Consider the following 57,671-nt stretch of genomic DNA (forward strand, 5'->3'; position numbering starts at 1 on the left):
GCTGCGGCATTCAGGGCGTTGTGACGCCCTGGTGCATTCAGGGTGACATGCAGCAGTTCTTTGTCCTGACGCGCCAGGGTGAAATGCCCCTGCGCACCCAGCTGTTTGTAATCTTCCACGCGGACATCAGCGTCTTCGCTGAAGCCGTAAGTCGTGATTTGACGTCCGACGCGCGGCAACAGCTCGCGAATCACCGGATCGTCTACACACATTACCGCGCGTCCATAGAACGGCAGGTTGTGCAGGAAATTAATAAAGGTCTGCTTTAAGTTCTCGAAGTCGCCCTGGTAAGTATCCATATGGTCGGCTTCGATATTGGTGACGATGGCGACCATCGGCTGCAGATGCAGGAACGACGCATCGCTCTCATCCGCTTCGGCAATTAAATAACGGCTGTGTCCGAGACGCGCATGTACGCCTGCCGCTTTTACCAGACCACCATTGACGAACGTCGGGTCGAGGCCCGCTTCCGCATAAATGCTGGAGACCATCGCCGTGGTGGTGGTTTTGCCGTGGGTGCCGGCAATCGCAATGCCATGTCGAAAACGCATCAACTCCGCCAGCATTTCCGCACGGCGGATCACCGGAATACGCGCTTCGTGCGCGGCCACGATTTCCGGGTTATCAGAGGAGATGGCGCTCGACACGACCACCACGCTCGCATCGCGCACGTTTTCCGGGCGATGATTGAAATAGATAGTCGCCCCAAGCGACGCCAGCTGCTGCGTAACAGGGTTTGGCGCCAGGTCAGACCCGCTGATCTGATAGCCTTCGTTAGCTAACACTTCGGCAATACCGCCCATGCCAGCACCACCGATGCCAACAAAGTGAATGTGCCGGACGCGACGCATCTCGGGCACGATAGAACGCAGTTTTGCCAGTTGTTGTGTATTCATTCTCTAAACGCCATCGACTACTTAAAAAATTCGTGCAGCGCAACACGCGCTGCGAGGGTTAAGCCTGGGCTGCCAGGCTCACTTCTTTTGCCACCCGTTCCGTTGCATCAGGAATAGCGGTCGCGCGTGCGCGTTGCGCCATCTCCAGTAATGCCTCTCTGTTCCAGCCCGCCAGGGTGGTGGCGACCGCATCGGCGGTAAATTGTGGCTGTTCAAATATTTTCGCGGCGCCGGCTTTCTCAAGCGGCAGCGCATTCCAGTACTGCTGTCTGTCTTTGTGCTGGAACGGCACAAACAGAGCCGGCAACCCGGCGGCGGCAATTTCGCTCACCGTCAATGCGCCAGAGCGGCAGACCACGACATCGGCCCAGGCATACGCTGCGGCCATGTCGTCGATAAATTCCGTCACTTTATGCTGCGGCTGGCCTTCATCGGCGTAAGCCTGCTCAACCATCTGCTGAGCACCTTTTCCGCTTTGGTGCCAGATTGTCACCGCATCACCCAGCTTTGCTGCAACCTGCGGCATCGTCTGGTTTAAAATGCGTGCGCCCTGAGAACCGCCAACGACCAGCACACGGACCGGCCCTTCACGACCCGCCAGGCGCGCATCCGGTAATGGCAGCGCCAGCACGTCTACGCGCACCGGGTTACCCACCACGTCCGCCTTCGGGAAGGCTCCCGGGAAAGCCTGCATCACTTTGGTGGCAATTTTCGCCAGCCATTTATTGGTCAGACCGGCAATGCCGTTCTGCTCATGCAGCACCACGGGGATGCCCAACGACCAGGCCGCCAGCCCACCCGGACCAGAAACATAGCCGCCCATCCCCAGCACCACATCAGGCTTAAAACGCTTCATGATGGCGCGCGCCTGACGCCAGGCGTTGAAAATACGCACCGGTGCCAGAAGCTGGGCCTTAATGCCTTTTCCGCGTAAGCCGGAAATGCGAATAAAGTCGATCTCGATACCGTGCTTCGGTACCAGGTCGGCTTCCATGCGGTCCGCGGTTCCCAGCCAGCGTACCTGCCAGCCCTGATCCATTAAATGGTGCGCAACTGCGAGCCCCGGGAACACATGTCCACCGGTACCGCCTGCCATCACCATTAACCGCTTCGGTTGATTCATCGTGAACCTCGTGTAAACGCCTGGGCTTTTTCCAGACGCGTTTCATAATCTATGCGTAACAACATCATGATGGCCGTCGACATAATCAGCAGACTGGAACCACCATAACTGATCAACGGCAACGTCAGGCCTTTGGTCGGCAGCATACCCGCTGCGGCCCCGACGTTAACCAATGCCTGGAAACTAAACCAGATACCTATTGAGCAGGCTAAGAAACCTGAAAAGCGGTGATCGATCTCCAGCGCTTTCCGCCCAATCGACATGGCGCGGAAAGCGACGAAGAATACCATTAATAGCGCTAATACCACACCGATATAACCCAGTTCTTCCCCAATAATGGAGAAGATGAAGTCAGTGTGCGCTTCGGGTAAATACTCCAGTTTCTGTACCGAGTTGCCCAGCCCCTGACCCCAGACTTCACCGCGACCAAAAGCCATCAGCGACTGCGTCAGCTGATAACCGCTGCCAAACGGGTCTTCCCACGGGTTCCAGAATGAGGTCACACGGCGGATACGGTAAGGCTCGGCGAGGATCAGCAGCACAACCGCTGAGATACCCATTCCGATGATGGCGATGAACTGCCACAGCTTCGCCCCGGCCAGGAACAGCATTGCCAGCGTGGTGACAAACAGCACGACCACGGTACCAAGGTCAGGCTGCGCCAGCAGTAAGACCGCCAGCACCAGAATAACGCCCATGGGTTTTAAGAAGCCGCGCAGGTTATTACGCACTTCATCCACTTTACGTACCAGGTAGTTAGCCAGGTAGCAGAACAGGGAGAGCTTGGTAAATTCCGCGGGCTGAATACGCAGTGGGCCAAAGGCAATCCAGCGCGATGCCCCGTTTACGGAGCTCCCCACCACCAGTACGATCAGCAGCATAATGATGGAGGCGATCAGCATCGCGGTACTGTGCCGCTGCCAGAACTCCATCGGCAGACGTAATGTCACCAGCGCCAGACAGAACGCCAGGATGATGTACAGGCCATCACGTTTCGCAAACAGGAACGGATCGTTCGCCAGCCGCTGCCCGACAGGCATTGACGCCGAGGTCACCATGATAAAACCAACCGCCGCCAGTCCCAGCGTGAGCCAGAAGAGCGTACGGTCGTACATGACCAGGCTGTCGTTATCTTTTTGACGAGAGCCCATCACCCAGCCTTTGAGTGCCGCAAACACCCACGCCAGAACGCCAAATCCTGGCAGGCGCGGCATTTTCAGGCGAGGGAGAGATAAACGCATCAGCCTAACTCCTTCGCCAGACGGGTAAAGAGATCGCCACGCTGTTCGAAATTCTTGAATTGATCGAGACTGGCGCAGGCCGGAGAGAGCAGCACCATATCACCCGGCTTCACGCGAGGGGCAATCAGCCGCATCGCCTGCTCCATGGTCTCGGTTTGCTCGGCAATGTCAGGACGCAGCTCAGCCAGCTCACTGCCGTCGCGACCAAAGCAGTACAAGCGGATATTATTCCCGGCGAGATACGGTTTCAGCGTGGAGAAATCCGCCGATTTACCGTCGCCACCCAGCAGTAAATGCAGGGTACCTTCAACGTGCAGGCCGTTCAGGGCGGCCTCAGTACTGCCGACGTTGGTGGCTTTTGAGTCATTAATCCAGCGCACACCGTTGTGCTCCAGCGCCAGCTGGAAACGGTGCGCCAGGCCGGTAAAGGTGGTCAATGCTTGCAGGCTGGACGAACGCGGCAGCCCTACGGCATCCGCCAGCGCCAGCGCCGCCAGAGCATTGGTGTAGTTATGCTGGCCGGTAAGCTTCATCTCTTTCACGTTCAGCACTTTCTCACCCTTCACGCGCAGCCAGGTTTCGCCCAGTTGACGGTTAAGATGATAGTCACCCATGGTGATGCCAAAGCTAATGCAGCGATCGTCCGCCCCGCGCACCGGCATGGTCAGGGCATCATCCGCGTTGACGACGCAGACCTTCGCATTTTCATAAATGCGCAGTTTGGCGGCGCGGTACTGCTGCAGACCAAACGGATAGCGATCCATATGATCTTCAGTAACGTTAAGGATCGTCGCCGCGGCCGCACGAAGGCTGGAGGTCGTTTCCAGCTGGAAGCTGGAAAGCTCGAGGACGTACAATTCACAGCCTTTATCCAGCAGCATTAGCGCTGGCAGGCCAATATTGCCTCCCACACCCACGTTCATGCCCGCCGCTTTCGCCATCTCACCCACAAGGGTGGTGACGGTGCTTTTACCGTTAGAGCCGGTAATCGCGATAACGGGTGCCTGCGCTTCACGGCAGAACAACTCAATATCACCGACAATCTCAACGCCCGCATCGGCCGCGGCGCTGAGTGAAGGATGCGCCAGCGCCATACCGGGGCTGGCGACAATCAGATCGGCTGCCAGCAGCCAGTCATCATTCAGACCACCAAGGTGGCGTTCAACCTGTTCCGGCAGTTTATCCAGACCCGGCGGAGAAACACGCGTATCCATTACGCGCGGCGTCACGCCGCGCGCGAGGAAAAAGTCCACGCAGGAGAGGCCTGTCAGCCCCAACCCGATGATAACGACTTTTTTGCCCTGGTAATCTGCCATGATTAACGTACCTTCAGCGTTGCCAGGCCAATCAGCACCAGCATCAGCGAAATAATCCAGAAGCGCACAATCACGCGCGGTTCCGGCCAGCCTTTCAGTTCATAGTGATGGTGAATCGGTGCCATACGGAAGATGCGCTGACCGCGCAGCTTGAAGGACCCGACCTGCAAAATCACTGAAAGGGTTTCAACCACAAATACCCCACCCATAATCACCAGCAGGAACTCCTGGCGCAGCAGTACGGCAATAATGCCCAGCGCGCCGCCCAGAGCCAGTGAACCGACGTCACCCATAAAGACCTGCGCCGGGTAGGTGTTGAACCACAGGAAGCCCAGTCCCGCCCCGACAATCGCCGTACAGACGATAACCAGTTCGCCTGCGTGTCGCAGGTATGGAATGTGCAGATAGTTAGCAAAGTTCATATTACCGGTGGCCCACGCCACCAGCGCAAAACCGGCGGCGACGAAGACGGTTGGCATAATCGCCAGGCCATCCAGACCGTCGGTCAGGTTTACGGCGTTACCGGTGCCCACGATGACGAAGTAGGCCAGCAGAATGTAGAACAGCCCCAGCTGCGGCATCACGTCTTTAAAGAACGGCACCACCAGCTCGGTGGCGGGGGTGTCTTTTCCTGCCAGATACAGCGCGAAGGCCACGCCCAGCGCAATCACCGACATCCAGAAGTATTTCCAGCGGGCGATCAGACCTTTGGTGTCTTTACGCACGACCTTGCGGTAATCATCAACAAACCCAATGATGCCGTAGCCCACCAGCACGGTAAGTACGCACCAGACGTACGGGTTAGAGGGATAAGCCCACAGCAGTACGGAAACAACGATCGCGGTCAGGATCATGATCCCGCCCATGGTCGGCGTACCCCGCTTGCTGAAGTGCGACTCCGGACCGTCGTTACGCACAACCTGACCGAAGGAGAGTTTTTGCAGACGGGCAATCATGCGCGGGCCCATCCACAAAGAGATGAACAGCGCAGTCAGCAGGCTGACAATGGCGCGAAACGTCAGATAGGAAAAGACGTTAAAGCCTGAATAATATTTGACCAAATGTTCGGCCAGCCAAACTAACATGTCCCGTTCTCCTGTAATGCGTGCACAACCTCTTCCATGGCGGCACTACGTGAACCTTTCACTAACACAGTCACAATTTGTTTTTCTGTCATCAATGCCTTAAGGCGTTCAATCAGCGCGGCTTTATCGGCAAAGTGCTCGCCAACACCGCTGGCATGGCTAATCGCCTGGCTCAGTTTTCCGGCGCTCAGCACGCAATCAATACCTGCCGCTTTCGCCGCGTCCCCCACCTGGACATGACAGGCTTCGCTTTCATCACCCAGCTCAGCCATATCGCCCACCACCAACACGCGATAACCTGGCATCTCAGACAACACCTGCACCGCCGCGGTCATTGAGCCGACGTTCGCGTTATAGGAGTCATCCAGAAGCAGTTTGTTTTCCGCAAGCTGGATCGGGAACAGACGCCCCGGCACGGCGTTTAAATTTGCCAGACCGGTTTTAATCGCCTGATGCGACGCACCAACCGCCATCGACAGCGCCGCTGCCGCGAGCGCATTGGCGATATTATGACGACCCGGCAATGGCAGAAGCACCTCAATGCCCCCGGTTGGGGTATTAAGGGTGAATTCCGTGCCATGCGAAGTCACATGAATATTGGTCGCGGTAAAATCACTGTTGGCCGCGTTCGGCGAGAAGCGCCAGGTCTTGCGGGAACCAATGATCTGTTGCCAGTTAAGCCAGTCATTGTTGTCGGCATTCATAATGGCGATACCATCTTCCGGCAGGCCGGTATAGATCTCGCCTTTAGCTTTCGCCACGCCTTCCAGCGAACCAAAACCTTCCAGATGTGCAGCGGCCAGGTTATTCACCAGCGCTGCTTCCGGGCGCGTCAGGCTCACGGTCCAGGCGATTTCGCCCTGGTGGTTTGCCCCTAACTCGATCACGGCAAATTCATGCTCTTTGGTCAGGCGAAGTAATGTCATCGGCACGCCGATATCATTGTTAAGGTTGCCTGCCGTATAAAGCGTATTTCCGCACTGGCTCAGGATGGCCGCAGTCATCTCTTTCACAGAGGTTTTGCCTGATGAACCGGTCAGCGCGACGACGCGCGTCGGTACCTGCTGACGAACCCAGGCCGCCAGCTCGCCGAATGCCAGACGGGTATCTTTCACCACGATCTGCGGCAGATCGACCGCGAGTTTACGGCTGACCAGCAGCGCCCCTGCACCATTCTCCCTGGCCTGTTGTGCAAAATCATGCGCGTCAAAACGTTCGCCCTTCAGCGCCACAAACAGACAACCCGGGGTCACTTTGCGGGTATCGGTCGTCACGGCCTCGATGGTCAGATCGTGACCCAGCAGCTCGCCCTGCAGTACCGCAGCGGCCTGACTTAAGGTGATGCTAATCATGCCACGACTCCCAGCAGACGCGCGGCCGTGACGCGGTCCGAATAATCGAGACGACGGTTGCCAACAATCTGATAATCCTCATGGCCTTTCCCGGCCAGCAGCACAACGTCGTTTTCCTGTGCCTGCATGATGGCGTTGGTCACGGCTTCCGCACGGCCTTCCACCACGCGGGCGCGGCCTGCATCCAGCATGCCCGACAGAATGTCGTTAATAATGGCGCGCGGCTCTTCAGTACGCGGGTTGTCATCGGTCACAACCGGAATATCCGCGAACTGTTCAGCAATGGCACCCATCAGTGGACGTTTGCCCTTATCACGGTCGCCACCGCAGCCAAACACACACCAGAGCTTACCGGTGCAGTGCAGACGCGCCGCTTCCAGCGCTTTTTCCAGTGCGTCCGGCGTGTGGGCATAATCGACCACCACGGTCGGTTTGCCCGGTGCGCTGAACACTTCCATACGGCCACATACCGGCTGCAAACGCTCAGCCGTTTCCAGCAGCGCGTTCATCGGATAACCCAGCGCCAGCAGTGTCGCCAGCGCCAGCAGCAGGTTGCTGACGTTAAACGCGCCCATCAGGCGGCTTTCAATTTCACCGTCACCCCATGAGGAGGTAAAACGAATGGTGGCGCCACTGTCGTGATAATCCACCGCAACCGCCTTCAGCCAGCGGCCGTGGCAGTTCGGGTTGATATGGTCTTCCATCGACACCGCAACCGCATCCGGCAGCTTCGCCAGCCAGCGGCGACCGACTTCGTCGTCAGCGTTGATGATGGCCTGTCCGCTATGGTGGGTGGAGTAGAGCAGCCATTTCGCCGCTTCGTAATGCTCCATATCACCATGATAATCAAGGTGATCGCGGCTCAGGTTAGTGAATACCGAGGCGGCAAACTTCAGCGCCGCCACGCGGTGCTGCACCAGACCGTGGGAAGAGACTTCCATCGCGGCAAAGGTTGCCCCCTGCCCTGCCAGGCCGGCCAGCACGTGCTGTACGTCGACCGCGGAGCCGGTGGTGTTTTCGGTCGGGCTCACTTTGCCCAACAGACCGTTACCGACAGTTCCCATGACCGCACCGGTTTCACCCAGCAGCTGCGCCCACTGCGCCATGAGCTGCGTGGTCGTGGTTTTGCCGTTTGTACCTGTCACGCCCACCAGACGTAGCCGATCGGACGGTTCGTGATAGAAACGTCCGGCCAGCGCAGAGAGACGCTCGTTTAACTGACTGAGATAGATGACCGGCACCCCGTGCATTTCACGGATTTCACCGTCGGTTGCCTCATCTTTAGCCTCAGCAATAATGGCAGCAACACCTTGCGCAATCGCCTGCGGGATATAACGACGCCCGTCCGCCTGATGACCGACCACCGCCACAAAAAGATCGCCAGAAGCAGCCGCACGGCTGTCCAGTACCATCTCTCGCAGTGCTCGCTCCGGTGCATTAGGCACCCACGGAGCGAGAAGGTCGCGCAAATTACGATCTGCCACCTGTACCCTCGCCTTGATTAATTACAAATTCACTTTTCTCGCCCGTTGCCAGCGCATCCGGTTCGATGTTCATGGTGCGCAACACGCCGCCCATGATGGCCCCGAACACAGGCGCGGAAACGGCGCCGCCGTAGTATTTACCCGCCTGTGGATCGTTAATGACGACCACCAGCGCAAAACGCGGATTACTGGCAGGCGCAACGCCTGCGGTATAGGCAATGTATTTGTTGATGTAACGGCCGTCTGGCCCCACTTTTTTCGCGGTACCGGTTTTGATGGCGATGCGATAGCCTTTGATCGCCGCCTTCACGCCGCCGCCGCCAGGCAGCGCCACGCTTTCCATCATATGAACGACGGTACGAACGATGGATTCCGGGAAGATACGCTCACCCGGAACCGGTGGATCAACTTTGGTAATGGACAGCGGACGATAGACGCCATAGCTGCCAATCGTTGCGTAGACTCGCGCTAACTGTAACGGCGTTACCATTAGCCCGTAGCCGAAAGAGAAGGTGGCCCTCTCTATGTCAGACCACCGTTGTTTTTGAGGATATAAGCCACTGCGTTCTCCGACCAACCCCAAATTGGTCGCCTTTCCAAGCCCAAAACGTGAGTAAGTCTCTACTAACGCTGAGGACGGCATCGCTAACGCCAGCTTTGAAACGCCAACGTTACTCGACTTCTGTAAAACCCCGGTCAGGGTCAATTCGCTGTAGCGCGCCACGTCTTTAATCTCGTGGCCGTTAATACGGTAAGGGATCGTGTTCAGGACCGTGTTTTCATTGACGATACCACGCTGGAGCGCCGTCATGACCACCATCGGTTTCACCGTGGAGCCCGGTTCGAACACGTCGGTAATCGCCCGGTTACGCATCGCATCTTTTGCGGTGCCGGTAAAGTTGTTCGGGTTATAGGACGGGCTGTTGGCCATCGCCAGCACTTCGCCCGTACTGACGTCCACCAGCACGGCGCTGCCGGATTCCGCCTTGTTGAAGGCGACGGCGTTGTTCAGCTCGCGGTAGACCAATGCCTGCAGACGCTCATCAATACTCAGCGCCAGGTTGTGTGCCGCCTGACTGTCCGTGGAAGAGATATCTTCGATAACGCGGCCGTAGCGGTCTTTACGAACAATTCGCTCGCCAGGCTGGCCGGTGAGCCATTTATCGAAGCTTTTTTCAACGCCCTCAATCCCCTGGCTATCAACGTTGGTAAAGCCAATGAGGTGAGCGGTTACTTCGCCGGAAGGATAGTAGCGGCGGGATTCTTCACGAAGGTGAATACCCGGCAGCTTCAGCTTACGAATGTAGTCCGCCATGTCAGGGTTGACCTGACGCGCCAGATAGATAAAACGCCCTTTTGGATTGGCGTTGACGCGGGAAGCGAGCTGATCCAGCGGCATTTTCAGGGCATCCGAGAGCGCCTTCCAGCGGTTATCAAGCGTAATGCCACCCGCATCGTGCAGCTCTTTCGGATCGGCCCAGATGGCTTTAACCGGTACGCTCACGGCCAGTGGACGGCCTGAGCGGTCGGTGATCATCCCGCGGGACGTCGACACTTCCTGAACGCGAAGGGAACGCATGTCGCCCTGTCGAACCAGCATGTCAGGGGCGATGATTTGCAACCACGCCACGCGTCCCAGCAGGAAACCCAGCGCCAGTAAAATGCAGCCGCAAAGCAACGCAAAACGCCAACTGATAAAGTTGGCCTGTTCTTCCTGACGTTTTGGTTTAAGCGTTTTTGCCGCTGCTCTCATGCGTCGCGTTTTCCCTTATTTTTGTACTACAATATTTTCCTGAGAAGGATCAACATGCTGCAATTGCAGCTTTTCCGTTGCGATCCGTTCAACCCGGCTGTGATCGCCGAGCGCATTTTCTTCAAGGATCAGGTTTCGCCATTCAATATCCAGCGCATCGCGTTCCAGTACCATCTGCTCGCGTTGCGCAGTTAATAAGCGTGTGTGGTGGGCAGTCGTGACCACCGTGACGGCCGTGACAATGATGCAAATGAACAGACAGAGTGGCAGTTTCCCAAACCGCAAAAGATCGTCGCCGATCACGCCAGGCAAGGCATGGCGCTCGTTGCTTCCTAACGAATCCTTAACTTTGCTTAGGGTCTCTGTCACTCTGCCGATCATGCGTTCGTCCTCTCTGCAACACGCAGCACTGAACTACGGGCGCGTGGATTCTGTGCCACTTCTTCTTCGCCCGGCATCAACTTGCCTAATGCTCGCAACTGACGGCCACCCAGCTTCCTGAGTTGTTCTTCCGTCATCGGCAGCCCCGCTGGAACCTGTGGACCGCGGCTTTGTTCACGCATAAAGCGCTTCACAATGCGGTCTTCCAGCGAATGGAAGCTGATGATGGATAACCGCCCACCCGGGGCCAGCACGTCGAGCGAGCTTTTTAGCGCCAGCTCTATTTCCTCCAGTTCACTGTTTACCCAGATACGAACCGCCTGGAAGGTACGGGTCGCGGGATGTTTGTGCTTATCCTTCACCGGCGTCGCCGCCGCGATCACTTCGGCCAGCTCTTTCGTGCGGGTCATCGGCTCGATGCGGTTACGCTCAACGATGGCGCGCGCGATACGCTTGCCAAAACGCTCCTCGCCGAAGGTTTTGATCACCCAGGCAATATCCGCTTCGTCCGCGGTCTGTAACCACTCGGCGGCAGACTGACCGCGAGTAGGATCCATGCGCATGTCCAGTGGACCATCGCGCATAAAGGAGAAGCCGCGTTCAGCATCATCAAGCTGGGGTGAAGAGACGCCAAGATCGAGAAGGATTCCGTCGATCTTGCCCGTCAGGCCGCGCTCGGCAACATAATCAGCGAGCGCAGAGAAAGGTCCATGCACGATGGAAAAGCGTGGGTCATCGATGGTTTGCGCAACGGCAATCGCCTGCGGATCGCGATCGATTGCCAGCAGACGCCCTTCCGCTCCAAGCTGGGAGAGGATTAAGCGCGAGTGGCCACCGCGACCAAAAGTGCCATCAATGTAGATGCCGTCCGGACGAATATTCAGGCCGTTAACGGCCTCATCCAGCAGCACCGTTTTATGTTTGTAATTTTCCATCATATTTATAGAGACAAGTCCTGCAGCCGTTCCGATAATGTCGCGGAATCAGACTGCTCAGCGTCGATATCTTCCTTGACCTGTTGATACCAGGTCGTTTCATCCCACAGTTCAAACTTGTTGAACTGCCCGACCAGCATCACTTCTTTGGTCAGACCGGCATGTTGCCGTAACACAGGGGCAATCAGTAACCGGCCTGCGCTATCCATCTGACATTCACTGGCATGTCCCAATAACAACCGCTGCACGCGGCGTTCCTGCGGGTTCATGCTCGACAGTCGCGACAGCTTTTGCTCAATAATTTCCCATTCAGGTAAGGGGTAAAGCAGCAGGCAGGGGGAGTTGATGTCAATGGTGCAAACCATTTGACCCGTAGCGTTCTCAATCAGCTGGTCGCGGTATCGGGTTGGTACCGATAAACGCCCTTTGCTGTCGAGATTGACTAACGTAGCTCCACGGAACATGCCAGTCTCACCCCTCCTCACCACTTTAACCCACAAATTCCCACCTAAAGGAGTTTACGGAGCGAGGGAAAAGCTTGTCAAGCCAGGACTCTCCCTATACAGGCCCGAAAGGCCTCTATTTACAGAGATAAACAGTCCTGGTTAATAACTGCACAACTGGCGAGGCAAAATTAACGTTATGAATATTTGTAAGAAAAAAACCGAATATGCACACTAGCGTTAAGGCTCACTCAATATCATCGCAGATAAATATAAAGTGTCAGTTTGCGACGCGGGCAGCATTTTATGACAGATTCTCAGGGGATAACAGCGCCAGATTCACCCCAGGGCTCGCGAAACGCGGCGGTTGCCGTGCAAGCTGGCACAGGAGAAGGAAAAACGTCTGAATATTCATCGCCGGAAGAGGGTTTGTAACAAAATAATACAAAGACAGGCATTTAAAATCGTTTAAACGTCCTTTAAAGGAACCATTAAACGCCAAAATGAATTAAGAAAAATAGCAGAAGGTAAATTCGCAAGAATTATCCTAATTTCTCTACGGGAATTATCCCGGCGAATTATTTCGTCAAAAGGGGGCAGATTTCTCCGCCCCGTCATTTCATTTATGGCGGCTCAAAATTCCGCGATGGTAAAGATTACGTTTAATACGCGTCAGACCCGGCTTCGGTTTACGCGGCTCGTCCAGACTTGCCAGCACAATTTCCAGCACGCGTTCAGCCACATCACGATGGCGTTGAGCCACCGCCAGAACCGGGCACTGGAGGAAGTCGAGCAGCTCGTTATCACCGAAGGTCGCGATGGCCAGGTCGGAAGGCAGTTTACCCTCACGGCGTAAGGTCACATCCATCACCCCCTGCAGCAGAGCAAATGAGGTGGTGAATAGCGCCTGCGGCATCGGGTGCGTTTCCAGCCATTTCTCAAAAAGCTGTGCGGCCGCTTCACGTTCATAGCTGTTGGCATAGAGGTAGTGCACCTCACGGGGATCGTCTTTCCAGGCGGTTCTGAACCCCTGTTCACGCAGGAAGCTGACTGACAGTTCAGGCAGCGCCCCCAGATACAGCACCGTTTCAGCCGGGAAGGTTCTCAGCTCTGCCGCCAGCATCTCGGCATCATCCTGATCGGCACCGACGACGCTCGTGAAATGCTCCCTGTCGAGCGCACGATCCAGCGCCACAATCGGGAATGGGTCGTTCGCCCAGCGCTGATAAAACGGGTGTTCAGGCGGTAAAGAGGTGGAGACGATGATGGCATCGACCTGACGCTGGAGCAGATGCTCAATACAGCGCATCTCGTTGTCGGGCTGGTCTTCCGAGCAGGCAATCAGCAACTGATAGCCACGCTGGCGCGCCTGACGTTCAAGATAGTTGGCGATACGGGTATAGCTGGTGTTTTCCAGATCCGGGATCACCAAGCCAATAGAGCGGGTGCGTCCGGCACGCAGGCCAGCTGCGACAGCATTCGGATGGTAGTTATGTTCACGAACCACCGCCATAACTTTTTCAACGGTCTTATCGCTGACACGGTACTGCTTTGCTTTACCGTTAATCACATAGCTGGCCGTTGTTCGTGACACGCCGGCTAGCCGGGCGATTTCATCCAGTTTCACAATTGCCCCTTAAAAAATGAAAAGAGTCCATGGCCTTGGCAAGGTTATGGTTAAATCTTTTAACATCTAAACGCAGAATAGCCTTCGCGGCAACCGCTTTTATCTCTGTTGTCGGCTGATTACACAAAAAAAAGCCCGGCTTTGGTGACCGGGCAGAAAGAGGCGAACCTTTTAGACAACTAACGCATGATCTTATCGCCGCGTGACAGGCCAACAACGCCCGATCTCGCAACCTCAACAATTTTTGCCACATCCCGCACAGATGCCAGGAAGGCATCCAGCTTGTCACTCGTTCCGGCCAGTTGAACCGTATATATAGAAGGCGTGACGTCTATAATCTGCCCACGGAAGATATCCGTGTTACGTTTCACTTCCTCGCGCCCGTAACCGCTGGCCTGGATTTTCACCAGCATGACCTCTCGCTCAACGTAGGCACCCTGCCCCAGCTCGCTGACGCGCAGAACATCGACCAGCTTATGCAGCTGTTTCTCGATCTGCTCAAGCACTTTGGCATCGCCGACGGTCTGGATGGTCATGCGCGACAGCGTCGGATCGTCAGTCGGCGCAACGGTCAGGCTTTCAATGTTATAGCCGCGCTGTGCAAAAAGGCCAATGACGCGCGACAGTGCGCCAGACTCGTTTTCCAGTAAAACAGATAATATCCGGCGCATATCAGGTTCTCTCCGTTTTGCTTAACCACATTTCATCCATACCACCACCGCGAATATGCATCGGGTATACGTGCTCGGTGCCATCAACAATGACATCCATAAAAACGAGGCGGTTATTTTTAACGTGCTCAAGCGCTTCACCGAGCTTCGTTTCGAGCTCTGCCGGATCGGTCACTCGCATCCCAATATGGCCGTAGGCTTCAGCCAGACGAACAAAGTCCGGCAGTGACGTCATGTAGGACTGAGAGTGACGACCAGAGTAGATCATGTCCTGCCACTGCTTCACCATCCCGAGATAACCGTTATTCAGGTTCAGCACCAGTACCGGCAGCTCATACTGAAGGGCCGTCGACAGCTCCTGGATGTTCATCTGAATACTGCCGTCTCCCGTCACGCAGACGACGGTTTCGTCAGGCAGAGCCAGCTTGACGCCCAATGCGGCAGGCAAGCCAAAGCCCATCGTTCCTAACCCTCCGGAGTTAATCCAGTGGCGCGGTTTATCAAACGGATAATAAAGGGCCGCGAACATCTGATGCTGACCCACGTCAGACGTCACGTATGCCTCGCCTTTCGTCAGCCGCCAGATAGTTTCGATCACCGCCTGCGGCTTAATGCTGTCGCTTTGCGTGTCATACTTCAGGCACTGACGCGCGCGCCATTGTTCGATCTGCTGCCACCAGTCACGGATCTCATCCAGCGGCTGGGAAGGCGGCTCCTGTGCCAGCAGATCCAGCATTTGCTCCAGCACCTGGCGGGCATCACCGACGATCGGCACATCCGCAGACACCGTTTTCGAAATAGAGGTGGGATCGATATCAATATGAAGCACGGTGGCGTTCGGGCAGTATTTCGCCAGATTGTTGGTGGTGCGATCGTCAAAGCGCACGCCGACGGCAAAGATCACATCGGAATGGTGCATCGTCATGTTGGCTTCATAGGTACCGTGCATACCCAGCATCCCCAGAGCCTGACGGTGAGTTGCCGGGAAAGCGCCCAGCCCCATCAGCGACGACGCAACGGGAAGATTGAGTTTCTCGATAAGCTCCCGAAGCTGCCCTTCACAGGCAGAATTGATTGCCCCACCACCGACATAGACTACCGGTTTTTTGGCGGCCAGCAGCGTTTGCAAGGCACGTTTGATCTGCCCCTTGTGGCCCTGCGTCGTTGGGTTGTATGAGCGCATGCTCACCGACTCCGGCCAGACATAAGGAAGCTTGTTCGCCGGGTTCAAGATATCTTTCGGCAGATCGACCACCACCGGGCCGGGACGCCCGCTTGCTGCCAGCCAGAAGGCTTTTTTCAATATCCCCGGGATGTCTTCAGTTTGCTTAACCAGGAAACTGTGCTTCACAACGGGACGAGAAATCCCCACCATGTCGCACTCCTGAAACGCATCGTAGCCGATCAGTGACGTCGCCACCTGGCCGGAAAGAATAACCAGCGGGATAGAGTCCATATACGCCGTGGCAATGCCGGTGATGGCGTTTGTCGCGCCGGGACCGGACGTCACTAATACCACGCCTACTTCACCTGTCGCGCGGGCCAGCCCGTCAGCCATATGCACCGCCGCCTGCTCGTGGCGTACTAAAACATGGTCAATGCCGCCTACCGTATGAAGCGCATCATAAATATCCAGGACTGCGCCTCCGGGATAACCGAACACTTGCTTCACGCCCTGATCGATTAACGATCGGACGACCATTTCCGCGCCAGACAACATCTCCATGCTTTGCCTCCAGGCATTTTGTTATAGACGAGCTGCAGAATTCATTTCCGCACCGTCTTACGACTGGGTTAAACCAATCTTATATTTTGCAGAGTGATCGTTACCTTAACCGCTCGTTATGAGGCAGGCAATTAGCAGACCGGGTGAGCTAAACGGTTCGCAAAGCAGAAAAAACAGGTATTAACGAAGGATATGGTCAATTCATCTGGTATTAGAGGATGAGATGATTAATCATCGCTGAAAAGCGCGTCGATTCAGGAAATCATCTATTTTTGCGATCCAGAGAGCAGTAAGAAAAAATTCACAACAGAATAAAATAACAATAACAGAGAAAAAACCAGGATAAATCACACGCGAAGATGCAATTTATCCTGATGCGCTTATCGACGGCAAATACTGATCAGCAACTCTTCCATCCACTGATGCCCTTTATCCCGACCGGCGGCTTCATGCCAGGAGAGATAGCAGGTACGGCTATTCAGCTTGAGCGGCAACGGCAACATTTGCAGTTGTAGTTGACCGGAAAACTCTTCAGCCAGCCAGCGTGGTGCAATAGCCACCAGATGTGTCTGCGAGACCACGTTCAATACGCTGACCATTGCCATTCCCTGATAAGCAACGCTTGCCTGTTTATCCGCCGTGTCATACCACGGCAGGCTAAAGGAAGCATATCTGTCGAGCGCAACAACAGCATGCTGCTCGCTATAAACGTCACTTTCCCGAAGCGGAGAATTGAGTCGGGGGTGTTTTTTACTGGCGACCAACACCATTTCATCTTTAAACAGCGGAACGCAAGAAAATTCAGGACGTCGAAATTCTTCATATCCCAGAACGAACTCGGTCTCCTGGTAGCGTAACTGATGCTCTGTGTTTTGATTTAAGGATGATTTAAAAACCAGATGGATATTGGGAGCGATCTCTTCAACTTTATTATAAATAATCGACGTCAAATAATTATCTAACGGACTGCAAACACAAAGATTGAATACACGCTCACTGCTTAAAGGTTCAAAGCCTGACCCTGGCAGCTCGTTCTGAACCAGCTGCAACGCCTGACGGATAGAGCCGAATAACTGGAATGCCCGTGCGGTAGGCTGTATTCCTCTCCCGTAACGAACGAATAACTCGTCGTTAAACATAACCTTAAGTCTGGCGACAGCATTACTGACCGCGGGCTGAGACATCCCCAACGTATGGGCCGCCCGGGTGATATTCTGCTCCTGCATGACAGCATCAAATACCGTGAGCAGATTAAGGTCCACTGTACGTAACTGCGGTTTAATCCCATCAGTAGTTTGAGGTTGTTTAATATTAATTTCTGGCACTTCTGACTCCACTGTCACGCTACACTCCCTTTGCCAACGTACTGTAATAATTCCGAAGAATATGATTTACCATGCATATACGATCAGCGAAAGAGAATTATTTTAAATTCGGAAAATATAAAGAACAGTTTAGCGAAAATGACTTTTCGCCACTGACAAACGATAAAATAAACACTACTGCAAATGATATGCTTCACTTTAGGATTTGAATGAAACCATAAACTAGACCAATATACAATCGCCAGCGGGTTAATGATGTCTTAAGTATTATTAAACTGTTATTGCAACCCCGATTAAATAAGTTAACAATCTGTAATAACCATTAGACATCCGAAGTGATAAAAAACATTCACCGCATTTATAACTTAATGATATCAAACCCATTTGCGTCCCATACAATTGGGTAGCGAACTTTTAATTTATTCATCACAATTATATTCAATTATTTCTGCAACCTTTTTCTCAGTCCAAAATTAGACAATTTGTAGGGTCGGAAAAGCAAAACCCAGCACAATTAGCTAAAGCACATATCCTGTCAACCAGGCCAGCCGGGTGCGTTTTTGCCTGCAGGGGTTGACATGCACAGTCGTATCCAGTACCACTAAAAGCATATTGAATTTAACGGAGCACGATTCATGATTCGCACCATTCGTTTCACCGGTCTACTACTACTAAACGCATCCACTTTGCGCGGTAGACTGGCGGGCGAAATTCAGCGTTGAATCGTCACCAGTAAGACTAAAAACCCGCGCCACTGCGCGGGTTTTTTTATGCTCGTAGCAAGGCGCCCTAAGACTGACAAGGACCTAACCCATGAGCCAGCAAGTCATTATTTTCGATACAACTTTACGTGACGGTGAACAGGCATTACAGGCAAGCCTGAGTGTGAAAGAGAAACTGCAGATCGCGCTGGCTCTCGAACGTATGGGTGTCGACGTGATGGAGGTCGGTTTCCCTGTCTCTTCTCCGGGTGACTTCGAATCCGTGCAGACCATTGCGCGTACCATTAAGAACAGCCGCGTCTGTGGCCTGGCACGCTGTGTGGAAAAAGATATCGATGTTGCGGCCGAGTCGTTGAAGGTTGCCGAAGCATTCCGTATTCATACCTTTATTGCAACCTCTCCTATGCACATTGCCACCAAGCTGCGCAGCACGCTGGATGAGGTCATTGAGCGCGCGGTCTACATGGTCAAACGTGCCCGTAACTACACGGATGACGTTGAATTCTCCTGTGAAGATGCTGGCCGTACGCCGATTGAAGATTTGGCGCGCGTGGTGGAAGCTGCCATCAATGCGGGCGCTAAAACCATCAACATCCCGGACACTGTCGGCTACACCATGCCGTTTGAGTTCTCCAACATCATTACCGGTCTGTATGAACGCGTACCAAACATTGATCAAGCGATTATCTCCGTACATACCCACGATGACCTGGGGCTGGCCGTTGGCAACGCCATCGCTGCGGTGCACGCCGGTGCACGTCAGGTAGAAGGCGCGATGAACGGCATCGGTGAACGTGCAGGTAACTGTTCACTGGAAGAAGTGATCATGGCGATCAAAGTGCGCAAAGACATCATGAATGTGCATACCCGCATCAATCACAACGAAATCTGGCGTACCAGCCAGACCGTCAGCCAGATCTGCAACATGCCCATCCCGGCTAACAAGGCGATTGTGGGTACCGGCGCCTTTGCGCACTCCTCCGGTATTCATCAGGATGGCGTACTGAAAAACCGTGAAAACTACGAAATCATGACCCCGGAATCCATCGGCCTGAACCAGGTTCAGTTGAACCTGACCTCCCGTTCCGGTCGTGCGGCGGTGAAACACCGTATGGAAGAGATGGGTTATAAGGACAGCGATTACAACATGGATCAGCTGTACGACGCCTTCCTGAAGCTGGCCGATAAAAAAGGTCAGGTATTCGACTATGACCTGGAAGCGCTGGCCTTCATCAATAAACAGCAGGAAGAGCCTGAGCACTTCCGTCTCGATTACTTCAGCGTGCAGTCAGGCTCCAGCGACATTGCGACTGCCTCGGTCAAACTGGCCTGTGGCGAAGACATTAAGGCCGAAGCGGCAAACGGCAATGGCCCGGTTGATGCCATTTACCGCGCGATTAACCGCGTCACCGAATACGACGTAGAGCTGGTGAAATATGACCTGACGGCCAAGGGCCACGGTGAGAATGCCCTGGGTCAGGTTGATATCGTGGTCACCCACAATGGCCGTCGTTTCCACGGTGTGGGCCTGGCGACGGATATTGTTGAATCCTCCGCGAAGGCGATGGTCCACGTGCTGAACAACATCTGGCGCGCCGCTGAAGTTGAAAAAGAGTTGCAACGCAAAGCTCAGAATAAAGAGAACAACAAGGAAACCGTGTAATGTCGAAGAATTACCATATTGCTGTGTTACCGGGTGACGGTATTGGCCCGGAAGTGATGGCACAGGCGTTGAAAGTACTGGAAGCCGTTCGTTCGCGTTTTGCGATGAAAATCTCCACCAGCCACTATGATGTGGGCGGTATCGCCATCGATAATCACGGTACTCCGCTGCCAAAAGCGACCGTTGAAGGGTGTGAAAATGCGGATGCAGTGCTGTTTGGCTCCGTGGGTGGCCCTAAATGGGAACACCTGCCGCCCGCCGGGCAGCCTGAGCGCGGCGCGCTGCTGCCACTGCGTAAACATTTTAAATTGTTCAGCAACCTGCGTCCGGCGAAGCTGTACCAGGGGCTGGAAACGTTCTGTCCGCTGCGTGCAGATATCGCGGCTAACGGCTTTGACATCCTGTGCGTGCGTGAACTGACCGGCGGGATCTACTTCGGGCAGCCTAAAGGGCGCGAAGGCAGCGGTCAGCATGAAAAAGCCTTTGATACTGAGGTCTATCACCGTTTTGAAATTGAACGTATCGCCCATATCGCCTTTGAGTCGGCGCGCAAACGTCGTCATAAAGTGACGTCTATCGATAAAGCGAACGTTCTGCAGTCTTCTATTTTGTGGCGTGAAATCGTCAGTGAAGTCGCGAAACAGTATCCGGATGTCGAACTGTCCCATATGTACATCGACAACGCGACCATGCAGCTGATTAAAGATCCGTCGCAGTTTGACGTTCTGCTGTGTTCCAACCTGTTCGGCGATATTCTCTCGGACGAGTGCGCAATGATCACAGGCTCTATGGGGATGTTGCCATCAGCCAGCCTCAATGAAGAGGGATTTGGCCTGTACGAACCTGCTGGCGGCTCCGCGCCCGATATCGCTGGCAAAAACATTGCCAACCCGATTGCGCAGATCCTCTCCCTGGCCTTGCTGTTGCGCTACAGTCTTGATGCCGGTGATGCAGCAACTGCAATTGAAAACGCCATTAACCGTGCGTTAGAAGAAGGTGTCCGTACCGGTGATTTAGCACGCGGCACGGCGGCAGTCAGTACCGATGAAATGGGCGACATTATTGCCCGCTATGTCGCTGAAGGGGTGTAATCATGGCGAAAACGTTATATGAAAAATTGTTTGATGCGCACGTAGTTTACGAGGCACCAAACGAAACCCCACTGTTGTATATCGATCGCCATCTGGTGCACGAGGTTACCTCCCCTCAGGCATTCGACGGACTGCGTGCGCATAAGCGCCCGGTGCGCCAGCCAGGTAAAACCTTCGCGACAATGGATCACAACGTCTCCACGCAAACCAAAGATATCAATGCGTCGGGCGAAATGGCGCGTATCCAGATGCAGGAGCTGATCAAAAACTGCAACGAATTTGGCGTCGAGCTCTACGATCTGAACCACCCGTATCAGGGTATCGTCCACGTGATGGGGCCAGAACAAGGCATCACCCTGCCAGGCATGACCATTGTCTGCGGTGACTCCCACACGGCCACCCACGGCGCGTTTGGGGCCCTGGCGTTCGGTATTGGTACCTCTGAAGTCGAACATGTTCTGGCGACGCAGACCCTGAAACAGGGCCGCGCCAAAACCATGAAGATTGAAGTGAAAGGCAAAGCGGCCCCGGGCATTACCGCCAAAGACATCGTGCTGGCCATCATCGGTAAAACCGGCAGCGCAGGCGGCACCGGTCACGTGGTGGAATTCTGCGGTGAAGCCATCCAGGCACTGAGCATGGAGGGCCGAATGACGCTCTGCAACATGGCCATTGAGATGGGGGCAAAAGCGGGCCTGGTTGCGCCAGACGAAACAACCTTCAGCTATGTGAAGGGCCGTCTGCACGCGCCGAAAGACCAGGATTTTATTGAGGCAGTTGCGTACTGGAAAACCCTGAAAACCGACGATGGTGCGACGTTTGACACCGTGGTTACGCTGCAGGCGGAAGACATTGCACCACAGGTCACCTGGGGAACCAATCCGGGCCAGGTGATTTCCGTTAACGATAATATTCCTGACCCGGCCTCTTTCAGCGATCCGGTCGAGCGCGCCAGTGCGGAAAAAGCGCTGGCCTATATGGGTCTGAAGCCAGGCATTCCGTTGACTGACGTGACCATTGATAAAGTGTTTATCGGCTCCTGCACCAACTCCCGTATCGAAGATTTACGCGCGGCGGCCGAGATTGCCAAAGGCCGTAAAGTGGCACCGGGCGTTCAGGCGCTGGTTGTGCCGGGCTCTGGCCCGGTGAAAGCCCAGGCGGAAGCTGAAGGCCTGGATAAGATCTTTATCGAAGCGGGCTTCGAGTGGCGCCTGCCTGGCTGCTCCATGTGCCTGGCCATGAACAATGACCGCCTGAATCCTGGCGAGCGGTGTGCCTCCACCAGTAACCGTAACTTTGAAGGCCGTCAGGGCCGTGGTGGGCGTACTCACCTGGTCAGCCCGGCAATGGCCGCCGCTGCGGCAGTGACCGGTCATTTCGCCGATATTCGCAGCCTGAAATAAGGAGACAATCATGGCAGAGAAATTTACCCAACATACGGGCCGGGTTGTCCCACTGGACGCCGCTAACGTCGACACTGACGCCATCATTCCAAAGCAGTTTTTGCAGAAGGTGACCCGTACCGGGTTTGGCGCGCATCTGTTTAACGACTGGCGCTTCCTGGACGACAAAGGCGAAGTGCCCAATCCCGAGTTCGTGCTGAACTTCCCGGAATTTAAAGGCGCATCGATTCTGCTGGCGCGTGAAAACTTTGGCTGCGGCTCTTCCCGTGAACATGCACCCTGGGCGCTCACCGACTACGGGTTTAAAGTGGTTATCGCCCCAAGCTTTGCCGATATCTTCTACGGCAACAGCTTCAATAACCAGCTGCTGCCGGTGACGCTGAGCGATGCGCAGGTGGACGAATTGTTCGCCCTGGTGAAGGCAAATCCTGGGATTTCGTTTGAAGTGGATCTGGAAGCGGAAGTGGTGAAAGCGGGTGATAAATCATACAGCTTCAGCATTGACGCCTTTCGTCGTCACTGCATGCTGAATGGCCTGGACAGTATTGGCCTGACGCTGCAGCACGAAGATGCCATCTCCGCCTATGAGCAAAAACAGCCTGCGTTTATGGGGTAGGCTGCGTACCATCCCGGTGAAGATCAACATCGTCCAACAAAATGGTGCAGTACACCATCAGTGTTAATTGATGTGGGCCTCATCACTGTTTGCCTCTTGCGTCAGCCTGAGGCAAACAGCCTCGGCTGACGCCACGCGCGCTATGCGCCTTCTCAGACCCTGTCAGAAAATCGTTTTATTGCGTGAAGCCGCCTTTCAGAATCATACATCTTTTACCCGGCAGGTTAGCACCAGCGTCACCACGGAAATGGCCGCAATCATCCAGTACACTGACGCGTGGCCGTAGGTTTGCGACAACGCCCCCTGAATCACCCCTGCCAGAATAACGCCCGTTGAAATGCTGTTGGTAAAGAGCGTAGTGGCAGAGCCTGCCCGTCCCGGCATTAAGTCCTGGAACCAGAGCATCCCAATCCCGGCCACGATGCCAATAAACACGGCGTTAAACAGCTGCAGCGCAAGCAGTGCTTCGCGCGAATGGAAGACGATCAGCCCCAGATAAAAAAGCACTCCCGCCGCCACGGCGACGATCATCATGCGGCGCTTTCCAAAACGCTTAACGTAATAACCCGCCAGGATCATCGCCGGAATTTCCAGGCCGGCAGCCGTCCCCATCAGGATCCCCGCCAGCTTGTCCGGCAACCCCAGATCGCTGCTGATCCACAGCGGCATATCAATGATGTACATGGTGTTGCAGGTCCACATCAGCATGGACGCGATAAACAGCATGCGGACGTTTTTATCCTGCCAGCCACTCACCTGGGTGATGGGTTTATCCGTCGTCTGCTCCACTCGCGCCACCGAGGGTAGCGCAAAGGCAATCAATATCAGGCTGATGACAAAAATGCCGGCAGCGATGGAAAACATGGTGGTAAAGCCATAGTTCAGCGCCAGCATAAACGCCAGCGGCGGGCCGATCACCCAGGCCAGAGAGAGCTGCGCACGCATGACCGAGCTGAACATCACCACTTCCCGCGCCGAGTTATCCGCGTATTCACGGGCCAGCGCGAACAGCTGCGGCATGGCGGTATTGGCGAGCGACGCCAGAAGCACGCCGCAGGTAATCAGCGTCAGGTAATGGCGATTGAAGGCAAACAGCAGCGCATTACCCACGGCCATGGCGCAACAAAAGAGGATCAGTTTGCGACGATCGCCCCGATTGTCCGATCGTTTTGCCAGTGCCAGACTGACCAGGATCCCGGCGATGGCGTTCACGGTATAAAACAACCCCACCCAAAACGGCTGCGCCCCCACCTCACGGCTGAGAAACAGACTCAGCGTCGGAGCCTGCAATGCCCCTGCCACGCCCATCATAAAGGCCACCAGCATAAAAGCGGCATACACGCCGTTCAGGCGTCGCCCCATCGTCATCAACCAGAGCATGCGCAAGTCCTTGTGAAAGCGAATCGAAAGTGGGTGAATAGTAAACGAAAAAAGCCAGCAAAAACATTTTGCTGGCGGGTGATAAGCACCAATACTCAGTCACACATGATCGAGGCGAGTTAGCAAGAAGAGGTCGGTTTCGTAACGTCCCACTGCATCAGATCTTCCAGGATTTTCAACCGTTGCTCTGCACACTGGCGGGCCAGCCAGGACGCTCCCTGCGTCGCTGAAAAATAACGCTGATAAAACTGACGTGCGGTAGACCTCTTCATAATTTACCTCCTCACTTCATCGGGAAGAATTATTGGCCTAATATAGGGATTAATAAATTGCTGATTTTTTGTCAGGAGTTCCCCTTTTATGCCCTCTGGTCGTCTGCAACAACAATTTATCCGCCTCTGGCAATGCTGCGAGGGGCGATCGCAGGAGACCACGCTGAACGCGCTGGCGGACCTGCTCAGCTGTTCGCGCCGGCACATGCGCACGCTGCTTAATACCATGCAGCAGCAGGGCTGGCTCAACTGGGAGGCCGAGGCGGGTCGCGGAAAACGCTCGCGCCTGACCTTCCTGTATACCGGGCTGGCGTTGCAGCAGCAGCGGGCGGAAGACCTGCTGGAACAGGACCGCATCGACCAGCTGGTGCAGCTGGTGGGGGACAAAGCGGCAGTACGCCAGATGCTGGTGTCGCATCTCGGGCGCAGCTTCCGTCAGGGTCGCCACATTCTGCGGGTGCTCTACTATCGACCGATGAAAAACCTGTTACCCGGCACGGCGTTACGCCGCTCTGAAACCCATATGGCCCGACAAATATTCAGCGGCCTGACGCGCATAAATGAGGAAAATGGGGAACTGGAAGCGGATATTGCGCACCACTGGCAGCAACTTTCTCCTCTTCACTGGCGCTTTTTTCTACGCCCTGGTATTCATTTCCACCACGGCCGCGAGCTGGAGATGGTCGATGTGATTGCCTCTTTAGAGCGCGCCTGCACGCTACCGCTCTATTCCCATATTTCACGCGTTCACTCCCCTACGGCATGGACACTGGATGTTGAACTGTCTCAGCCGGACAAATGGCTTCCGTGGCTGCTGGGCTATGTGCCGTCGATGATTTTGCCCGGTGAATGGGAATCGATGAATAATTTTGCCAGCCTGCCGATCGGCACCGGCCCCTACTCTGTATCGCGCAATAACAACAACCAGCTGAAAATCCGCGCTTTTGATGACTATTTTGGCTACCGGGCGCTGATCGACGAAGTGAACGTGTGGGTATTACCGGATCTCAACGAAGAGCTGAGCGCCGGGCTGACGCTGGAAGGGCCCACTACGGGCGAAAAGGCCGTGGAGAGCCGGCTCGAAGAAGGGTGCTACTATCTTCTGTTCGACAGCCGTACCCATCGCGGGGCAAACCATGAGGTGCGCAAATGGATAAGCCACGTGTTGTCGCCCTCCAGCCTGATTTATCATGCGGAGGAGCAGTACCAAACCTACTGGTTCCCGGCGTATGGTCTGCTTCCTCGCTGGCATCACGCCCGTCCGACATACTGCGACAAGCCCGCCGGGCTGGAGTCCATCACCCTGACCTACTATCGCGAGCACGTTGAACACCGCTTTATCGCCAGAATCATGACTCGACTGCTGGCCGCCGTTGGGGTGAGGCTGGATGTCAAAGAGGTGGATTACGATGAATGGCATCAGGGGGAGATCGTCAGCGACATCTGGCTCAACAGCGCCAACTTTACCCTGCCGCTTGATTTCTCGCTCTTCTCTCACCTGTATGAGGTCCCGCTTATCCAGCACTGCATAGACCGGGACTGGCAGCAGGACGCGGCCCGCTGGCGCGCCGGCGACATGAATCTGGCCTCATGGTGCCAGCAGTTGCTGGCTGAACAAGCGATCGTGCCGTTGATCCATCACTGGCTGATGATCCAGGGGCAGCGTAGTATGCGCGGTGTCAGAATGAATACGCTGGGCTGGTTTGATTTTAAATCCGCCTGGTTTTCCCCGCCGGAGCCATAACACTTTCGTAATATTTGCCAAATCATTACAATAGCGCCGTTCTCAACGGGGTGCTGCATCACTGATGTGCGCTGAGATAATACCCGTCGAACCTGATCCGGATAACGCCGGCGAAGGGATTTGAGGCTGTCACTCAAAATCCTTTGCCACTCAACCTTGAGGTGCAAAGTGTTAAAAAAAGTTCTCCCCCTTCTGGCGCTGTTTGCGCTGCCTGCCGTCGCGAAGCCCGTCCTGACGGTCTACACCTACGACTCCTTCTCAGCCGACTGGGGTCCGGGTCCGGTGGTGAAAAAAGCCTTTGAAGCTGATTGTCAGTGCGAACTGAAGTTCGTGGCGCTGGAAGATGGCGTCTCGCTGCTTAACCGCCTGCGCATGGAAGGCAAAAACAGTAAAGCCGATGTGGTGCTTGGGCTGGATAACAACCTGCTGGAGGCCGCCTCGAAAACCAGACTGTTTGCCAAAAGCGGCGTCGCCACCGATGCCGTCAGCGTCCCGGGCGGCTGGCAGAACGACACCTTTGTGCCGTTCGATTACGGTTACTTCGCGTTTGTTTACGACAAAAACAAGCTTAAAAACCCGCCGAAAAGCCTGAAGGAACTGGTCGAAAGCGAGCAGAAATGGCGCGTTATTTATGAAGATCCTCGCACCAGTACGCCAGGCCTGGGTCTGCTGCTGTGGATGCAGAAAGTCTACGGCGATGACGCTCCGCAAGCGTGGCAGAAACTGGCCGCCAAAACCGTCACCGTGACAAAAGGCTGGAGCGAAGCCTACGGTCTGTTCCTGAAAGGGGAAAGTGATCTGGTTCTGAGCTACACCACCTCCCCGGCTTACCACATCATCGCCGAGAAGAAAGACAATTACGCCGCCGCCAGTTTAGCTGAAGGGCACTATCTGCAGGTCGAAGTGGCAGCCCGCACGGCATCCAGCAAACAGCCCGAACTGGCTGAGAAGTTCCTGAAATTTATGGTCTCCCCGGCATTCCAGAACGCGATTCCAGCGGGTAACTGGATGTACCCCGTGACCAGCGTGACGTTGCCTGCGGGCTTTGAGAAACTGACCAAACCGCAAACCTCGCTGGAGTTTACGCCTCAGCAGGTTGCCGCACAGCGAGCAGCATGGGTAAGTGAATGGCAACGCGCCGTCAGCCGTTAATTCCCGGCTGGTTAATTCCTGGGCTGCTCGCCGCCGTATTGATGGTAGCGGTCAGTCTGGGCGCATTCCTTGCTTTATGGTTTAACGCGCCAGAGAGCGACCTGTTCGCGCTCTGGCACGACAGCTATCTCTGGCACGTTATCCGTTTCTCTTTCTGGCAGGCCTTTCTCTCTGCGCTGCTGTCGGTTATCCCCGCCATTTTCCTGGCACGCGCGCTTTATCGTCGCCGTTTCCCCGGCAGGCAGGCCCTGCTGCGCCTGTGCGCCATGACGCTGATCCTGCCGGTCCTGGTGGCCGTGTTTGGCATCCTGAGCGTCTATGGTCGTCAGGGGTGGCTGGCTTCACTTTTCAGCCTGATGGGTCTGGAGTGGCGCTTCTCGCCCTACGGACTGAAGGGCATTCTGCTGGCGCACATCTTTTTCAATATGCCGATGGCGACCAGACTCTTTTTACAGGCACTGGAAAACATCCCCGGTGAACAGCGCCAGCTTGCCGCCCAGTTGGGCATGCGCGGCGTATCCTTCTTCCGCCTGGTCGAATGGCCGTGGCTGCGTCGTCAGATCCCGCCGGTTGCGGCTCTGATCTTTATGCTCTGTTTCGCCAGTTTTGCCACCGTGCTTTCACTCGGCGGCGGCCCGCAGGCCACCACCATCGAACTGGCAATTTACCAGGCGCTCAGTTACGACTATGACCCCGGCCGCGCCGCGCTGCTGGCGATGGTGCAGATGGTTTGCTGCCTGTGCCTTGTGCTGCTGAGCCAGCGTCTGAGCAAAGCCATCCCGCCGGGCAGTAATCAGATAACCGGCTGGCGCGACCCGCAGGACAGCATGCATAGCCGGATCGCTGATCTGCTGCTTATCACGCTGGCGCTGCTGCTTTTGCTTCCGCCGCTGATGGCCGTCATCGTCGATGGCCTGAACCTGAATCTCGTTACCGTGATGCAGCAGCCCGTTCTCTGGCAGGCAACGTGGACCTCGTTACGGATCGCGCTCGCCGCCGGGCTGCTGTGTGTCATGCTGACCATGATGCTTTTATGGAGCAGCCGCGAGCTTTACGCGCGTCAGGTCCGTAAAGCCGGGCACGCCCTGGAGCTGACAGGCATGCTGATCCTGGCGATGCCCGGCATTGTACTGGCGACGGGGTTCTTTTTACTGTTCAACAGCACTATTGGCCTGCCGGAAAACGCCGATGGCATCGTGATTTTCACCAATGCCCTGATGGCGATCCCCTACGCGCTGAAGGTGCTGGAAAATCCGATGCGAGACATCAACAGCCGCTACGCGCTGCTGTGCCAGTCGCTCGGTCTGCAGGGCTGGCAGCGGCTAAAGATTATCGAACTGCGTGCGCTGAAACGCCCGCTGGCCCAGGCACTGGCTTTCGCCTGTGTGCTCTCAATAGGTGATTTTGGTGTCGTGGCGCTCTTCGGTAATGAAGATTTCCGCACCCTGCCGTACTGGCTGTACCAGCAAATTGGCTCCTATCGTAGCCAGGAGGGAGCCGTCACGGCGCTGCTGTTACTGGTGCTCTGCTTTGCCTTATTTACCGTTATCGAAAAACTTCCGGGGCGTAATGTTAAAACTGACTGATGTAACCTGGCTCTACCAGCATCTGCCAATGCGCTTCTCCCTTTCGGTTCGTCAGGGAGAGATGATTGCGGTTCTGGGTCCGAGCGGGGCCGGAAAGAGTACTTTGCTCAATCTGATTGCCGGTTTTCTGCAACCGGCGAGCGGGTCGATAGTGATTGAAAACCGCGACCATACGCGCACGCCACCCGCCCGACGTCCGGTGTCGATGCTGTTCCAGGAAAACAATCTGTTCATGCATCTGACGGTGCGGCAAAACATCGCCCTGGGTATGGATCCTGGCCTGAAACTCAACGACGGTCAGCGCCAGAAGCTGGAGCTGATTGCCGCTCAGATGGGCATTACCGCGTTTATTGACCGCCTCCCCGAAGCCCTCTCCGGCGGGCAGCGTCAGCGGGTGGCGCTGGCGCGCTGCCTGGTGCGCGAGCAGCCCATACTGCTTCTGGATGAGCCGTTCTCTGCACTCGATCCTGCCTTGCGCCAGGAGATGCTTACCCTGGTGCAGGACGTGTGCCAGCGTCAGCAACTGACAATGCTGATGGTTTCGCACAGCATTGAGGATGCCGCGCGGATTGCGCCACGATCGGTGGTCATTGCAGAAGGGCGAATTGCCTGGGATGGCGGCACAGAGGAACTGCTCAGCGGTCACGCAGGGGCGTCTTCATTGTTAGGCATCAGTGCGGGCTGACCCTCTCCCACGGGAGAGGGAAACAGATTAACGGCTCACCACCTTCAAGAGGATTTCACCGTACACCGGCATCAGCGGGTGGCGAATCAGGGCGACCAGCGCCACCACGGCAACCCCCAGCATTAACGGCGCGAGCCACAGCAGGCGCGAGCGTGGCAGATAACGCGTCAGGCGATCAACATTCGCTTTCGCGCTGCGCCACAGTCGCCAGCACAACCAGGCAGCGATCCACAACAGCAGGGCCGTAGCCAGCAACAACCACTTAAATTCACCGCTTTGCATTCCGTCAGGAATATCAACGGTGGCCCCCGCCAGGATCCCCGGCAGAAAGTAGAACGGCGGCCAGAAAACACAACCGATGATGTTCGGCACCACGAATTTCGCAACAGGCAGATCCAGCATCCCCGCGACCATCGGCACCAGCGGACGCGTTGGTCCAACAAAGCGACCGACGAGGATCGTGAACATGCTGTGCTGATGCAGCGCGTGTTCGGTTTTATCCAGCAAGGCTTTGTTCTTTTTCATGAACGACCAGCGGTGCAGCGGTTTCTTAAAGCGCCAGCCCAGCCAGAAGGAGATCCAGTCGCCGAGTAAACAGCCGATAATCCCCGCCATCCACGCCTGCCAGAAATTCACTTCACCGCTGCCAATCAACGCGCCCAGCCCCGCCATCATCACCGTGCCGGGGAGGATCAACCCAACAAGTGCAAGCGATTCCAGAAACGCCACCAGCGCAACGGCGATAAGCGAATACATAACGGACTGGGTGATAAAATGTTCCAGCAATGCCTGCATAACTATTCCGGTCAGAAAACGAATCAGGGATTCTGCTTAGCGCCCTGCACCGCGTCAAGACAACAATTGTCTGAATAGTTTACAGGTTGCTTCCACAGTTCACCTGCTTGTTTATCTTTTTTTACCGTTTATTCACATCCTGCCCGGAATTCACTGGGGCTGGCACCGGTGCATTTTTTAAATACCCGGGAGAAATAGAGCTGGTCTTCAAAGCCCACATTGCGCCCCACGGTGGCAATGGGCATGCGGGTGGTGCTGAGCAGGAGCTTCGCCTGGCTGATACGCTGGTCCTCACGCCAGCTCAGGACGCTAACGCCCAGCTGCTGACGGAACAGATGTGACAGCCGCGACGGTGAGAGACACACATGCTGGGCGACGCTGGCGATATCGAACTGGCTGTCGGCCAGATGGTCGCTGATGTACTGGCAGGCGTCGCGCACGCGGTTGTCCAGCGGAGGATTAAGTGACGCGTTTATCGCCTCCATCCGGCGCAACAGCACCTGTTCAAGCAGGTTAATCGCCAGCAGTTCGGCATACCGGCCACCCGCCTGCCCCGCTTCAATAATTTGGGCAAAGAGTTCGCGGAACTGAGCCAGATGAACCTCGTCCGGGCGATAAAAACCGGTGTGCGCAAAAATAGCCGGCCACGAGAGCCACTCCTGCCAGTAGGCGCGCGGGCGGAAGTAGACCCACTGGTGATACCACTCTTTGGCCTCCGGGTGACGCCCGTAGTGGTGGATCTCTCCCGGCGGAAACAGCAGCATATCGCCCGGACGGCAGACAAACTGCTGATCGTTATTTTTGATAATCCCTTCCCCACGCACCGTCAGGTTCAGAATATACCCTTTCATCCCGAGCGGTCGGTCGACGTAAAAATCGAGATATCCCTCAGCCTCGATAGGGGTCAGCCCCGCCACCAGGTGAGCATTAAACGAGTAGCCCGGTAATAAGGGATCGTTTTGCGTTTCGGCCATAGATTCAGTTCTCCCAAGGGTCCTGAAGGAAACCAATTGTCCATATCGATAAAAGCAGTATAAAAATGGCCCGCGAAAAGATCCAAAAAGCATCACGCCTCTTTTACGTCCGCCATGTTTCAGCCTTTCCCCCTGATTTCTCCGCCCACGGGGGCAGATCAGCAGTAACAAAAGTGTCTATAAGTGCGGCAGAAATGTCCACATTGATTATTTGCACGGCGTCACACTTTCTATTGCAACAGCAATTTAGTCCATAAGATTAGCGGATCCTGCCTGACGATTTTCGCCTCCAGTCTCTAATGTTCTCTCATACCTGTTTTTTGATGGAGCAACACCATGGCAATTGCGATTGGCCTCGATTTTGGCAGCGACTCGGTTCGCGCTCTGGCAGTGGACTGTACAAGCGGCCAGGAAATAGCAACCAGCGTTGAGTGGTACCCGCGCTGGCAAGAGGGGCGCTACTGCGATGCGCCAAATAACCAGTTCCGTCACCATCCACGTGACTACATTGAGTCGATGGAAGCGGCAATCAAAACCGTACTGACTGAACTGACCGACGCCCAGCGGGCAGAAATCGTCGGGATTGGCGTCGACAGTACCGGCTCAACGCCTGCCCCTGTGGATGCCGAAGGCCATGTCCTGGCGCTGCGCCCGGAGTTTGCTGATAACCCAAACGCCATGTTCGTGCTGTGGAAAGATCACACCGCCGTTGAAGAGGCCGAAGCCATTACCCGCTTGTGTCACCAGCCCGGTAAAACGGACTACTCGCGCTACATCGGCGGTATTTACTCCAGTGAATGGTTCTGGGCCAAGATCCTCCACGTAACCCGCGCGGACGCATCCGTTGCGCAGGCCGCGGTATCGTGGATTGAACTGTGCGACTGGGTACCAGCCCTGCTCTCCGGTACCACGCGTCCGCAGGATATCCGCCGCGGACGCTGCAGCGCCGGACACAAATCCCTGTGGCATGAAAGCTGGGGTGGCCTGCCACCGGCGGCGTTCTTCGATGAACTCGATCCCGTCATCAACAAGAGTCTGCAATACCCGCTGTTCACCGACACCTTCACCGCCGATATTCCGGTGGGTACGCTTTGTGAAGAGTGGGCGACGCGCCTGGGTCTGCCGCAAAACGTGGCCATCTCCGGCGGGGCGTTTGACTGCCACATGGGCGCGGTGGGCGCTGGCGCCCAGCCAAACACGCTGGTGAAGGTAATCGGCACCTCCACCTGCGACATTCTCACCGCGGATAAAGCCAGCGTAGGCGATCGGGCGGTAAAAGGCATCTGCGGCCAGGTTGACGGTAGCGTCGTACCGGAGTTTATCGGTCTGGAAGCGGGTCAGTCCGCCTTTGGCGATATCTACGCCTGGTTTGGCCGCGTGCTGGGCTGGCCGCTGGATCAGTTGGCGGCGGCACATCCTGAGCTGAAGACCCAGATTGCCGAAAGTAAAAAGCAGCTTTTGCCGCAGCTCACCGCCGCGTGGGCAAAGAATCCTTCTCTCGATCACCTGCCGGTGGTGCTCGACTGGTTCAACGGTCGCCGTACGCCATTTGCCAACCAGCGCCTGAAAGGGGTGATCACCGATCTTAACCTCGCCACCGACGCGCCAGCGCTGTTTGGCGGCCTGATTGCCGCAACTGCCTTTGGGGCGCGCGCCATTATGGAGTGCTTCACCGAGCAGGGCATCGACGTCAACAACGTGATGGCACTGGGCGGCATCGCCCGTAAAAACCCGGTAATCATGCAGGCCTGTTGTGACGTGCTGAACCGTCCGCTGCAGATTGTCGCCTCCGATCAGTGCTGCGCCCTCGGTGCAGCGATCTTCGCGGCCGTTGCGGCAGGCGTTCATGCCGATATCCCGACCGCGCAGCAGCACATGGCGAGCGCTGTCGAAAATACCCTCCAGCCGCGTGCTCAGCAGGCGCAGCGTTTTGAACAGCTTTATCAGCGCTATCAGCAATGGGCAAAAAGCGCCGAACTTCACTATCTCCCTGTCGCCGCCCCGGCCAAACACACCGCGGATACTACGGCAACCCTGACACATTAAGGACACAATAATGACCATTTTTAATAATTATGAAGTGTGGTTTGTCATTGGCAGCCAACATCTGTACGGGCCGGAAGCGCTGCAACAGGTGACGAAACATGCTGAGCACGTGGTCAACGCGCTCAATGCAGAGGCTAAACTGCCGTGCAAACTGGTGCTCAAACCGCTCGGCACGACCCCGGATGAGATCACGAACATCTGCCGCGACGCGAACTACGACGATAAATGCGCCGGCATGGTGGTGTGGCTGCACACCTTCTCGCCGGCCAAAATGTGGATCAACGGCCTGGCCATCCTCAATAAACCACTGATGCAGTTCCATACCCAGTTCAACGCGTCCCTGCCGTGGGACAGCATTGATATGGACTTTATGAACCTGAACCAGACCGCGCACGGCGGCCGTGAGTTCGGCTTTATCGGCGCACGTATGCGCCAGCAGCATGCGGTCGTCACCGGCCACTGGCAGGATCAGCATGCGCAAAAACGTATCGGCTCCTGGATGCGCCAGGCGGTGTCACGACAAGATACTCGCCACCTGAAAGTGGTGCGTTTCGGCGACAACATGCGTGAAGTGGCGGTCACCGACGGCGATAAAGTTGCCGCACAGATTAAATTTGGTTTCTCGGTGAATACCTGGGCCGTGGGCGACCTGGTGCAGGTGGTGAATGAAATCAGCGATGGCGACGTAAGCGCGCTGGTCGACGAATACGAAAGCAGCTACCGTCTGACCCCTGCTGCACAAATTCACGGTGACAAACGCCAGAACGTGCTGGATGCAGCACGTATCGAACTGGGCATGAAACGCTTCCTGGAACAGGGTGGCTTCCATGCTTTTACCACCACCTTTGAAGACCTCCACGGTCTGAAACAACTGCCCGGCCTGGCGGTACAACGTCTGATGCAGCAGGGCTACGGCTTTGCCGGCGAAGGCGACTGGAAAACTGCCGCTCTGCTTCGCATTATGAAAGTGATGTCAACCGGTCTGCAGGGCGGCACCTCCTTTATGGAGGACTATACCTACCACTTCGAAAACGGCAACGACCTGGTACTGGGCTCGCATATGCTGGAAGTGTGTCCTTCCATTGCCGTTGAAGAGAAACCGATCCTCGACGTGCAGTACCTTGGCATTGGCGGAAAAGCCGACCCGGCACGTCTGATCTTCAACACCCGTACCGGTCCTGCCATCAACGCCAGCCTGATTGACCTTGGCGACCGTTTCCGCCTGCTGGTGAACTGTGTGGATGCGGTTGAAACCCCGCATTCTCTGCCAAAACTGCCGGTCGCCAACGCCCTGTGGAAAGCGCAGCCTGACCTGCCAACCGCCTCGGAAGCCTGGATCCTGGCCGGTGGCGCGCACCACACCGTCTTCAGCCACGCGCTGGATCTGAACGACATGCGTCAGTTCGCCGAACTGCACGACATCGAACTGACCGTCATTGATAACGATACCCGCCTGCCCGCGTTCAAAGACGCGCTGCGCTGGAACGAAGTCTATTACGGTTCAAAACGTTAACAGGGGAACCTTTGGCCTGCCGCAGGGCGGGCCTCTTTTCCTGGAGGATTGCATGTTAGAAGATCTCAAACGTCAGGTACTTGAAGCCAACCTGGCGCTGCCCAAACACAATCTGGTGACGCTGACCTGGGGCAACGTCAGCGCCGTTGACCGCGAGCACGGCGTCTTCGTGATAAAGCCGTCAGGGGTGGATTACACGGTAATGACCACAGAAGATATGGTTGTCGTCAGCATCGCCACGGGCGAAGTGGTGGAAGGAAAGAAAAAACCCTCCTCCGACACGCCAACGCATCGCCTGCTCTACCAGGCCTTCCCGACCATTGGCGGTATTGTGCATACCCATTCGCGTCATGCGACCATCTGGGCGCAGGCCGGCCAGTCCATTCCGGCGACCGGAACCACGCACGCAGACTACTTTTACGGCACCATTCCCTGCACCCGTTTGATGACTGATGAAGAGATCAACGGCGAGTATGAGTGGGAAACCGGCAACGTTATCGTCGAAACGTTTGAAAAACAGGGTATCGACGCTGCGCAAATGCCCGGCGTGCTGGTGCACTCCCATGGACCTTTTGCCTGGGGTAAAAACGCCGAAGATGCGGTACATAACGCGATTGTGCTGGAAGAGGTCGCGTATATGGGCATCTTCTGCCGCCAGCTGGCACCGCAGCTTCCGGATATGCAGCCAACCCTGCTGGATAAACACTACCTGCGTAAACATGGCGCAAAAGCCTATTACGGGCAGTAAACTGTATATATACCCAGCGTAAAATATTCAACCAGGCTATAATCAAGCCTGGTTTTGTTTTATGGGATAGCGGCGTGGCGCAGGCGCAAGAAGGTTTTTTACTTACCCGACACTGGCGGGATACTCCTCAGGGCACCGAGGTGGCATTCTGGCTGGCGACGGACAACGGCCCGCTGCACGTGACCCTGCCGCCGCAGGAGTCCGTGGCTTTTATCCCGAACGATCATGTTGAGAAAGTAAAGCAACTGCTGCGCGGTGAAAATGGCTGGCGCCTGACGCCGCTTGAACTGAAAGATTTCCACCGTCAGCCCGTACATGGCCTCTACTGCCGCGCCCATCGCCAGCTGATGCGTTATGAAAAACTGCTGCGCGACGCTGGCGTGACGCTGTACGAAGCCGATATCCGCCCGCCAGAACGTTTTCTGATGGAGCGGTTTATTACCGCCCCCGTCTGGGTCGACGGCACCGCGCAAAACGGCAGCCTTATTAATGCCCGTCTCAAACCCAACCCTACCTACCGGCCGCCGTTGAAATGGGTCTCGCTGGATATCGAAACCACTCGCCACGGTGAGCTGTACTGTATCGGCCTGGAAGGCTGCGGGGATCGGGTTGTTTATATGCTTGGCCCCCCGAATGGCAACGCGTCCGCGCTGGATTTCCGGCTGGAGTATGTCAACAGCCGGCCACAGCTTCTGGAAAAGCTTAACCAGTGGTTTGCCGATCGCGATCCCGATGTGTTGATCGGCTGGAACGTGGTGCAGTTCGATCTGCGCGTGCTGCAAAAACATGCTGAACGTTACCGCATTCCTCTGATGCTGGGGCGCGGAAACAGCGAGCTGGAATGGCGCGAGCACGGTTTTAAAAACGGTGTGTTTTTCGCGCAGGCCAATGGCCGCCTGATTATCGACGGCATTGAGGCGCTCAAATCTGCCTTCTGGAATTTTTCCTCTTTCTCTCTGGAAGCAGTGGCGCAGGAGCTGCTCGGCGAAGGGAAATCCATCGACAACCCGTGGGACAGAATGGATGAAATCGACCGGCGCTTTAACGAAGACAAACCGGCGCTCGCCACCTACAACCTGAAAGATTGTGAGCTGGTGACGCAGATTTTCCACAAAACGGAGATCATGCCCTTCCTGCTCGAGCGCGCGACGGTGAACGGCCTCGCCGCTGACCGGCACGGTGGCTCCGTGGCCGCCTTTAGCCACCTCTATTTCCCGCGTATGCACCGGGCGGGCTATGTCGCCCCCAACCTCGGTGATGTGCCGCCGCAGGCAAGCCCGGGGGGTTACGTGATGGATTCCCGGCCCGGGTTGTATGACTCCGTGCTGGTGCTGGACTACAAAAGCCTCTATCCGTCCATTATTCGCACCTTCCTGATCGATCCCGTTGGGCTGGTGGAAGGGATGGCGCAGCCTGACGATTTGCACAGCACAGAAGGTTTTCTCGGGGCCCGCTTCTCACGGGAAAAGCACTGTCTGCCGGAAATCGTAGGAAACATCTGGCACGGTCGCGACGAGGCTAAGCGTCATGGCAACAAGCCCCTTTCTCAGGCGCTGAAAATTATCATGAACGCGTTTTACGGGGTTCTGGGGACCAGCGCCTGCCGCTTCTTCGACCCACGACTGGCGTCATCTATCACCATGCGCGGGCACGACATCATGCGCCAGACCAAAGCGTTGATTGAATCCCAGGGTTATGACGTTATTTATGGCGATACGGATTCCACCTTTGTCTGGCTTAAGGGCGCGCATTCAGAAGAGGATGCCGCGCGAATCGGCAAATCACTGGTGACTTTTGTGAACGCCTGGTGGCAGGAAAGTTTGCAAAAAGAGCGGTTAAGCAGCGCGTTAGAACTGGAGTTTGAAACCCATTTCAGCCGCTTTTTAATGCCCACCATTCGCGGTACCGACCAGGGCAGTAAGAAGCGCTACGCCGGTCTTATTCAGGAAGGTGACAAGCAGCGAATGGTCTTTAAAGGGCTGGAAACCGTGCGCACCGACTGGACGCCGCTGGCGCAGCAGTTTCAGCAAACGCTTTATCTGCGTATCTTTCGCAACGAGCCTTATCAGGACTACGTGCGTGAAACAATTGCCAGTCTGATGGCCGGTGAACTCGACGCCCAGCTGGTGTACCGCAAGCGCCTGCGCCGCCCGCTGGCTGAATACCAGCGCAACGTTCCGCCGCACGTCCGCGCCGCGCGTCTGGCGGATGAGGAGAACGTGCGCCGGGGGCGTGCCCCGCAGTATCAGAACCGGGGTACCATCAAATACCTCTGGACCACCAGCGGCCCGGAACCCGTGGATTACCAGCATTCGCCTCTGGATTACGAGCACTATCTTACGCGTCAGCTTCAGCCGGTCGCGGACGGAATTTTGCCCTTCATCGACGACGACTTTGCTACACTAGTGACAGGGCAACTTGGCCTATTTTGACACGTGACGAAATGGCTGCCATCCAGTACCATAGCGCCCTTTCCATTCCCGGACCCATTTTTCAATGACTGTCATTTTTGACGGTGGTTGAACTATTGCCTGCAATTTACGACTAGAGCCGAACAAATATGCCTTTTACACTTGGTCAACGCTGGATCAGCGATACAGAAAGCGAACTTGGATTAGGAACCGTGGTTGCCGTGGATGCACGAATGGTTACCCTCCTTTTCCCTGCTACCGGTGAAAACCGCCTGTACGCCCGCAATGATTCCCCTGTGACCCGCGTGATGTTCAACCCGGGTGACACCGTGACCAGCCACGACGGCTGGCAGCTAAAGGTCGAAGACGTAAAAGAAGAGAATGGACTGCTCGCCTACATCGGGACTCGCCTGGACACCGACGAGGCCAATGTCATCCTGCGTGAGGTGCTGCTCGACAGCAAACTGGTATTCAGTAAGCCACAGGATCGCCTGTTTGCCGGGCAAATCGACCGTATGGATCGCTTCTCCCTGCGCTATCGCGCACGCAAGTTCCAGAGTGAACAGTACCGTATGCCGTGGAGCGGCCTGCGCGGTCAGCGTACCAGCCTTATCCCCCACCAGCTGAACATCGCCCATGACGTGGGCCGCCGTCACGCACCTCGCGTACTGCTGGCAGATGAAGTGGGTCTGGGGAAAACCATTGAAGCGGGCATGATCCTGCATCAACAGCTGCTTTCCGGCGCAGCCGAGCGCGTGCTGATTGTGGTACCGGAAACCCTGCAGCATCAATGGCTGGTCGAGATGCTGCGCCGCTTTAACCTGCGTTTCGCTCTGTTTGATGACGAGCGCTATGCAGAAGCCCAGCACGATGCGGACAACCCGTTTGAAACGGAACAGCTGGTGATCTGCTCTCTGGATTTCGTACGCCGCAGCAAGCAACGTCTTGAGCATCTGTGCGACGCCGAATGGGACCTGATGGTGGTCGATGAAGCGCACCATCTGGTCTGGAGCGAAGATGCACCAAGCCGGGAATACATGGCTATCGAACAGCTTGCCGAGCGCGTGCCAGGCGTCCTGCTGCTGACCGCAACGCCGGAGCAATTAGGTCTGGAGAGCCACTTCGCCCGTTTGCGCCTGCTCGATCCAAACCGCTTCCATGACTTTGAGCAGTTCGTTGAAGAGCAGAATAACTACCGTCCGGTCGCCGATGCCGTTGCCCTGCTGCTGGCGGGTAAACATCTCTCGAATGACGAGCTCAACACCCTGAGCGATCTGATTGGCGAGCAGGATATTGAGCCTCTGCTGCAGGCGGCCAACAGCGACAGTGACAACGCGGATTCCGCGCGTAAAGAACTGATCGATATGCTGATGGATCGCCACGGCACCAGCCGCGTCCTGTTCCGTAACACCCGTAACGGGGTGAAAGGTTTCCCGAAACGCGAACTGCATACCATCAAATTGCCACTGCCGACGCAGTACCAGACGGCCATTAAAGTTTCCGGCATTATGGGCGCGCGCAAAACTGCTGAAGAGCGTGCACGCGACATGCTCTACCCGGAACAGATTTACCAGGAATTTGAAGGCGATACCGGCACCTGGTGGAACTTCGACCCGCGTGTTGAGTGGCTGATGGGCTATTTGACCGCGCACCGTTCTCAGAAAGTGCTGGTGATCTGCGCCAAAGCAGCCACCGCACTGCAGCTGGAGCAGGTCCTGCGCGAACGCGAAGGTATTCGCGCCGCCGTGTTCCACGAAGGGATGTCCATCGTCGAGCGTGACCGTGCCGCGGCATGGTTTGCAGAAGAGGACAGCGGTGCCCAGGTTCTGCTGTGCTCTGAAATCGGGTCTGAAGGCCGTAACTTCCAGTTTGCCAGCAACCTGGTGATGTTCGATTTGCCGTTCAACCCGGATCTGCTGGAACAGCGTATCGGCCGTCTGGATCGTATTGGCCAGGCGCATGATATTCAGATCCACGTACCTTACCTGGAAAAAACCGCCCAGTCCGTACTGGTGCGTTGGTTCCACGAAGGTCTGGATGCGTTTGAGCATACCTGTCCGACCGGCCGCCCGATTTACGATCAGGTGCACGCCGATCTGATCGGCTATCTGGCCGCGCCAGAGAATACCGACGGGTTTGATGAACTGATCAAAGCCTGCCGTGATAAGCATGAAGCGCTGAAATCTCAGCTGGAACAGGGTCGTGACCGCCTGCTGGAGATCCACTCCAACGGCGGTGAAAAAGCCCAGGCGCTCGCTGAAAGCATTGAAGAGCAGGATGATGACACCAGCCTGATCAGCTTCTCCATGAACCTGTTCGACATCGTTGGCATAAACCAGGACGATCGTGGCGAGAATTTGATTGTCCTGACCCCGTCCGACCATATGCTGGTCCCGGATTTCCCTGGCCTGCCGGAAGATGGATGCACCATCACCTTTGAACGTGATGTGGCACTGTCGCGCGAAGATGCGCAGTTCATCACCTGGGAGCACCCGCTGATCCGCAACGGTCTGGATTTGATCCTCTCAGGCGATACCGGCAGCAGCACCATCTCGTTGTTGAAAAACAAAGCGCTGCCAGTGGGTACCCTATTGCTGGAACTGATTTACGTTGTCGAAGCGCAGGCGCCGAAACAGCTGCAGCTCAACCGCTTCCTGCCGTCAACGCCTGTGCGTCTGCTGCTGGACAAAAACGGCACGAACCTCGCCGCTCAGGTTGAATTCGAGAGCTTTAACCGCCAGCTGAGCGCCGTGAACCGCCATACCGGCAGTAAGCTGGTCAATGCGGTACAGCAGGATGTGCACGCTATTCTGCAGCTGGGTGAAACGCAGATCGAAAAAGCGGCCCGGGCGCTGATTGATGCCGCACGTCAAGAAGCCGACGACAAACTGTCCGCGGAACTCTCCCGTCTGGAAGCGTTGAAAGCGGTAAACCCAAACATCCGCGATGACGAGCTGGCAGCGATCGAGAGCAACCGTCAGCAGGTGCTGGAAAGCCTTAATCAGGCAGGCTGGCGTCTGGATGCCCTGCGTCTTATCGTTGTGACGCATCAGTAAACGGAGCGCAAGATGGTGATGGAGCCTTACAATCCACCTCAGGATCCCTGGCTGGTGGTGCTTTATCAGGATGAGCACATTATGGTGGTCAACAAGCCCAGCGGCTTGTTGTCCGTGCCAGGGCGTCTGGATGAGCACAAAGACAGTGTGATGACGCGTATTCAGCGCGATTATCCTCAGGCGGAGTCTGTCCATCGTCTGGACATGGCCACCAGCGGTGTGATTGTAGTGGCGCTGAATAAAGCGGCGGAACGCGAGCTGAAACGCCAGTTCCGCGATCGCGAGCCGAAAAAGCAGTATGTCGCACGTGTCTGGGGGCATCCTCAGCCGGCGGAAGGGCTGGTGGATTTACCGCTGATCTGCGACTGGCCGAACCGACCAAAACAAAAGGTCTGTTACGAAACCGGCAAAGCAGCGCAAACCGAGTATGAAGTGCTGGAGTACGCGCCAGATAACACTGCGCGCGTGCTGCTTAAACCGATTACCGGGCGCTCGCACCAGCTGCGTGTCCATATGCTTGCGCTGGGGCACCCGATTCTGGGGGACAGATTTTACGCGCCGCCCGATGCACTGGCGCTGGCGCCACGCCTGCAGCTGCATGCGCAGACGCTCACCATCACCCATCCGGTTTTTGGCAATGCAATGACGTTTAAAGCCCCAGTCGACTTCTGAAAAAAAGGCCCGACACTGTCGGGCCTTTTTTATTTGAAACTTTTCTTCTCTTTAATCAACTCGTACGCTTTCTGAATTTCCTGCGCTTTTTGCTTCGCCATCTCCATCATCTCCGGCGGTAAACCTTTCGCGACCAGTTTGTCCGGGTGGTGCTCACTCATCAGCTTACGATAGGCACGCTTGATGGTGGTTACATCGTCCGATGGCTTCACCCCCAGCACGTTACAGGCATCCTCCAGCGTCGGACCCCGCTGCGCCTGCTGCCAGGCACCGCCAGAGGACTGCTGGTGATAGCCGCCGCCAAACTGCGCACCGCCCTGCATCATGCGCAGGAACTGGTCGAACTGCATACGGGAGATGCCCAGTTCTTCCGCAATAACGTATAAAACATCGCGTTCATTAGGATGAAGTGAACCATCGGCAAACGCCGCCTGGATTTGGATCTCCAGAAACATCCGAATTAAATCAAAACGGCCGAAGCAGATGCTGCGGAACTGACGCATTTTATCGCGCAGCGGATAGTTATCCGCTTTACCGATGCGAAACGCATTTTGTGCCGCGAGACGGGAGTCACCATGCAGATTCATGCGGTCCATAAAGACGCTGGCTATCTGAATATCGGCTTCCGTCACACGCCCTTTTGATTTGGTTAAGTGCCCCATCACCTCAAACGTGGTGGAGAAAAAGAGGGACTGACGCTCACGCTGATTGGCAAACCAGGCCATTTTGCGGCTGCGAGCCTTATCAAACATATGGCCGATAATAAGCCCCAGTACGATCCCCCAGAACCCGGCACCCATGATGATGGCGAACGCAACGCCGATTATTTTACCCCAATACTGCATATACTCCCCGGTTAGTCATGTTCCTGGCCGACGCAACGTCATCATCACAGTGTTCAAGCCACGGTCAATTGAAGGACATCGCCTATAATTTGCTTTATCATACTCGTCATTCGATAGCGAGCCTAACACTCTGGCGCGCAAACGGGCAGGATTAACGCTGGTACTGCGCTGATGAGTAAGATAGTCTCTGAGCGTTTGTAAGCCGTAGCCACTGATGACGGAACAATAAAATACAACGTATGAAAAAACGTATCCCCACCCTCCTGGCCACAATGATTGGCACCGCCCTGTACAGCCAACAGGGACTGGCGGCCGATCTCGCCTCGCAGTGTATGCTTGGCGTCCCAAGTTATAATCGTCCACTGGTAAAGGGCGATACGAATAGCTTGCCGGTAACCATTACTGCCGATAGCTCTAAAGGCACATATCCTGACAATGCGACATTTACTGGCAATGTGGATATTAACCAGGGCAACAGCCGTCTGCAGGCAGATGAAGTGCAATTACACCAGAAGCAGCCGGAAGGTGCGGCCGAGCCGGTACGAACGGTGGATGCGCTGGGTAATGTGCACTATGACGACAATCAGGTCATCCTGAAAGGTCCGAAAGCCTGGTCAAACCTGAATACCAAAGACACTAACGTCTGGGAAGGTGATTACCAGATGGTAGGTCGCCAGGGGCGCGGTGATGCAGACCTGATGAAACAGCGCGGCGAAAACCGCTATACGATTCTCGAAAACGGCTCCTTCACGTCCTGTCTGCCCGGGTCTAATACCTGGAGCGTGGTCGGAAGTGAAGTCATCCATGACCGTGAAGAGCAGGTTGCCGAGATCTGGAACGCCCGCTTCAAGCTCGGTCCGGTACCCGTTTTCTACAGCCCTTACCTGCAGCTTCCTGTGGGTGACAAACGCCGCTCAGGTTTCCTGATCCCGAATGCCAAATACAGCACCACGAACTACTTTGAGTTCTATCTGCCGTATTACTGGAATATCGCGCCCAACATGGACGCCACGATCACGCCGCACTATATCCATAAGCGCGGCAACGTTATGTGGGAAAACGAGTTCCGCTACCTGACGCAGGCGGGTACTGGCCTGATGGAACTGGATTATCTGCCGTCGGATAAAGTCTTCCAGGATGAGCATCCAACAGAAGGTGATAAACACCGCTGGTTGTTCTACTGGAAACATGCCGGGGTAATGGACCAGGTCTGGCGGTTTAACGTCGACTACACCAAAGTCAGCGACCCTTACTATTTCAACGACTTTGACTCCAAATACGGGTCCAGTACCGATGGCTACGCCACGCAGAAATTCAGCGTGGGGTACGCTATTCAGAACTTCGACGCTACGGTCTCTACCAAGCAGTTCCAGGTCTTTAGCAGCCAGAACACAAGTACTTACGGTGCAGAACCGCAGTTGGACGTTAACTGGTACCAGAACGATGTTGGTCCGTTTGACACCCGCGTGTACGCCCAGGCCGTGCACTTCGTTAACACCAACTCGGATATGCCGGAATCCACGCGTGTTCACCTCGAGCCAACCATCAATTTGCCGGTGTCAAATGACTGGTCGAGCCTGAATACCGAGGCCAAACTGATGGCCACCCATTACCAGCAGAAGAATCTCGACTGGTATAACAACCGTTACGGCACCGATCTCGAAGAATCCGTGAACCGCGTCCTGCCGCAGTTCAAAATGGACGGCAAACTGATCTTCGAACGCGATATGGGTCTTCTGGCGGAGGGTTATACCCAGACGCTTGAGCCACGTATGCAGTATCTGTACGTCCCGTATCGCGATCAGAGCAACATTCAGAACTATGACTCCTCATTCCTGCAGTCTGACTACAGCGGTCTGTTCCGCGACCGTACCTACGGTGGCCTCGACCGTATTGCGTCAGCAAACCAGTTAACGACCGGCGTCACAACGCGCGTTTATGATGATGCCGCCGTTGAACGTTTTAACGTTTCTGTTGGTCAAATCTACTATTTCACCGAGTCCCGGACCGGTGATGACGACATTAACTGGGAGAAAGACAACAAAACGGGTTCTCTGGTGTGGGCGGGTGATACTTACTGGCGTATGACCGATCGCTGGGGTTTACGCGGGGGTGTGCAGTACGATACGCGTCTCAACAACGTTGCGACAAGCAGTGCGGCGATTGAATATCGTCGTGATGAAGACCGTATGCTGCAGTTGACCTATCGTTACGCCAGCCCGGAATATATTCAGGCCACGTTGCCAAACTATGCGAATACGGATCAGTACAAAGACGGCATCTCGCAGGTGGGTGGCGCAGCGAGCTGGCCAATCGCCGATCGCTGGTCAATCGTCGGTGCTTACTACTTTGACACCAACACCAGTAAACCTGCTGACCAGATGGTTGGTCTGCAATATAACTCCTGCTGCTACGCGCTGCGTGTCGGTTACGAACGTAAGCTTAACGGCTGGGATACCAAGAATGAACAGGGCAAATACGATAACGTGATTGGCTTTAATGTCGAACTGCGCGGCCTGAGCTCCAACTACGGCCTGGGCACGCAGCAGATGCTGCGCTCGAACATTCTGCCGTACCGCAGTTCCTTGTAATGTGCTTAATTTGCAACGTAATCCGCTTTGCGGTTAATTGAAATGGAAAAAGTATGAAGAACTGGAAAACGCTGCTGCTCGGTGTCGCTATGGTTGCGAATACCAGCTTCGCGGCCCCCCAGGTTGTTGATAAGGTCGCCGCTGTAGTTAACAACGGCGTCGTGCTCGAAAGCGACGTTGACGGTTTGATGAAATCTGTGAAGCTCAATTCGGGTGAAGCAGGTCAGCAACTTCCGGATGACGCTACCCTGCGCCATCAGATCCTGGAACGTCTGATCATGGATCAGATTGTCCTGCAAATGGGTCAGAAAATGGGTGTGAAGGTCACTGACGAGCAGCTCGATCAGGCCATTGCAAACATCGCGAAGCAGAACAACATGAGCCTGGACCAGATGCGCAGCCGTCTGGCCTATGATGGCATCAGCTATGCAACGTACCGTAATCAGATCCGTAAAGAGATGCTGATTTCGGAAGTGCGTAACAATGAAGTCCGTCGCCGCGTCACGATCCTGCCTCAGGAAGTGGACGCGCTGGCAAAACAGGTGGGTAACCAGAACGACGCCAGCACCGAACTAAACCTGAGCCACATTCTGATCCCGCTGCCAGAGAACCCAACCTCCGACCAGGCTGCGGAAGCTGAAAGCCAGGCGCGTTCGATTGTCGAGCAGGCACGTAACGGCGGTGACTTTGGCAAACTGGCCATCACCTACTCCGCTGACCAACAGGCGCTGAAAGGCGGCCAGATGGGCTGGGGACGTATCCAGGAGCTGCCTTCCATCTTTGCCCAGGCGCTGAGCACGGCGAAGAAAGGTGACATCGTGGGTCCCATCCGTTCAGGCGTGGGCTTCCATATCCTGAAAGTGAACGATCTGCGCGGTCAGAGTCAGAACATTTCGGTTACCGAAGTTCACGCTCGCCATATTCTCCTCAAGCCGTCACCTATCATGACTGACGATCAGGCGCGCGTGAAACTGCAACAGATTGCTGCAGACATCAAGAGCGGAAAAACCTCGTTTGCGAATGCCGCGAAAGAGTTCTCTCAGGATCCCGGCTCTGCTAATCAGGGCGGCGATCTGGGCTGGGCGGCCGCAGATATCTACGATCCTGCGTTCCGTGACGCACTGATGAAGCTGAACAAAGGCCAGATGAGCGTCCCGGTGCACTCCTCCTTCGGCTGGCATCTGATCGAACTGTTGGATACCCGCAATGTTGATAAAACGGACGCGGCGCAGAAAGACAGAGCCTACCGCATGCTGTTTAACCGTAAGTTCTCTGAAGAAGCAGCAACCTGGATGCAGGAACAACGCGCCAGCGCTTATGTGAAAGTACTGAGCAACTAATGAAACAGCATCGTGTTGTGATCACTCCCGGCGAACCTGCCGGGATTGGGCCTGACCTCGTTGTCCAGCTCGCCCAGCGCAGCTGGCCGGTGGAACTGGTTGTCTGCGCGGATGCAACACTGTTACAAGACCGGGCAACGCTGCTCGGTCTGCCTTTAACGCTCATCCCCTACGTTGAAGGCCAGCAGCCTGCACCACAGCAAGCCGGCACGCTTACGCTTCTTCCTGTTCCACTTCGTACTCCCGTCATCCCGGGTCAGCTCAGTACCGAAAACGGCCACTATGTTGTAGAGACGCTGGCGCGTGCCTGCGACGGTTGCCTGAAGGGCGAATTTGCCGCCCTGATCACCGGTCCCGTGCACAAAGGCGTTATCAACGAGGCGGGGATACCGTTTACCGGGCACACGGAGTTCTTTGAAGAGCGCTCGCACAGCCCGAAAGTGGTCATGATGCTGGCGACAGAAGCAATGCGCGTTGCCCTCGTGACGACCCATTTGCCCATCAGGGCCATTCCGGATGCCATTACTCCGTCTCTTTTACGGGAGATCATCGGGATCCTGCATCACGACCTGCAAACCAAATTCGGCATCAAACAGCCGCATGTGCTGGTCTGCGGGCTGAACCCGCACGCCGGTGAAGGCGGACATATGGGTACCGAAGAGATCGACACCATTATTCCGGTGCTTGAAGAGATGCGGGCAAAAGGGATGAACTTAAGCGGGCCGTTGCCTGCCGATACCCTTTTCCAGCCAAAATACCTGGATAATGCGGACGCCGTGCTCGCGATGTACCACGATCAAGGCCTGCCCGTGCTAAAATACCAGGGCTTTGGCCGCGGGGTGAATATCACCCTCGGTTTACCTTTTATTCGAACGTCCGTTGACCACGGTACTGCGCTGGATCTGGCAGGCCAGGGGAAAGCGGATGTCGGCAGTTTTATTACGGCGCTTAATCTCGCCATCAAAATGATTGTTAATACTCAATGACTAATCGAGTCCATCAGGGCCACTTAGCCCGAAAACGCTTCGGGCAAAACTTCCTCAACGATCAGTTCGTGATCGACAGTATCGTGTCTGCCATTAATCCGCAGAAAGGTCAGGCTATGGTCGAAATCGGCCCGGGTCTTGCCGCTCTGACTGAACCCGTAGGCGAACGCCTGGACGAACTGACCGTTATCGAACTCGATCGCGATCTCGCCGCACGCCTGCAAACTCACCCGTTCCTGGGGCCAAAGCTGACGATTTATCAGCAGGATGCCATGACCATGAACTTTGGTGAGCTATCGGAAAAAATGGGCCAACCGCTGCGCGTGTTCGGTAACCTGCCGTACAACATCTCCACACCGCTAATGTTCCACCTGTTTAGCTATACTGATGCCATTGCCGACATGCACTTCATGTTGCAAAAAGAGGTGGTTAACCGTCTGGTTGCAGGGCCGAACAGTAAAGCGTATGGTCGTTTGAGCGTGATGGCACAATATTTCTGCAACGTGATCCCGGTGCTCGAAGTACCGCCAACCGCCTTTACGCCACCACCAAAAGTGGACTCTGCGGTAGTGCGTCTTGTACCGCATAAAATAATGCCGTACCCGGTGAAAGACCTGCGGGTGCTGAGCCGCATTACTACGGAAGCCTTTAACCAGCGCCGTAAAACGATCCGTAACAGCCTGGGCAATCTGTTTACCGTTGAAGTGCTGACTGAGTTGGGTATTGACCCGGCAATGCGTGCAGAAAATATTTCCGTAGAACAGTACTGTAAGCTGGCTAATTACATCAGCGAAAATGCGCCGCCGAAGGAGAGTTAAGCCATGATTGATTCGCCCCGCGTATGTGTCCATGTACAAAGCGTTTATGTTGAATCCCAGTCCTCACCGGATGAAGAACGTTTTGTCTTCGCTTACACCGTGACCATTCGCAATCTGGGGCGGATGCCTGTGCAACTGCTTGGGCGCTACTGGCTTATCACCAACGGCAACGGCCGCGAAATCGAAGTTCAGGGTGAAGGTGTGGTTGGTGAACAGCCCCACATCGACCCTGGCGAAGAGTATCAGTATACCAGCGGCGCCGTGATCGAAACGCCGCTGGGCACCATGCAGGGCCATTACGAAATGGTCGACGTCGATGGCAATGTGTTCCGCGTTGCTATTCCTGTGTTCCGTCTCGCCGTTACAACACTCATTCATTAATCTAATGTCTACATATCTGATTGGCGACGTTCACGGTTGCTACGATGAACTGATCGCATTGTTAAAACAGGTCGACTTTACGCCTGGACAAGATACGCTCTGGCTGACGGGCGATTTAGTGGCGCGTGGCCCTGGCTCGCTGGACGTTCTACGCTTCGTCAAATCACTGGGCGACAGCGTGCGCATGGTACTGGGCAACCACGATCTGCATTTGCTGGCCGTCTTTGCCGGGATCAGTCGCAACAAACCCAAAGATCGTCTCTCGCCTTTGCTGGATGCCCCGGACGCGGATGTTCTCATCAACTGGCTACGCCGCCAGCCGCTGCTGCAGATCGATGAAGAGAAAAAACTGGTCATGGCGCATGCCGGGATCACCCCTCAGTGGGATCTTGAGACGGCGAAAACCTGTGCGCGTGACGTTGAAGCGGTGCTGGCAAGCGACTCGTATCCTTTCTTCCTCGACGCGATGTACGGCGATATGCCGAATCACTGGAGCGAAGATCTTAGCGGTCTGGCCCGCCTGCGCTTTATTACGAACGCTTTCACCCGCATGCGTTTTTGCTTCCCGAACGGGCAGCTGGATATGTATTGCAAAGAGACACCGGAAAGCGCACCTGCGCCTCTTAAACCGTGGTTTGCCATTCCCGGTCCGGTGACCAACGCCTATAACGTGGTGTTTGGCCACTGGGCGTCGCTTGAAGGAAAAGGCACACCGGAGGGGATCTACGGTCTCGATACCGGCTGCTGCTGGGGTGGAGAGTTAACCTGCTTGCGCTGGGAAGATAAAACGTACTTTGTTCAGCCATCCAACCGACAGCTGGACTTAGGGGAAGACGAGGCCGTTGCCTCCTGATGAGGATTTCCCTCCCCCGGACGGGAGAGGGACATTCACTTAGCGACGTTCCAGAATTTCGAAGCAGTAGCTGTGGGAGTTCTGCGCATCCGCGTCGTGGAATTCACTGAAGACAGATTCCCACTCATCAGGATCGTAGTCCGGGAAATGCGTATCCCCTTCCACTTCCGCATCAATATGGGTCAGATACAGCTTCTGTGCTTTCGGCAGGAACTGTTCGTACACACGCCCACCGCCAATCACCATGATCTCCTCGGCATTACCGCATGCGGCAATGGCCTCGTCTACGGACTTCACCCATTCGACGCGATCGTCAGTGCCAGGCTGGCTACTGATAACGATATTTTTACGGCCCGGTAATGGACGACCAATCGACTCCCAGGTCAGGCGGCCCATCACTACCGGCTTGTTTAACGTAGTACGTTTAAACCATGCGAGATCGGCAGGCAGGTTCCACGGCATGGCATTTTCCATACCGATAACACGGTCCACCGCCAGCGCTGCAATCAGACTGATCATTGAAAATTTCCCGGATGCAAAAAATTGCCGCCACTATACGGAAAGCTTAATCTTTCGTCGACTGGCGGCTGAGTAAAGATAGAGAAATTTTTTAATATTGCTGGCAACTCCACTTCACGCGGAAGGTTTACTCTCCGGTTCGTCCGCCGGATCGCCAGTATGCTTGCCCTCTTCCGTGCCCTGCCAGCCGTGACGCTGGATAAGCGACAGGTGATTGCGGTCCTCGTTAATGATTTCCGTCAGCATCGCGCTGGTGCGTTTAAACACCGCTGCACGCTCGGTGGCTGTGCTGCCCGCCATCGCCACCATCTCTTCCACCATCTCGGTGTTAAAGCGGCGGAACAGGTCCGCACGTTCACGTGCTTCATAGGCACCTAGCCCCAGATTTTCCAGCGCGATCCGGCCAGACTTGAGCGCACCTTCGAACGTTTCACGCTCTGGCGCCTCCACCCCTGCCTGACGCAGCCGGATGTAGTGATCCACATCGCGGGCGCGAGAGATAATGGTCAGCTCGGGGAAGTGTTCCTTGACCAACTCCACCATCTGCATGCTGGTCTCCGGATCGTCGATCGCGTTAATCAACACTTCCGCTTTCGCCGCCCCGGCGGATTCCAGCAGATCGACACGGGTCGCATCCCCGTAAAACACTTTCATGTCGAATTTCCGCAGGGTCTCAACATGGTCGGGATCGTGGTCGAGGATCACCATTTTGACCCCGCTCGACAACAGCAAACGGCCCACGATCTGCCCGAAGCGACCAAACCCGGCGATGATCACCCGCGGCTGCTCCTCGTCGATCTCGTCGGCTTCGCGTTCTTGCTCGCTCCCCGTTTTTTCCAGACGCGCCAGCACCACCAGCAGAACAGGCGTTGCGGCCATCGACAGTGCGACGGCAAGCGTCAGCGCTTTCGCCCACTCAGCATCCAGTACGTTGGCCATCTGCGCCGCGCCAAAGACCACGAATGCAAACTCACTCCCCTGCCCCAGCAGTACGGCAAACCAACGACGCTGCTTGTTGGGCACCGTTAATGGACGCGCTATCAGCCACAACATGCCCATCTTAATGACCAGGAAACCGACCAGCAGGATGAGGATCCGCAGCGGATGCGTTACCAACGTGCCAAAGTCGATAGACATCCCCACGCCGATGAAAAACAGCCCCAGCAATAATCCCTTAAACGGCTCGATATCACTTTCCAGCGCATGGCGATATTCAGAGCTGGCCAGCAGCACCCCGGCCAGGAACGCCCCCATAGCCATCGATAGGCCGGCTTCCTCGAGCAGCAAACCAAAGCCAAACACCAGGAACAGCGCAACGGCACTGAAAACTTCACGCAGGCCGGAGCGAGCGACAAAGCGCAGCAACGGACGGGTCACGTAGCGGCCAAGCAGAATAACCAGCGCCAGGGCACCAACCACTTTCAGCGCGGAAAGCGCAAAAGCCCCCATGGTCGTTGAGGCACCGCTTGCGGCCAGCAGCGGGATCATCGCCACCAGCGGGATGGCGGCAATATCCTGGAACAGCAGCACCGAAAACGCGCTGCGCCCCATCTGAGAGACCGTCAGGTTGCGCTCGTTCATTGCCTGCATGGCAATGGCCGTAGAGGAGAGTGCCAGCGTCAGGCCGATGAGTGTCGCGACTTTCCAGTCCATGCCCAGCAGGATACAGAACCCGCCCAGCAGCAGACCACAGGCCACCATCTGCAAGGCTCCCCCACCAAATACCGAAGCACGCAGTTTCCATAACCGCCGGGGATCCAGCTCCAGGCCAATTACAAACAGCATCAGCACGACGCCGATCTCAGCGAAATGGAGAATCGCCTCGGCATCGGTCACCAGACGGAAGCCCCACGGTCCAATGACACAGCCGGCAATGAGGTAACCCAGCACTGAACCCAGCCCCAGACGTACCGCCACGGGCACAATCAGCGCAGCCGCGCCGAGGTAAATCAGCGCCTGTATCAGCGTATGGCTATCCATTGTTCGCCTCCTGCCACTCAAGTAACCGTTGTTTATAATGGCGTGCCTGCGCCTGCAACGTCTCATCATCGCAAACGAACGTACAGTGCATCGCAAAAGGAGGGAGCCAGTTCAGCCCACAATAGAGTGCCGTCGCCTGCAGCGGCTGTGACAGCACCTCAAAGCCCGGGAAAGCACCAATATCGAAGTGGCTTTCTCCCCCGCCGGTGGTCACGGCCCACATCAGGCTTTTACCTTTAAGCGCGTGACCGTTGTGGCCATACGCCCAGCCGTGGGAAAAGACTTTATCGATCCACAGTTTGAGGAGCGGAGGGGTGCTGTACCATTGCATCGGATGCTGCCAGATAATTAAATCGGCACGAGAGAGCGCCTCCTGTTCGGCGGCGATATCGATATTAAAATCGGGATAAAGTTGATAGAGGGAACGTATCTCTACGTTATCAAGCGTCCTTACCTGCTCAAGCATCCGTTTATTTGCATGCGAGTGATGCGGATACGGATGTGCGTAAATTATCAGAATCATTAATTAGCCTGTTGTTTTACTGCCTTCTTTTACCAAAAGAGTGTAGTCAGTAATTCAACAGGCTAATAGTGAATATTATTGACGGGCTAACGTCAGAAATCTGAACTAGTTATCCAGTTCGCCCATGGATTTCACCTGGTCACGGTTGATCTGTTCAGTTTGACCCGTTTCGGCGTTTTTATAGGAAACCAGACCGGTGTCATCATCGACCTGCGGCTTACCGTCAGTCACTATCGTACGGCCATCCGTGGTTTTTACTGCCTGATTAGATGAACAGCCCGCAACGGTAAACATGGCGGTGGCAGCCAGAACGGACGCGATCAGTAGTTTATTTTGCATGGTGTTTTCCCCTGCTCTCAGTTGAATTTCGTTATCGACCTAACCATTTTAGGCTAACTGACTGAATGCGGTTGGAAAACCAGAAGGTTCTGAAGGTGGGAATAATACCCGGCAGCGAATACTGCCGGGTATGTTGGCTTACTTGTTAATCTGGGCGTGCATTTCCTGAACGGAAATCACCTTCTCGGTGGCATCAGCGTTCAGTGCCATCGCGGTGGCGAAACCACCGTTCAGGGTGGTGTCGTAATGCACTTTGTACTGCAGCGCGCTGCGGCGAATCAGCTTGGAGTCTTCAATCGCCTGACGACCTGCGGTGGTGTTAATGATGTAGGTGTATTCGCCATTCTTGATGCGATCCTGAATGTGCGGACGACCTTCATGCACCTTGTTCACCAGACGCGGATTAATGCCCGCTTCACCCAGCACAATGGCCGTGCCGTGGGTTGCATCCAGCTCGAAGCCCTGTTTCAGCAGCTTAGCCGCCAGGTCAACCACGCGCTCTTTATCGCCTTCGCGAACAGAGAGCAGCGCACGGCCAGATTTTTTCATGGTGGAGTTACTGCCTAACTGCGCCTTCGCAAACGCTTCTGCGAAGGTGCGGCCCACGCCCATCACTTCCCCGGTAGAACGCATTTCTGGCCCTAACAGCGGGTCGACGCCCGGGAATTTGTTGAACGGCAGTACCACTTCTTTCACCGAGTAGTACGGTGGGATAATTTCTTTCGTCACGCCCTGCTGTGCCAGCGTCTGGCCCGCCATCACGCGCGCCGCCACTTTCGCCAGCGGAACACCGGTAGCTTTGGAGACGAACGGTACGGTACGTGCTGCGCGCGGGTTCACTTCAATCAGGTAGACTTCGTTGTCTTTAACAGCGAACTGGACGTTCATCAGACCGCGAACCTGCAGTTCGAAGGCCAGCTTCTGCACCTGCTGGCGCATCACGTCCTGAATTTCCTGGCTCAGGGTGTACGCTGGCAGGGAACATGCGGAGTCACCGGAGTGAACGCCTGCCTGTTCGATGTGCTCCATGATACCGCCAATCAGCACCATTTCGCCGTCACAGATGGCATCCACATCCACTTCAACGGCATCGTCGAGGAAACGGTCGAGCAGAACCGGCGCATCGTTGGACACGCTCACTGCCGTCTGGAAGTAGCGACGCAGGTCAGCTTCGTCGTAGACGATTTCCATCGCGCGGCCGCCCAGCACGTACGAAGGACGTACCACCAGCGGGTAGCCAATCTCTTTCGCCTTCTCAACAGCCATCTCGATAGCGGTGACGGTGGCATTGGCTGGCTGTTTCAGCTTCAGACGGTCAACCGCCTGCTGGAAACGCTCACGGTCTTCTGCACGGTCGATTGCATCCGGGCTGGTACCGATTACCGGCACACCAGCGGCTTCCAGCGCGCGCGCCAGTTTCAGTGGGGTCTGGCCACCGTATTGCACGATTACGCCTTTAGGCTTCTCGATACGCACGATTTCCAGCACATCTTCCAGCGTTACCGGCTCAAAGTAGAGGCGGTCGGAGGTATCGTAGTCGGTCGACACGGTTTCCGGGTTACAGTTGACCATGATGGTCTCGTAACCGTCTTCGCGCAGTGCCAGGGAGGCATGAACGCAGCAGTAGTCAAACTCGATGCCCTGGCCGATACGGTTAGGACCGCCGCCCAGCACCATAATCTTGTCGCGGTCGACGGACGGGTTCGCTTCACACTCATCTTCATACGTGGAGTACATGTAAGCGGTGTCGGTCGCAAACTCCGCTGCACAGGTATCCACGCGTTTGTAGACCGGGTGCAGGTCATACTGGTCACGCAGCTTGCGGATTTCCGCTTCACGTACGCCCGCCAGTTTGGCCAGACGCGCATCGGCGAAGCCTTTACGCTTCAGTACGCGCAGGAAGTCAGCGTCCAGGCCATTGATGCCCAGGTCCGCGACTCTTTCTTCCAGACGTACCAGCTCTTCAATCTGCACCAGGAACCAGCGGTCGATGTTGGTCAGGTTGAACACGCCATCAACAGAGAGGCCCGCACGGAACGCATCGGCGATGTACCAGATACGCTCTGCGCCTGCGTCCTTCAGCTCGCGGCGAATTTTGGTCAGCGCTTCAGGGTCTTCCAGGCTCACTTTCGGGTCAAAACCCGTGGCCCCCACTTCCAGGCCGCGCAGCGCTTTCTGCAGGGATTCCTGCTGAGTACGCCCAATCGCCATCACTTCGCCAACAGATTTCATCTGTGTGGTCAGACGGTCGTTTGCGCCGGCGAACTTCTCGAAGTTAAAGCGAGGGATCTTGGTCACAACGTAGTCGATGGACGGCTCGAAGGACGCTGGAGTGCGGCCACCGGTGATGTCATTCATCAGCTCATCGAGGGTATATCCCACCGCCAGTTTCGCGGCCACTTTCGCAATCGGGAAGCCGGTGGCTTTCGAGGCCAGCGCGGAGGAGCGAGAAACACGCGGGTTCATTTCGATAACAATCAGGCGACCGTTTTTCGGGTTCACGGCAAACTGAACGTTAGAGCCACCCGTTTCTACGCCGATTTCACGCAGTACCGCCATCGAGGCGTTACGCATGATTTGATACTCTTTGTCGGTCAGCGTCTGGGCTGGCGCTACGGTGATGGAGTCGCCGGTGTGGATACCCATCGCATCGAAGTTTTCGATGGAGCAGACGATGATGCAGTTGTCGTTTTTATCACGCACCACTTCCATCTCGTACTCTTTCCAGCCAATCAGCGATTCATCAATCAGCAGCTCTTTGGTGGGGGAGAGATCCAGACCGCGTTCACAAATCTCTTCGAACTCTTCGCGGTTGTAGGCGATACCGCCGCCGGTGCCACCCATGGTGAAGGATGGACGGATGATGCACGGATAACCAACGTCAGCCGCCACAGCCAGCGCTTCTTCCATGGTATGTGCAATACCGGAACGCGCGGTGTCGAGGCCGATTTTCTTCATCGCCACGTCGAAGCGACGGCGGTCTTCAGCTTTATCAATGGCATCGGCTGTCGCACCAATCATGGTCACGCCGAACTCTTCCAGCACGCCCTGACGTTCCAGCTCCAGCGCACAGTTCAGCGCCGTCTGGCCGCCCATGGTAGGCAGAACCGCGTCCGGACGCTCTTTTTCGATGATTTTGCGTACCACTTCCCAGTGAATCGGCTCGATGTAGGTTGCATCTGCCATTTCCGGGTCGGTCATGATGGTGGCCGGGTTAGAGTTCACCAGGATAACGCGGTAACCCTCTTCGCGCAGGGCTTTACACGCCTGGGCACCGGAGTAGTCGAATTCGCAGGCCTGGCCGATCACAATCGGGCCAGCGCCAAGGATCAGGATGCTTTTTATGTCTGTACGTTTTGGCATGGTCTTCTCGGCTCCTGATTATTTAGCGGTCTTACGGTATTGCTCAATAAGTTCGATGAAGTGATCGAACAGCGGCGCGGCATCGTGCGGGCCCGGGCTGGCTTCAGGGTGGCCCTGGAAGCTGAACGCTGGCTTATCGGTACGATGAATCCCCTGCAGGGTGCCATCGAAAAGAGACTTGTGGGTCACGCGCAGGTTAGCAGGCATTGACGCCTCATCCACTGCGAAGCCGTGGTTCTGTGCCGTAATCATTACCGTGTTGTTATCAATATCTTTCACCGGGTGGTTCCCACCGTGGTGACCGAACTTCATCTTCACTGTGTTAGCACCGCTCGCCAGCGCCAGCAGCTGATGACCCAGACAGATGCCGAATACCGGGATATCGGTTTCCAGGAAGGATTTGATGGCGTCGATAGCGTAATCGCACGGTGCCGGGTCGCCAGGACCGTTGGACAGGAAGATACCGTCCGGATTCATCTTCAGTACCTCTTCAGCAGAGGTTTTCGCCGGGACGACCGTCAGGCGGCAGCCGCGGTCGACCAGCATACGCAGGATGTTGCGCTTGGCACCAAAATCGTACGCCACCACGTGGAATGGCAGGTCGCTCTCTTTTTTCGCTTCCGGCAGGTCTCCCGCCAGCGTCCAGCTTCCCTGCGTCCAGCTGTAGGCTTCTGCTGTGGTCACTTCTTTCGCCAGGTCCATGCCGTTCAGACCCGGGAAAGCTTTCGCTTTTTCCAGCGCCAGGGCTGCATCGAGGTTATCTCCTGCGATGATACAACCGTTTTGTGCACCCTTCTCGCGCAGCAGACGCGTCAGCTTACGGGTATCGATATCAGCAATCGCCACGATGTTATGGCGCTTCAGGTAGGAAGAGAGGTCCTCGGTATTGCGGTAGTTGCTGGCAATCAGCGGCAGGTCGCGAATGACCAGGCCTTGCGCATGTACCTGAGAGGATTCTTCGTCAGCAGCATTGGTGCCGACATTGCCGATATGAGGATAAGTAAGAGTAACGATTTGGCGAGAATAGGAAGGATCAGTGAGGATTTCTTGATAACCGGTCATTGAAGTATTGAAAACGACTTCCCCAACCGCCGAACCCGTTGCCCCTATGGCCCGACCGATAAACTGGGTTCCGTCTTCCAGAACCAATAGCGCTGACTTAATCAAAACACCCTCCAGAGAATATTCACTCACTTTATTTGCATATTAATTCATAACCGCGTCATGAATCAATGCAAATGTGTTG

General features: G+C 55.7%; 46 protein-coding genes and 1 riboswitch (1 of these 47 cut by a window edge). Of the genes, 20 read left to right on the plus strand and 26 right to left on the minus strand.

Annotated elements, in window-relative coordinates; genetic code table 11:
- The 15 genes from murC to leuO all read right to left on the minus strand — a co-directional run.
- Positions 1 to 896 carry the 5' portion of a UDP-N-acetylmuramate--L-alanine ligase gene (gene murC / locus QLG09_RS05365; RefSeq protein ID WP_014168630.1) on the minus strand. The gene continues 580 nt to the left of window position 1, outside the view, so 896 of the gene's 1,476 nt are visible here — the first part of the coding sequence; it begins with the start codon at positions 894 to 896; the stop codon falls past the left edge of the window.
- A 58-nt stretch (positions 897 to 954) separates the two neighbouring features.
- A complete protein-coding gene (gene murG, locus QLG09_RS05370; protein WP_049023069.1) occupies positions 955 to 2,019 on the minus strand; it encodes an undecaprenyldiphospho-muramoylpentapeptide beta-N-acetylglucosaminyltransferase in 1,065 nt (354 codons plus the stop codon).
- Complete coding sequence (gene ftsW / locus QLG09_RS05375) at positions 2,016 to 3,260, minus strand: cell division protein FtsW (protein WP_014168628.1); 1,245 nt, start codon at positions 3,258 to 3,260, stop codon at positions 2,016 to 2,018. Before ftsW ends, murG begins: the two co-directional genes overlap by 4 nt.
- Positions 3,260 to 4,576: a UDP-N-acetylmuramoyl-L-alanine--D-glutamate ligase gene (gene murD / locus QLG09_RS05380; RefSeq protein ID WP_025205419.1), complete on the minus strand. Its 1,317-nt coding sequence runs from the start codon at positions 4,574 to 4,576 to the stop codon at positions 3,260 to 3,262. The genes ftsW and murD overlap by 1 nt, the downstream gene beginning before the upstream one ends.
- Before the next feature lie 2 nt (positions 4,577 to 4,578).
- Positions 4,579 to 5,661 carry a phospho-N-acetylmuramoyl-pentapeptide-transferase gene (mraY, locus tag QLG09_RS05385; protein WP_008501985.1) on the minus strand — a complete coding sequence of 361 codons (1,083 nt, stop codon included), beginning with the start codon at positions 5,659 to 5,661 and terminating at the stop codon, positions 4,579 to 4,581.
- The gene (gene murF, locus QLG09_RS05390) at positions 5,655 to 7,013 is read right to left on the minus strand and encodes a UDP-N-acetylmuramoyl-tripeptide--D-alanyl-D-alanine ligase (RefSeq protein ID WP_163326912.1); all 1,359 of its coding nucleotides are present in this window, start codon (positions 7,011 to 7,013) and stop codon (positions 5,655 to 5,657) included. Before murF ends, mraY begins: the two co-directional genes overlap by 7 nt.
- Positions 7,010 to 8,497, minus strand: a complete 1,488-nt coding sequence (murE, locus tag QLG09_RS05395) for a UDP-N-acetylmuramoyl-L-alanyl-D-glutamate--2,6-diaminopimelate ligase (protein WP_032679622.1) — start codon at positions 8,495 to 8,497, stop codon at positions 7,010 to 7,012. Before murE ends, murF begins: the two co-directional genes overlap by 4 nt.
- Positions 8,484 to 10,250, minus strand: coding sequence for a peptidoglycan glycosyltransferase FtsI (locus QLG09_RS05400; RefSeq protein ID WP_014168624.1), 1,767 nt, complete (start codon positions 10,248 to 10,250; stop codon positions 8,484 to 8,486). Before QLG09_RS05400 ends, murE begins: the two co-directional genes overlap by 14 nt.
- A 15-nt stretch (positions 10,251 to 10,265) precedes the next feature.
- Positions 10,266 to 10,631 carry a cell division protein FtsL gene (ftsL, locus tag QLG09_RS05405; RefSeq protein WP_008501989.1) on the minus strand — a complete coding sequence of 122 codons (366 nt, stop codon included), beginning with the start codon at positions 10,629 to 10,631 and terminating at the stop codon, positions 10,266 to 10,268.
- Positions 10,628 to 11,569, minus strand: a complete 942-nt coding sequence (gene rsmH / locus QLG09_RS05410; protein ID WP_014168623.1) for a 16S rRNA (cytosine(1402)-N(4))-methyltransferase RsmH — start codon at positions 11,567 to 11,569, stop codon at positions 10,628 to 10,630. The genes ftsL and rsmH overlap by 4 nt, the downstream gene beginning before the upstream one ends.
- Positions 11,570 to 11,571: 2 nt before the next feature.
- Positions 11,572 to 12,030, minus strand: coding sequence for a division/cell wall cluster transcriptional repressor MraZ (gene mraZ, locus QLG09_RS05415; protein WP_025205427.1), 459 nt, complete (start codon positions 12,028 to 12,030; stop codon positions 11,572 to 11,574).
- Positions 12,031 to 12,628: 598 nt separating this feature from the next.
- On the minus strand, positions 12,629 to 13,636 hold the full coding sequence (gene cra, locus QLG09_RS05420) for a catabolite repressor/activator (protein ID WP_014168621.1): 1,008 nt from the start codon (positions 13,634 to 13,636) through the stop codon (positions 12,629 to 12,631).
- Between the two features lie 179 nt (positions 13,637 to 13,815).
- The gene (gene ilvN, locus QLG09_RS05425) at positions 13,816 to 14,307 is read right to left on the minus strand and encodes an acetolactate synthase small subunit (RefSeq protein ID WP_003856371.1); all 492 of its coding nucleotides are present in this window, start codon (positions 14,305 to 14,307) and stop codon (positions 13,816 to 13,818) included.
- Position 14,308: 1 nt separating this feature from the next.
- Positions 14,309 to 16,033, minus strand: a complete 1,725-nt coding sequence (gene ilvI, locus QLG09_RS05430) for an acetolactate synthase 3 large subunit (RefSeq protein ID WP_014168620.1) — start codon at positions 16,031 to 16,033, stop codon at positions 14,309 to 14,311.
- Between the two features lie 380 nt (positions 16,034 to 16,413).
- Positions 16,414 to 17,358 (minus strand): transcriptional regulator LeuO, encoded by a 945-nt coding sequence (gene leuO / locus QLG09_RS05435; RefSeq protein WP_032669418.1) that lies wholly within the window; start codon positions 17,356 to 17,358, stop codon positions 16,414 to 16,416.
- Positions 17,359 to 18,171: 813 nt separating this feature from the next.
- Between leuO and leuA the strand changes: the two genes are divergently transcribed.
- The 4 genes from leuA to leuD are packed head-to-tail and all read left to right on the plus strand — an operon-like array spanning position 18,172 to position 22,853.
- A complete protein-coding gene (gene leuA / locus QLG09_RS05440) occupies positions 18,172 to 19,743 on the plus strand; it encodes a 2-isopropylmalate synthase (protein WP_014168617.1) in 1,572 nt (523 codons plus the stop codon).
- Complete coding sequence (gene leuB / locus QLG09_RS05445) at positions 19,743 to 20,834, plus strand: 3-isopropylmalate dehydrogenase (protein ID WP_020882572.1); 1,092 nt, start codon at positions 19,743 to 19,745, stop codon at positions 20,832 to 20,834. Before leuA ends, leuB begins: the two co-directional genes overlap by 1 nt.
- Before the next feature lie 2 nt (positions 20,835 to 20,836).
- Positions 20,837 to 22,237, plus strand: coding sequence for a 3-isopropylmalate dehydratase large subunit (gene leuC, locus QLG09_RS05450; RefSeq protein WP_020882571.1), 1,401 nt, complete (start codon positions 20,837 to 20,839; stop codon positions 22,235 to 22,237).
- A gap of 10 nt (positions 22,238 to 22,247) precedes the next feature.
- Positions 22,248 to 22,853 carry a 3-isopropylmalate dehydratase small subunit gene (leuD, locus tag QLG09_RS05455; RefSeq protein WP_014168614.1) on the plus strand — a complete coding sequence of 202 codons (606 nt, stop codon included), beginning with the start codon at positions 22,248 to 22,250 and terminating at the stop codon, positions 22,851 to 22,853.
- A gap of 201 nt (positions 22,854 to 23,054) precedes the next feature.
- On the opposite strand, the gene QLG09_RS05460 is transcribed toward leuD, so the two are convergent.
- Together QLG09_RS05460 and sgrT are read right to left on the minus strand one after the other, a co-directional pair.
- Positions 23,055 to 24,233: a sugar efflux transporter gene (locus QLG09_RS05460; protein ID WP_020882570.1), complete on the minus strand. Its 1,179-nt coding sequence runs from the start codon at positions 24,231 to 24,233 to the stop codon at positions 23,055 to 23,057.
- Between the two features lie 119 nt (positions 24,234 to 24,352).
- On the minus strand, positions 24,353 to 24,505 hold the full coding sequence (gene sgrT, locus QLG09_RS05465; RefSeq protein ID WP_014168612.1) for a glucose uptake inhibitor SgrT: 153 nt from the start codon (positions 24,503 to 24,505) through the stop codon (positions 24,353 to 24,355).
- Positions 24,506 to 24,593: 88 nt separating this feature from the next.
- Between sgrT and sgrR the strand changes: the two genes are divergently transcribed.
- The 4 genes from sgrR to thiQ all read left to right on the plus strand — a co-directional run bounded on the left by sgrR (position 24,594) and on the right by thiQ (position 29,672).
- Positions 24,594 to 26,249 (plus strand): HTH-type transcriptional regulator SgrR, encoded by a 1,656-nt coding sequence (sgrR, locus tag QLG09_RS05470; RefSeq protein WP_049023065.1) that lies wholly within the window; start codon positions 24,594 to 24,596, stop codon positions 26,247 to 26,249.
- A 36-nt stretch (positions 26,250 to 26,285) separates the two neighbouring features.
- A riboswitch (TPP riboswitch) is annotated at positions 26,286 to 26,386 on the plus strand.
- A 31-nt stretch (positions 26,387 to 26,417) separates the two neighbouring features.
- Positions 26,418 to 27,401: a thiamine ABC transporter substrate binding subunit gene (thiB, locus tag QLG09_RS05475; protein WP_282488765.1), complete on the plus strand. Its 984-nt coding sequence runs from the start codon at positions 26,418 to 26,420 to the stop codon at positions 27,399 to 27,401.
- The gene (gene thiP, locus QLG09_RS05480; RefSeq protein ID WP_049023064.1) at positions 27,377 to 28,987 is read left to right on the plus strand and encodes a thiamine/thiamine pyrophosphate ABC transporter permease ThiP; all 1,611 of its coding nucleotides are present in this window, start codon (positions 27,377 to 27,379) and stop codon (positions 28,985 to 28,987) included. Before thiB ends, thiP begins: the two co-directional genes overlap by 25 nt.
- Complete coding sequence (thiQ, locus tag QLG09_RS05485; protein ID WP_020882567.1) at positions 28,971 to 29,672, plus strand: thiamine ABC transporter ATP-binding protein ThiQ; 702 nt, start codon at positions 28,971 to 28,973, stop codon at positions 29,670 to 29,672. Before thiP ends, thiQ begins: the two co-directional genes overlap by 17 nt.
- Positions 29,673 to 29,699: 27 nt before the next feature.
- On the opposite strand, the gene QLG09_RS05490 is transcribed toward thiQ, so the two are convergent.
- Positions 29,700 to 30,467: a DedA family protein gene (locus tag QLG09_RS05490; protein ID WP_014168607.1), complete on the minus strand. Its 768-nt coding sequence runs from the start codon at positions 30,465 to 30,467 to the stop codon at positions 29,700 to 29,702.
- 128 nt (positions 30,468 to 30,595) lie between these two features.
- Positions 30,596 to 31,441: an arabinose operon transcriptional regulator AraC gene (gene araC, locus QLG09_RS05495; protein ID WP_025205437.1), complete on the minus strand. Its 846-nt coding sequence runs from the start codon at positions 31,439 to 31,441 to the stop codon at positions 30,596 to 30,598.
- Between the two features lie 336 nt (positions 31,442 to 31,777).
- Here araC and araB point away from each other — a divergent pair, with 336 nt between their 5' ends.
- The 6 genes from araB (at position 31,778) to rluA (ending at position 41,887) form a co-directional block, all read left to right on the plus strand.
- Positions 31,778 to 33,487, plus strand: a complete 1,710-nt coding sequence (gene araB / locus QLG09_RS05500; protein ID WP_044867129.1) for a ribulokinase — start codon at positions 31,778 to 31,780, stop codon at positions 33,485 to 33,487.
- A 10-nt stretch (positions 33,488 to 33,497) separates the two neighbouring features.
- Positions 33,498 to 35,000, plus strand: coding sequence for an L-arabinose isomerase (gene araA, locus QLG09_RS05505; protein WP_014168604.1), 1,503 nt, complete (start codon positions 33,498 to 33,500; stop codon positions 34,998 to 35,000).
- 52 nt (positions 35,001 to 35,052) lie between these two features.
- Positions 35,053 to 35,748: an L-ribulose-5-phosphate 4-epimerase gene (araD, locus tag QLG09_RS05510; protein WP_049023062.1), complete on the plus strand. Its 696-nt coding sequence runs from the start codon at positions 35,053 to 35,055 to the stop codon at positions 35,746 to 35,748.
- A 74-nt stretch (positions 35,749 to 35,822) separates the two neighbouring features.
- Positions 35,823 to 38,180, plus strand: coding sequence for a DNA polymerase II (gene polB / locus QLG09_RS05515; protein ID WP_032679614.1), 2,358 nt, complete (start codon positions 35,823 to 35,825; stop codon positions 38,178 to 38,180).
- A gap of 128 nt (positions 38,181 to 38,308) precedes the next feature.
- Positions 38,309 to 41,215: an RNA polymerase-associated protein RapA gene (rapA, locus tag QLG09_RS05520; protein WP_040018606.1), complete on the plus strand. Its 2,907-nt coding sequence runs from the start codon at positions 38,309 to 38,311 to the stop codon at positions 41,213 to 41,215.
- Positions 41,216 to 41,227: 12 nt separating this feature from the next.
- A complete protein-coding gene (gene rluA / locus QLG09_RS05525; protein ID WP_014168600.1) occupies positions 41,228 to 41,887 on the plus strand; it encodes a bifunctional tRNA pseudouridine(32) synthase/23S rRNA pseudouridine(746) synthase RluA in 660 nt (219 codons plus the stop codon).
- 29 nt (positions 41,888 to 41,916) lie between these two features.
- On the opposite strand, the gene djlA is transcribed toward rluA, so the two are convergent.
- Positions 41,917 to 42,732, minus strand: coding sequence for a co-chaperone DjlA (djlA, locus tag QLG09_RS05530; RefSeq protein ID WP_014168599.1), 816 nt, complete (start codon positions 42,730 to 42,732; stop codon positions 41,917 to 41,919).
- A 239-nt stretch (positions 42,733 to 42,971) separates the two neighbouring features.
- Here djlA and lptD point away from each other — a divergent pair, with 239 nt between their 5' ends.
- From lptD to apaH, 6 genes are read left to right on the plus strand one after another with little or no spacing between them, the layout of a single operon-like run.
- On the plus strand, positions 42,972 to 45,323 hold the full coding sequence (gene lptD / locus QLG09_RS05535; protein ID WP_049023061.1) for an LPS assembly protein LptD: 2,352 nt from the start codon (positions 42,972 to 42,974) through the stop codon (positions 45,321 to 45,323).
- Between the two features lie 53 nt (positions 45,324 to 45,376).
- A complete protein-coding gene (surA, locus tag QLG09_RS05540; protein WP_282488766.1) occupies positions 45,377 to 46,663 on the plus strand; it encodes a peptidylprolyl isomerase SurA in 1,287 nt (428 codons plus the stop codon).
- Positions 46,663 to 47,649: a 4-hydroxythreonine-4-phosphate dehydrogenase PdxA gene (pdxA, locus tag QLG09_RS05545; RefSeq protein WP_020882559.1), complete on the plus strand. Its 987-nt coding sequence runs from the start codon at positions 46,663 to 46,665 to the stop codon at positions 47,647 to 47,649. The genes surA and pdxA overlap by 1 nt, the downstream gene beginning before the upstream one ends.
- A complete protein-coding gene (rsmA, locus tag QLG09_RS05550) occupies positions 47,646 to 48,467 on the plus strand; it encodes a 16S rRNA (adenine(1518)-N(6)/adenine(1519)-N(6))-dimethyltransferase RsmA (RefSeq protein WP_014168595.1) in 822 nt (273 codons plus the stop codon). Before pdxA ends, rsmA begins: the two co-directional genes overlap by 4 nt.
- Positions 48,468 to 48,470: 3 nt before the next feature.
- Entirely contained in the window at positions 48,471 to 48,848 is a 378-nt protein-coding gene (gene apaG / locus QLG09_RS05555) for a Co2+/Mg2+ efflux protein ApaG (RefSeq protein WP_014168594.1), read from the plus strand.
- A gap of 4 nt (positions 48,849 to 48,852) precedes the next feature.
- Positions 48,853 to 49,701, plus strand: coding sequence for a bis(5'-nucleosyl)-tetraphosphatase (symmetrical) ApaH (gene apaH / locus QLG09_RS05560; protein WP_014168593.1), 849 nt, complete (start codon positions 48,853 to 48,855; stop codon positions 49,699 to 49,701).
- A 39-nt stretch (positions 49,702 to 49,740) separates the two neighbouring features.
- Here the strand turns inward: apaH and folA are convergent, their stop codons facing one another.
- The 6 genes from folA to carA form a co-directional block, all read right to left on the minus strand.
- Positions 49,741 to 50,220, minus strand: a complete 480-nt coding sequence (gene folA, locus QLG09_RS05565) for a type 3 dihydrofolate reductase (RefSeq protein ID WP_008502023.1) — start codon at positions 50,218 to 50,220, stop codon at positions 49,741 to 49,743.
- 114 nt (positions 50,221 to 50,334) lie between these two features.
- Entirely contained in the window at positions 50,335 to 52,200 is a 1,866-nt protein-coding gene (gene kefC, locus QLG09_RS05570) for a glutathione-regulated potassium-efflux system protein KefC (protein WP_049023059.1), read from the minus strand.
- Positions 52,193 to 52,723 carry a glutathione-regulated potassium-efflux system oxidoreductase KefF gene (gene kefF, locus QLG09_RS05575; RefSeq protein ID WP_020882557.1) on the minus strand — a complete coding sequence of 177 codons (531 nt, stop codon included), beginning with the start codon at positions 52,721 to 52,723 and terminating at the stop codon, positions 52,193 to 52,195. Before kefF ends, kefC begins: the two co-directional genes overlap by 8 nt.
- A gap of 105 nt (positions 52,724 to 52,828) precedes the next feature.
- Positions 52,829 to 53,062, minus strand: a complete 234-nt coding sequence (locus QLG09_RS05580) for a YgdI/YgdR family lipoprotein (protein ID WP_010427047.1) — start codon at positions 53,060 to 53,062, stop codon at positions 52,829 to 52,831.
- 138 nt (positions 53,063 to 53,200) lie between these two features.
- Positions 53,201 to 56,425, minus strand: a complete 3,225-nt coding sequence (gene carB / locus QLG09_RS05585) for a carbamoyl-phosphate synthase large subunit (RefSeq protein ID WP_014168589.1) — start codon at positions 56,423 to 56,425, stop codon at positions 53,201 to 53,203.
- Between the two features lie 18 nt (positions 56,426 to 56,443).
- Positions 56,444 to 57,592, minus strand: coding sequence for a glutamine-hydrolyzing carbamoyl-phosphate synthase small subunit (carA, locus tag QLG09_RS05590; RefSeq protein WP_020882556.1), 1,149 nt, complete (start codon positions 57,590 to 57,592; stop codon positions 56,444 to 56,446).
- Between the last annotated feature and the right edge of the window lie 79 nt (positions 57,593 to 57,671).

It is taken from the genome of Enterobacter sp. V89_11, from assembly GCF_029967775.1.
Taxonomy (GTDB): domain Bacteria; phylum Pseudomonadota; class Gammaproteobacteria; order Enterobacterales; family Enterobacteriaceae; genus Enterobacter; species Enterobacter ludwigii.

Bases quoted from the DNA above. Each gene is read 5' to 3' on its own strand.
- rluA (WP_014168600.1), top strand. From the start codon at position 41,228: ATGGTGATGGAGCCTTACAATCCACCTCAGGATCCCTGGCTGGTGGTG.
- rsmA (WP_014168595.1), top strand. From the start codon at position 47,646: ATGACTAATCGAGTCCATCAGGGCCACTTAGCCCGAAAACGCTTCGGG.
- sgrT (WP_014168612.1), bottom strand. From the start codon at position 24,505: ATGAAGAGGTCTACCGCACGTCAGTTTTATCAGCGTTATTTTTCAGCG.
- QLG09_RS05580 (WP_010427047.1), bottom strand. From the start codon at position 53,062: ATGCAAAATAAACTACTGATCGCGTCCGTTCTGGCTGCCACCGCCATG.
- leuB (WP_020882572.1), top strand. From the start codon at position 19,743: ATGTCGAAGAATTACCATATTGCTGTGTTACCGGGTGACGGTATTGGC.
- surA (WP_282488766.1), top strand. From the start codon at position 45,377: ATGAAGAACTGGAAAACGCTGCTGCTCGGTGTCGCTATGGTTGCGAAT.
- apaG (WP_014168594.1), top strand. From the start codon at position 48,471: ATGATTGATTCGCCCCGCGTATGTGTCCATGTACAAAGCGTTTATGTT.
- carB (WP_014168589.1), bottom strand. From the start codon at position 56,425: ATGCCAAAACGTACAGACATAAAAAGCATCCTGATCCTTGGCGCTGGC.
- murG (WP_049023069.1), bottom strand. From the start codon at position 2,019: ATGAATCAACCGAAGCGGTTAATGGTGATGGCAGGCGGTACCGGTGGA.
- ilvI (WP_014168620.1), bottom strand. From the start codon at position 16,033: ATGGAGATGTTGTCTGGCGCGGAAATGGTCGTCCGATCGTTAATCGAT.
- ftsL (WP_008501989.1), bottom strand. From the start codon at position 10,631: ATGATCGGCAGAGTGACAGAGACCCTAAGCAAAGTTAAGGATTCGTTA.
- araA (WP_014168604.1), top strand. From the start codon at position 33,498: ATGACCATTTTTAATAATTATGAAGTGTGGTTTGTCATTGGCAGCCAA.
- thiQ (WP_020882567.1), top strand. From the start codon at position 28,971: ATGTTAAAACTGACTGATGTAACCTGGCTCTACCAGCATCTGCCAATG.
- murF (WP_163326912.1), bottom strand. From the start codon at position 7,013: ATGATTAGCATCACCTTAAGTCAGGCCGCTGCGGTACTGCAGGGCGAG.
- kefF (WP_020882557.1), bottom strand. From the start codon at position 52,723: ATGATTCTGATAATTTACGCACATCCGTATCCGCATCACTCGCATGCA.
- rapA (WP_040018606.1), top strand. From the start codon at position 38,309: ATGCCTTTTACACTTGGTCAACGCTGGATCAGCGATACAGAAAGCGAA.
- rsmH (WP_014168623.1), bottom strand. From the start codon at position 11,569: ATGATGGAAAATTACAAACATAAAACGGTGCTGCTGGATGAGGCCGTT.
- leuA (WP_014168617.1), top strand. From the start codon at position 18,172: ATGAGCCAGCAAGTCATTATTTTCGATACAACTTTACGTGACGGTGAA.
- lptD (WP_049023061.1), top strand. From the start codon at position 42,972: ATGAAAAAACGTATCCCCACCCTCCTGGCCACAATGATTGGCACCGCC.
- QLG09_RS05400 (WP_014168624.1), bottom strand. From the start codon at position 10,250: ATGAGAGCAGCGGCAAAAACGCTTAAACCAAAACGTCAGGAAGAACAG.
- araD (WP_049023062.1), top strand. From the start codon at position 35,053: ATGTTAGAAGATCTCAAACGTCAGGTACTTGAAGCCAACCTGGCGCTG.
- leuD (WP_014168614.1), top strand. From the start codon at position 22,248: ATGGCAGAGAAATTTACCCAACATACGGGCCGGGTTGTCCCACTGGAC.
- ilvN (WP_003856371.1), bottom strand. From the start codon at position 14,307: ATGCGCCGGATATTATCTGTTTTACTGGAAAACGAGTCTGGCGCACTG.
- pdxA (WP_020882559.1), top strand. From the start codon at position 46,663: ATGAAACAGCATCGTGTTGTGATCACTCCCGGCGAACCTGCCGGGATT.
- mraZ (WP_025205427.1), bottom strand. From the start codon at position 12,030: ATGTTCCGTGGAGCTACGTTAGTCAATCTCGACAGCAAAGGGCGTTTA.
- thiP (WP_049023064.1), top strand. From the start codon at position 27,377: ATGGCAACGCGCCGTCAGCCGTTAATTCCCGGCTGGTTAATTCCTGGG.
- mraY (WP_008501985.1), bottom strand. From the start codon at position 5,661: ATGTTAGTTTGGCTGGCCGAACATTTGGTCAAATATTATTCAGGCTTT.
- djlA (WP_014168599.1), bottom strand. From the start codon at position 42,732: ATGCAGTATTGGGGTAAAATAATCGGCGTTGCGTTCGCCATCATCATG.
- folA (WP_008502023.1), bottom strand. From the start codon at position 50,220: ATGATCAGTCTGATTGCAGCGCTGGCGGTGGACCGTGTTATCGGTATG.
- QLG09_RS05490 (WP_014168607.1), bottom strand. From the start codon at position 30,467: ATGCAGGCATTGCTGGAACATTTTATCACCCAGTCCGTTATGTATTCG.
- QLG09_RS05460 (WP_020882570.1), bottom strand. From the start codon at position 24,233: ATGCTCTGGTTGATGACGATGGGGCGACGCCTGAACGGCGTGTATGCC.
- apaH (WP_014168593.1), top strand. From the start codon at position 48,853: ATGTCTACATATCTGATTGGCGACGTTCACGGTTGCTACGATGAACTG.
- araC (WP_025205437.1), bottom strand. From the start codon at position 31,441: ATGGCCGAAACGCAAAACGATCCCTTATTACCGGGCTACTCGTTTAAT.
- ftsW (WP_014168628.1), bottom strand. From the start codon at position 3,260: ATGCGTTTATCTCTCCCTCGCCTGAAAATGCCGCGCCTGCCAGGATTT.
- leuC (WP_020882571.1), top strand. From the start codon at position 20,837: ATGGCGAAAACGTTATATGAAAAATTGTTTGATGCGCACGTAGTTTAC.
- kefC (WP_049023059.1), bottom strand. From the start codon at position 52,200: ATGGATAGCCATACGCTGATACAGGCGCTGATTTACCTCGGCGCGGCT.
- murD (WP_025205419.1), bottom strand. From the start codon at position 4,576: ATGGCAGATTACCAGGGCAAAAAAGTCGTTATCATCGGGTTGGGGCTG.
- araB (WP_044867129.1), top strand. From the start codon at position 31,778: ATGGCAATTGCGATTGGCCTCGATTTTGGCAGCGACTCGGTTCGCGCT.
- sgrR (WP_049023065.1), top strand. From the start codon at position 24,594: ATGCCCTCTGGTCGTCTGCAACAACAATTTATCCGCCTCTGGCAATGC.